The sequence below is a fragment of the Actinoplanes xinjiangensis genome (genome assembly GCF_003148685.1).
Taxonomy (GTDB): Bacteria; Actinomycetota; Actinomycetes; order Mycobacteriales; family Micromonosporaceae; genus Actinoplanes; species Actinoplanes xinjiangensis.
In genome coordinates, this window is record NZ_QGGR01000027.1 from 1 (window position 1) to 57,671 (window position 57,671).

The 57,671-nt window shown below is 70.3% G+C and carries 46 protein-coding genes and 1 pseudogene (1 of these 47 running past the window's edge); 24 read left to right on the forward strand and 23 right to left on the reverse strand.

All coding sequences use genetic code 11. The features are described from left to right. Positions 1–1,407: 1,407 nt before the first annotated feature. Both BC793_RS38585 and BC793_RS38590 read right to left on the reverse strand, forming a co-directional pair. On the reverse strand, positions 1,408–2,178 hold the full coding sequence (locus tag BC793_RS38585) for an isoprenyl transferase (RefSeq protein WP_109601568.1): 771 nt from the start codon (positions 2,176–2,178) through the stop codon (positions 1,408–1,410). A gap of 164 nt (positions 2,179–2,342) precedes the next feature. After that, positions 2,343–4,151 carry a phosphoenolpyruvate carboxykinase (GTP) gene (locus BC793_RS38590; protein WP_109601569.1) on the reverse strand — a complete coding sequence of 603 codons (1,809 nt, stop codon included), beginning with the start codon at positions 4,149–4,151 and terminating at the stop codon, positions 2,343–2,345. A gap of 310 nt (positions 4,152–4,461) precedes the next feature. Between BC793_RS38590 and BC793_RS38595 the strand changes: the two genes are divergently transcribed. From BC793_RS38595 to BC793_RS38605, 3 genes are read left to right on the forward strand one after another with little or no spacing between them, the layout of a single operon-like run. Beyond that, complete coding sequence (locus tag BC793_RS38595; RefSeq protein WP_109601570.1) at positions 4,462–5,226, forward strand: sigma-70 family RNA polymerase sigma factor; 765 nt, start codon at positions 4,462–4,464, stop codon at positions 5,224–5,226. Next, positions 5,207–5,761 carry a GtrA family protein gene (locus BC793_RS38600; RefSeq protein WP_109601571.1) on the forward strand — a complete coding sequence of 185 codons (555 nt, stop codon included), beginning with the start codon at positions 5,207–5,209 and terminating at the stop codon, positions 5,759–5,761. Before BC793_RS38595 ends, BC793_RS38600 begins: the two co-directional genes overlap by 20 nt. A 37-nt stretch (positions 5,762–5,798) precedes the next feature. Beyond that, entirely contained in the window at positions 5,799–6,356 is a 558-nt protein-coding gene (locus tag BC793_RS38605; protein WP_109601572.1) for a GtrA family protein, read from the forward strand. Here the strand turns inward: BC793_RS38605 and BC793_RS38610 are convergent. From BC793_RS38610 to BC793_RS38620, 3 genes are read right to left on the reverse strand one after another with little or no spacing between them, the layout of a single operon-like run. Continuing rightward, positions 6,320–6,877: a PH domain-containing protein gene (locus BC793_RS38610; RefSeq protein WP_170167325.1), complete on the reverse strand. Its 558-nt coding sequence runs from the start codon at positions 6,875–6,877 to the stop codon at positions 6,320–6,322. The genes BC793_RS38605 and BC793_RS38610 overlap by 37 nt on opposite strands. Positions 6,878–6,881: 4 nt before the next feature. Further along, complete coding sequence (locus BC793_RS38615; RefSeq protein ID WP_109601574.1) at positions 6,882–7,703, reverse strand: biotin--[acetyl-CoA-carboxylase] ligase; 822 nt, start codon at positions 7,701–7,703, stop codon at positions 6,882–6,884. A 22-nt stretch (positions 7,704–7,725) separates the two neighbouring features. Then, the gene (locus BC793_RS38620; RefSeq protein WP_146246650.1) at positions 7,726–8,382 is read right to left on the reverse strand and encodes a hypothetical protein; all 657 of its coding nucleotides are present in this window, start codon (positions 8,380–8,382) and stop codon (positions 7,726–7,728) included. 265 nt (positions 8,383–8,647) lie between these two features. Here BC793_RS38620 and BC793_RS38625 point away from each other — a divergent pair, with 265 nt between their 5' ends. Beyond that, positions 8,648–10,255 (forward strand): acyl-CoA carboxylase subunit beta, encoded by a 1,608-nt coding sequence (locus BC793_RS38625; protein WP_109601576.1) that lies wholly within the window; start codon positions 8,648–8,650, stop codon positions 10,253–10,255. Here the strand turns inward: BC793_RS38625 and BC793_RS38630 are convergent. The 3 genes and pseudogenes from BC793_RS38630 to BC793_RS51895 all read right to left on the reverse strand — a co-directional run. After that, the gene (locus BC793_RS38630) at positions 10,252–10,995 is read right to left on the reverse strand and encodes a M50 family metallopeptidase (RefSeq protein WP_109601577.1); all 744 of its coding nucleotides are present in this window, start codon (positions 10,993–10,995) and stop codon (positions 10,252–10,254) included. The genes BC793_RS38625 and BC793_RS38630 overlap by 4 nt on opposite strands. Positions 10,996–11,018: 23 nt before the next feature. Next, entirely contained in the window at positions 11,019–11,237 is a 219-nt protein-coding gene (locus BC793_RS38635; protein WP_109601578.1) for a hypothetical protein, read from the reverse strand. 2,246 nt (positions 11,238–13,483) lie between these two features. After that, positions 13,484–14,488, reverse strand: a pseudogene (locus tag BC793_RS51895) (serine/threonine-protein kinase); the annotation flags it as partial. Positions 14,489–14,589: 101 nt separating this feature from the next. Between BC793_RS51895 and BC793_RS38645 the strand changes: the two are divergent. From BC793_RS38645 to BC793_RS38665, 6 genes are all read left to right on the forward strand, one after another. Next, positions 14,590–14,787, forward strand: a complete 198-nt coding sequence (locus BC793_RS38645) for an acyl-CoA carboxylase subunit epsilon (protein ID WP_109601655.1) — start codon at positions 14,590–14,592, stop codon at positions 14,785–14,787. Between the two features lie 87 nt (positions 14,788–14,874). Then, a complete protein-coding gene (locus BC793_RS38650) occupies positions 14,875–15,285 on the forward strand; it encodes a hypothetical protein (RefSeq protein ID WP_146246651.1) in 411 nt (136 codons plus the stop codon). Between the two features lie 1,315 nt (positions 15,286–16,600). Beyond that, positions 16,601–17,749: a S8 family serine peptidase gene (locus BC793_RS52970; protein ID WP_109601580.1), complete on the forward strand. Its 1,149-nt coding sequence runs from the start codon at positions 16,601–16,603 to the stop codon at positions 17,747–17,749. 184 nt (positions 17,750–17,933) lie between these two features. Then, positions 17,934–18,548 (forward strand): Maf family protein, encoded by a 615-nt coding sequence (locus BC793_RS38660; protein WP_109601581.1) that lies wholly within the window; start codon positions 17,934–17,936, stop codon positions 18,546–18,548. Positions 18,549–19,012: 464 nt separating this feature from the next. Next, positions 19,013–19,207, forward strand: a complete 195-nt coding sequence (locus BC793_RS49205) for a hypothetical protein (RefSeq protein WP_146246652.1) — start codon at positions 19,013–19,015, stop codon at positions 19,205–19,207. A gap of 149 nt (positions 19,208–19,356) precedes the next feature. Continuing rightward, positions 19,357–21,099 (forward strand): acetyl/propionyl/methylcrotonyl-CoA carboxylase subunit alpha, encoded by a 1,743-nt coding sequence (locus BC793_RS38665; RefSeq protein WP_109601582.1) that lies wholly within the window; start codon positions 19,357–19,359, stop codon positions 21,097–21,099. Here the strand turns inward: BC793_RS38665 and BC793_RS38670 are convergent. Genes BC793_RS38670 through BC793_RS38680 form a run of 3 tightly spaced genes read right to left on the reverse strand, consistent with a single transcriptional unit; the run spans position 21,096 to position 24,461 of the window. After that, positions 21,096–21,953: a transglutaminase family protein gene (locus BC793_RS38670; protein ID WP_109601583.1), complete on the reverse strand. Its 858-nt coding sequence runs from the start codon at positions 21,951–21,953 to the stop codon at positions 21,096–21,098. The genes BC793_RS38665 and BC793_RS38670 overlap by 4 nt on opposite strands. Continuing rightward, positions 21,950–22,888: an alpha-E domain-containing protein gene (locus BC793_RS38675; protein ID WP_109601584.1), complete on the reverse strand. Its 939-nt coding sequence runs from the start codon at positions 22,886–22,888 to the stop codon at positions 21,950–21,952. The genes BC793_RS38670 and BC793_RS38675 overlap by 4 nt, the downstream gene beginning before the upstream one ends. A gap of 13 nt (positions 22,889–22,901) precedes the next feature. Beyond that, positions 22,902–24,461, reverse strand: coding sequence for a circularly permuted type 2 ATP-grasp protein (locus BC793_RS38680; RefSeq protein WP_109601585.1), 1,560 nt, complete (start codon positions 24,459–24,461; stop codon positions 22,902–22,904). 336 nt (positions 24,462–24,797) lie between these two features. Between BC793_RS38680 and BC793_RS38685 the strand changes: the two genes are divergently transcribed. After that, positions 24,798–25,598, forward strand: a complete 801-nt coding sequence (locus BC793_RS38685; RefSeq protein WP_109601656.1) for a DedA family protein — start codon at positions 24,798–24,800, stop codon at positions 25,596–25,598. Here BC793_RS38685 and BC793_RS38690 read toward each other — a convergent pair. After that, positions 25,576–26,976 carry an NAD(P)H-quinone dehydrogenase gene (locus tag BC793_RS38690; protein ID WP_109601586.1) on the reverse strand — a complete coding sequence of 467 codons (1,401 nt, stop codon included), beginning with the start codon at positions 26,974–26,976 and terminating at the stop codon, positions 25,576–25,578. The genes BC793_RS38685 and BC793_RS38690 overlap by 23 nt on opposite strands. An 87-nt stretch (positions 26,977–27,063) precedes the next feature. Here BC793_RS38690 and BC793_RS38695 point away from each other — a divergent pair, with 87 nt between their 5' ends. After that, the gene (locus tag BC793_RS38695; protein WP_109601587.1) at positions 27,064–27,525 is read left to right on the forward strand and encodes a gamma-glutamylcyclotransferase; all 462 of its coding nucleotides are present in this window, start codon (positions 27,064–27,066) and stop codon (positions 27,523–27,525) included. Here BC793_RS38695 and BC793_RS38700 read toward each other — a convergent pair. Continuing rightward, positions 27,522–28,484 carry a GNAT family N-acetyltransferase gene (locus BC793_RS38700; protein ID WP_109601588.1) on the reverse strand — a complete coding sequence of 321 codons (963 nt, stop codon included), beginning with the start codon at positions 28,482–28,484 and terminating at the stop codon, positions 27,522–27,524. The genes BC793_RS38695 and BC793_RS38700 overlap by 4 nt on opposite strands. Positions 28,485–28,701: 217 nt before the next feature. On the opposite strand from BC793_RS38700, the gene BC793_RS38705 reads away from it, so the two are divergent. After that, the gene (locus BC793_RS38705) at positions 28,702–30,231 is read left to right on the forward strand and encodes a methionine--tRNA ligase (protein ID WP_109601589.1); all 1,530 of its coding nucleotides are present in this window, start codon (positions 28,702–28,704) and stop codon (positions 30,229–30,231) included. On the opposite strand, the gene BC793_RS38710 is transcribed toward BC793_RS38705, so the two are convergent. The 3 genes from BC793_RS38710 to BC793_RS38720 all read right to left on the reverse strand — a co-directional run bounded on the left by BC793_RS38710 (position 30,188) and on the right by BC793_RS38720 (position 32,581). Next, positions 30,188–30,925 (reverse strand): SCO6745 family protein, encoded by a 738-nt coding sequence (locus BC793_RS38710; RefSeq protein WP_109601590.1) that lies wholly within the window; start codon positions 30,923–30,925, stop codon positions 30,188–30,190. The two genes, BC793_RS38705 and BC793_RS38710, sit on opposite strands and share 44 nt — an antisense overlap. 101 nt (positions 30,926–31,026) lie before the next feature. Continuing rightward, complete coding sequence (locus BC793_RS38715; protein ID WP_109601591.1) at positions 31,027–31,947, reverse strand: hypothetical protein; 921 nt, start codon at positions 31,945–31,947, stop codon at positions 31,027–31,029. A 1-nt stretch (position 31,948) separates the two neighbouring features. Then, on the reverse strand, positions 31,949–32,581 hold the full coding sequence (locus BC793_RS38720) for an MBL fold metallo-hydrolase (protein WP_109601592.1): 633 nt from the start codon (positions 32,579–32,581) through the stop codon (positions 31,949–31,951). Positions 32,582–32,688: 107 nt separating this feature from the next. Between BC793_RS38720 and BC793_RS38725 the strand changes: the two genes are divergently transcribed. Further along, positions 32,689–33,621: a DUF4349 domain-containing protein gene (locus tag BC793_RS38725; RefSeq protein WP_109601593.1), complete on the forward strand. Its 933-nt coding sequence runs from the start codon at positions 32,689–32,691 to the stop codon at positions 33,619–33,621. A gap of 176 nt (positions 33,622–33,797) precedes the next feature. On the opposite strand, the gene BC793_RS38730 is transcribed toward BC793_RS38725, so the two are convergent. Then, on the reverse strand, positions 33,798–35,054 hold the full coding sequence (locus BC793_RS38730; protein ID WP_109601594.1) for an amidohydrolase: 1,257 nt from the start codon (positions 35,052–35,054) through the stop codon (positions 33,798–33,800). Between the two features lie 215 nt (positions 35,055–35,269). Continuing rightward, positions 35,270–36,835, reverse strand: a complete 1,566-nt coding sequence (locus tag BC793_RS38735) for an acyl-CoA mutase large subunit family protein (protein WP_109601595.1) — start codon at positions 36,833–36,835, stop codon at positions 35,270–35,272. 206 nt (positions 36,836–37,041) lie between these two features. Here BC793_RS38735 and BC793_RS38740 point away from each other — a divergent pair, with 206 nt between their 5' ends. After that, entirely contained in the window at positions 37,042–38,979 is a 1,938-nt protein-coding gene (locus BC793_RS38740) for a serine/threonine-protein kinase (RefSeq protein ID WP_109601596.1), read from the forward strand. A gap of 23 nt (positions 38,980–39,002) precedes the next feature. Further along, positions 39,003–40,652, forward strand: a complete 1,650-nt coding sequence (locus BC793_RS38745; RefSeq protein WP_109601657.1) for a phospho-sugar mutase — start codon at positions 39,003–39,005, stop codon at positions 40,650–40,652. A gap of 41 nt (positions 40,653–40,693) precedes the next feature. Here the strand turns inward: BC793_RS38745 and BC793_RS38750 are convergent, their stop codons facing one another. From BC793_RS38750 to BC793_RS38760, 3 genes are read right to left on the reverse strand one after another with little or no spacing between them, the layout of a single operon-like run. After that, positions 40,694–41,380: a GOLPH3/VPS74 family protein gene (locus BC793_RS38750; RefSeq protein ID WP_109601597.1), complete on the reverse strand. Its 687-nt coding sequence runs from the start codon at positions 41,378–41,380 to the stop codon at positions 40,694–40,696. Between the two features lie 17 nt (positions 41,381–41,397). Beyond that, complete coding sequence (locus tag BC793_RS38755) at positions 41,398–44,733, reverse strand: bifunctional glycosyltransferase/CDP-glycerol:glycerophosphate glycerophosphotransferase (RefSeq protein WP_109601598.1); 3,336 nt, start codon at positions 44,731–44,733, stop codon at positions 41,398–41,400. Further along, positions 44,726–46,909: a bifunctional glycosyltransferase/CDP-glycerol:glycerophosphate glycerophosphotransferase gene (locus tag BC793_RS38760; RefSeq protein ID WP_428839535.1), complete on the reverse strand. Its 2,184-nt coding sequence runs from the start codon at positions 46,907–46,909 to the stop codon at positions 44,726–44,728. The genes BC793_RS38755 and BC793_RS38760 overlap by 8 nt, the downstream gene beginning before the upstream one ends. Positions 46,910–47,136: 227 nt before the next feature. Here BC793_RS38760 and BC793_RS38765 point away from each other — a divergent pair, with 227 nt between their 5' ends. Both BC793_RS38765 and BC793_RS49955 read left to right on the forward strand, forming a co-directional pair. Beyond that, positions 47,137–47,625 carry an NUDIX hydrolase gene (locus BC793_RS38765; RefSeq protein ID WP_109601600.1) on the forward strand — a complete coding sequence of 163 codons (489 nt, stop codon included), beginning with the start codon at positions 47,137–47,139 and terminating at the stop codon, positions 47,623–47,625. 182 nt (positions 47,626–47,807) lie between these two features. Next, on the forward strand, positions 47,808–48,317 hold the full coding sequence (locus tag BC793_RS49955; protein WP_158319506.1) for a hypothetical protein: 510 nt from the start codon (positions 47,808–47,810) through the stop codon (positions 48,315–48,317). Between the two features lie 450 nt (positions 48,318–48,767). Here BC793_RS49955 and upp read toward each other — a convergent pair whose 3' ends face one another. Next, positions 48,768–49,400 carry a uracil phosphoribosyltransferase gene (upp, locus tag BC793_RS38775; protein ID WP_109601602.1) on the reverse strand — a complete coding sequence of 211 codons (633 nt, stop codon included), beginning with the start codon at positions 49,398–49,400 and terminating at the stop codon, positions 48,768–48,770. A 60-nt stretch (positions 49,401–49,460) separates the two neighbouring features. Between upp and deoC the strand changes: the two genes are divergently transcribed. The 6 genes from deoC (at position 49,461) to BC793_RS38805 (ending at position 56,969) form a co-directional block, all read left to right on the forward strand. After that, complete coding sequence (deoC, locus tag BC793_RS38780) at positions 49,461–50,390, forward strand: deoxyribose-phosphate aldolase (protein WP_109601603.1); 930 nt, start codon at positions 49,461–49,463, stop codon at positions 50,388–50,390. Positions 50,391–50,444: 54 nt separating this feature from the next. Further along, a complete protein-coding gene (locus BC793_RS38785) occupies positions 50,445–51,869 on the forward strand; it encodes an aldehyde dehydrogenase family protein (protein ID WP_109601604.1) in 1,425 nt (474 codons plus the stop codon). Positions 51,870–51,873: 4 nt separating this feature from the next. Next, entirely contained in the window at positions 51,874–52,701 is an 828-nt protein-coding gene (locus tag BC793_RS38790) for an aldehyde dehydrogenase family protein (RefSeq protein WP_109601605.1), read from the forward strand. Positions 52,702–52,794: 93 nt separating this feature from the next. Beyond that, positions 52,795–53,658, forward strand: a complete 864-nt coding sequence (locus BC793_RS38795) for a DNA primase (RefSeq protein ID WP_109601606.1) — start codon at positions 52,795–52,797, stop codon at positions 53,656–53,658. Between the two features lie 64 nt (positions 53,659–53,722). After that, the gene (locus tag BC793_RS38800) at positions 53,723–56,191 is read left to right on the forward strand and encodes a transposase (protein ID WP_239170513.1); all 2,469 of its coding nucleotides are present in this window, start codon (positions 53,723–53,725) and stop codon (positions 56,189–56,191) included. A 73-nt stretch (positions 56,192–56,264) separates the two neighbouring features. Beyond that, positions 56,265–56,969: an HAD family hydrolase gene (locus BC793_RS38805; protein ID WP_109601607.1), complete on the forward strand. Its 705-nt coding sequence runs from the start codon at positions 56,265–56,267 to the stop codon at positions 56,967–56,969. A 141-nt stretch (positions 56,970–57,110) separates the two neighbouring features. Here the strand turns inward: BC793_RS38805 and BC793_RS38810 are convergent, their stop codons facing one another. After that, positions 57,111–57,671: the 3' portion of a GTP-binding protein gene (locus BC793_RS38810; protein ID WP_043533378.1), read on the reverse strand. Its footprint extends 27 nt past the window's final position; only the last 561 of its 588 coding nucleotides appear in the window; its start codon lies off the right edge, out of view; its stop codon occupies positions 57,111–57,113.

The window sequence follows — 57,671 nt, forward strand, 5'->3', positions numbered from 1 at the left end:
GCGGTCCGCGTGATCTTCTGCAGCCGCCGGCCCTCGGCCATCGACAGCGCCCGCACGAACACTTCCGGGCGTCGGCCCACCCGGCATCACCTCCCACACAACAGCGAGAGAGACAGCCTGCCCGAAACATGCCCAGAACCGACGGATTACACGGCCAACGTTCAAAGACGAGGCACTAGCCACAGTCCCCGGCGCACCCACCGCCCCTAGCACCGGTCAGTCCAGTACTCCTACCGGCTCACTCCTACCGGCACTGGCTTGGCTACTGCGCACAGCACGGCGGCGAGGCGACCACCCCGGCTTCCGCTACGCCCTTTCGAACCAGCCGTGCCAATCGGCGGCTGAACCCCAGCAGACGCGACGACGACAGCACACACAACGGCATTGCGAGCTCCTGCCACCGCTATGGCCTCGATAAACGCACACGATCAGCGGATCGAGTGCGCCCGCCCACGCCATGACGACAACAGGAGCCCACGTTCGGCAACCGTGGTCGCTGACCAGCACTGCCAGCGACCGCGCCGCCCCCGCCCCCCAGCCCGGCCCAAGCCCGACCCAGGCCCCAGCACGGCCCCAGCCCCACCCAGGCCCCGGCCCGCCCCCAGCCGGCCCAGGCCCCAGCCCGGCCACGGCCCCAGCCCCAGCCCCAGCGTCGGTCCAGCCCGGCTCGGCGGTCGACTTCGCCCGAAGACTGTCCACGTTTTCCGCTCGGCTTCCAGCACTTGTCGCAACGCTTCTGCTCCGAATGCAGACGGCGATCATCCCGGCGAAGACCAGCGAGCGTTGCCGACAAACGACCGCCCCATGATCAGTCGCGAGGCTCCGGCCGCTCACGGCACTCCGAACCGTGCCAAAAGGAAGCGGACACATCCATGAGCCAAGCATCCGACGATGGCCGTTCGAGGACTGCCCGCGCAACGGGGATCACGCCCGGCTGGCTCCCACCGCTGCCTCAGGCGCGCTGAGACAGCGGTGACAGCCAGCCGGATCCGCTCAGCTGGTCCTCACCGCTGTCTCGAGCGTCGTGAGACAGCGGTGAGGACCAGCCGAGCAAGATCGGCGGCCATCGGCATGTGATGAACAGCAGGCGCTTCCACTGGTTGTGGTTCGACTACGCCGGATTCCCGGAAGGTGAAACCGGGGTCCCATAGACGGGGCGGGCCGGAATCCCGAGCAGGGACGGCCGGGAGCTCCATGAACGGGCGGGCCGAAGTCCCGGGAAGAGAAGGCTGGGAGCCCTCAAGAGGGTCGCCAAGTGCCGAAAAAGAGCCGCGCAGGCGCCGGAAGGGCGTGTCAGGCGCCGGAAGGGGCGCCCGGCGCCGAAGGCCGAAGGGGCGCCCGGCGCCGAAGGCCGAAGGGGCGCCCAGCGCCGAAGGTCGGAGGGGCATCAGGCGGCGGAGGGGGGCGTCAGGCGCCGTAGCGGCGCTGGCGGGATGAGTAGGAGCGCAGCGCCCGCAGGAAGTCGATGCGGCGGAAGTCGGGCCAGTTGGCGTCGTGGAAGTAGAACTCCGAATGGGCCGACTGCCACAGGAGGAAGCCGGAGAGGCGCTGTTCCCCGCTGGTTCGGATGACCAGGTCGGGGTCGGGCTGGCCGCGGGTGTAGAGGTGTTCGGCGATGTGTTCGACGTCGAGGATCTCGGCCAGTTCCTCGATGGTGCCGCCGGTCGCGGCGTGCTCGTACAGCAGGGAGCGGACCGCGTCGGTGATCTCGCGGCGCCCGCCGTAGCCGACGGCCATGTTGACCTCGACGCCGTCGCCGCGGTCGCGGGTCTTCTCCTGCGCGGCCTTGAGCGTGGCGGCCGTGGCGGCGGGCAGGATGTCGAGGGCGCCGACCATCCGCAGCCGCCAGGGGTTGCCCTCCTCGGCCAGTTCGGTCGCCAGGTCCTCGATGATCTGGACGAGCGGGTCCAGTTCGGCGGCCGGACGGCGCAGGTTGTCGGTGGCCAGCAGGTAGAGCGTGACGTGCTCGATGCCGGACTGGTCGCACCAGGTCAGCAGGTCCTTGACTCGGGTCGCGCCGACGCGGTGGCCGTCGTTGGGGTCGACGAAGCCCATCTCCCGGGCCCACCGGCGGTTGCCGTCGCACATCACGCCGATGTGTTTGGGCACGGGTTTGCCGGCCAGCTTCCCCGCCAGCCGCCGTTCGTAAAAGGTGTAGACCAGAGAACGCAGACTCATCGCCCCAAAGCGTAGCCACCCCCGCCGCAGGCTCAAGCGGGGCGGGCCGCCGTGGGACCGTCCGCGGCCGGGATGCGCCCGATCGTGTGCGGGGGTATCGGCTGACCGGGTGACCGGCCGGCCCCCGCCGCGGCGCCGTTGCCGTGGCGGGGGCCGACTCGGGGTCAGGCGTCGGCCAGGCGGGCCTTCAGCGCGTCGAGTTCGGCCCACAGGACGGCCGGCAGCTTGTCGCCGAACTTGGTGAACCACTCGGTGACCTGCGGGATCTCGGCCTGCCACTCGTTCGGGTCGACCCGCAGCGCGGCGGCCAGGTCGGCCGGGTCGATGTCCAGGCCGGTGAGGTCGAGCGCCTCCGGGGTGGGGACGTGGCCGATCGGGGTCTCCACCGCGTCGGCCTTGCCGTCGAGCCGCTCGCACACCCATTTGAGGACACGGCTGTTCTCACCGAAGCCGGGCCACAGGAACTGGCCCTCGTCGCCGCGGCGGAACCAGTTGACGTAGAAGACCTTCGGCAGCTTCGCGGCGTCGCCGGACGCGCCCTTGGCCATGTCGATCCAGTGCTGGAAGTAGTCGCCGGCGTGGTAGCCGATGAACGGCAGCATCGCCATCGGGTCACGGCGTACGACGCCGACCTGGCCGACGGCGGCCGCGGTGGTCTCCGACGACAGGGTGGCGCCGAGGTAGACCCCGTGCACCCAGTCGCGGGCTTCGCTGACCAGCGGGATGGTCGTCTTGCGGCGGCCACCGAAGAGGATCGCGTCGATCGGTACGCCACGCGGGTCGTGGTACTCGTCGGCGAGGATCGGGCACTGCTCGATCGGGGTGCAGAAGCGGCTGTTCGGGTGGCTGGAGACGGCCTCCGACTGGGGCGTCCAGTCGTTGCCCTTCCAGTCGGTGAGGTGCGCGGGCGGCTCACCCATGCCCTCCCACCAGATGTCGCCGTCGTCGGTGAGTGCCACGTTCGTGAAGACCGAGTTGCCCTTGGCCAGGGTGCGCATGGCGTTCGGGTTGGTGTGGAAGTCGGTGCCGGGCGCGACGCCGAACAGGCCGAACTCGGGGTTCGTGGCCCACAGCCGGCCGTCCTCGCCGAACCGCATCCAGGCGATGTCGTCGCCGACGGTCTCGACCTTCCACCCGTCGAGAGTCGGTTCCAGCATCGCGAGGTTGGTCTTGCCGCACGCCGACGGGAACGCGCCGGCGATGTACCGGACCACGCCCTCCGGCGAGGTCAGCTTCATGATCAGCATGTGTTCGGCGAGCCAGCCCTCGTCGCGGGCGGCCACACTGGCGATCCGGAGCGCGAAGCACTTCTTGCCCAGCAGCGAGTTGCCCCCGTAACCCGAGCCAAACGACCAGATCTCCCGGGTCTCCGGGAAGTGCGAGATGTACTTCGTCTCGTTGCACGGCCAGGCGACGTCCTCGGCACCGTCGAGAAGCGGCGCGCCGATCGAGTGCAGCGCCGGCACGAAGTCGGCGCCGGTCTGCTCGAGAGCGGCCAGGACGTCGGTCCCCATCCGGGTCATGATCCGCATGCTGGCCACGACGTACGGACTGTCGGTGAGCTCGACGCCGAACATCGGCTCGACCGCGTCGAGCGGGCCCATGCAGAAGGGCACGACGTACATGGTCCGGCCCCGCATGCAGCCCCGGTACAGCCCGGTCATCAGCTGCTTCATCTCGGCCGGGTCCATCCAGTTGTTGGTGGGACCGGCGTCAGCCTCGTCGACCGAGCAGATGAAGGTGCGTTCCTCGACGCGTGCCACATCGGACGGGTCGGTGCGCGCCCAGAACGAGTTCGGTTTCTTCTTCTCGTCGAGACGGACCAGGGCGCCGGTCTCGACCAGTTCGTCGGTGAGACGGGTCCACTCGGCCTCGGAACCGTCACACCAGACGATGCGGTCGGGTGTGGTCAGGGCGGCGACCTCGTCGATCCACGCAAGCAATCGCGGGTGCGAGGTAGGGGGCTGAGTCAAGGTGAAGCTCCTTCGGTCGGCACTGACCTATGACTGACCTGCCGGAATCCGGCTGTGTCATGGGGGAGTCACGTCAGCGTAAGCCCGACTGAGCATTGAGTTCATCGGTTACACCTGTGGACAACCGCACAATCTTTGGCTGCTTTGCGCGCAGACGAGCGATTCTTCGCCGCAAAGCGCAACTGTGCGCAAGGCGGCCGGTTCCGGACGAGCCACACCGTCAGTCTCGACAACTTTCACAAAAAGGACTTAGCGGCTTAGACTTCCGCGTAATCGGGCTTTCCTCGCAGTTCCGGCCACAGGAGGCGGAATGACGATCCCGGGCAACGACGCGGACTCGGACACCGGCTTGCTCGCCGCGGTCCGGGCCGGCGACACCGCCGCGTACGGCACGCTCTATGAGCGGCACCACACGGCAGCCCGCAAGTTCGCCTTCGGACTGGTCCACGATCCCGCCGACGTCGACGACCTGGTGGCCGAGACGTTCGCCAAGGTGTTCGCCACCCTGCGCGCCGGCCGGGGACCGCTCGTCGCGTTCCGGGCCTATCTGCACACCACCATGCGGCACCTCTGTTACCACCGGGCGCGGCTGGACCGGCGGCTGGAGTTCACCGACGACCTGACCCGCTACGACGCGGGCGAGCCGTTCAGTGATCCGGCCCTGGACCGGCTGGAGCGCACGTTCGCGGCGGCCGCCTTCCGGCAGTTGCCCGAACGCTGGCGCGACGTGCTGTGGCAGACCGAGATCGAGGGCAGCACCCCGGCCGAGCTGGCGCCCCGGATGGGCCTCACCCCGAACGCGGTGGCCGTCCTCGCCCACCGGGCCCGGGAGGGACTGCGCAGTCTCTATCTCCAGCAGCACGTGGCCGCGGGCGACCATCCGGAGTGCCGCTGGGCCGGCGAGCGGCTGGGCGGCCAGGTACGCGGCAAGCTCGCTCCGCGTGACGCGCATCGCATGCGGACCCACCTCGGCTGGTGCTCGAACTGCCGCAACAGCCTCGCCGAGATCCGTGAAGTCGACGGCTTTCGTCACGGTCCGTATCGCCAGCGTCACCATGCCGAGACGTCCGGTTAAGACCCGGCAACGAGGACGGCGATGGGTGACCCGCCCCGGTACCCTCGGATCCGTGCCCCCCAAACTTCCCCAGGCGTTCACCCTGCGCTCCCGGATCACGGGACTCGTCCGCGAGTTGGGCAAATTCGGGATCGTCGGCGGAATCGCCTTCACCGTCGACTTCGTGCTCTTCAACGTCCTGCTGCAGGCGGGGCTGGAGACACTCACCGCCAAGGCCGCCTCCACCGCCGTGGCCACCACCATCGCGTTCTTCGGCAACCGGTTCTGGACCTGGCGTGACGGTGAGCACACCAACATGGCCCGTCAGTACTCGACCTTCTTCGTCCTGAACCTGATCGGCCTGGGTATCGCCCTGGCATGCCTCGCGATCAGCCACTACGGCCTCGGGCAGGTCTGGCCGCAGCTACAGAGCCCGCTCGCCGACAACATCGCCGGCGTCGGCGTCGGGACCGTACTCGGTACCATGTTCCGCTTCTGGTCCTACCGCCGGTTCGTCTTCCGGGTCACTGCCGCCCCGGCGTCGGTTTCCCAGTGACTCGGCGTAATCGCCCCCGTTCCCGTAAGGTTGCCCAATGCCCTCAGCCAGTCCGCTGACGGAACGCCTCCGCCGGCTCGCCCCCGAAGCCATCGCCTTCGGCATCATCGGCGCCGGCAACACGCTGCTGTACCTCGCGATCTACTGGGTGGCGATGCCGATCGGGCCGGTGAAGGCGAGTGTCCTCGCCACCATCATCACCACCACCCTGGCGTACGTGGCGAATCGTTACTGGACCTACCGGCACCACACGCGGACCGCGCTGCGCCGGGAGTACACCCTGTTCTTCGGGTTCAACCTGGTCGGCATGGTCATCCAGTCCGGTATGACCTACCTCGGCAAGTACGGTTTCGGTCTCTCCGAGCACGAGGACAAGTTCCTGCTGCTCGGCATGACGACGGTCGGCATCGGCATCGCCACGATCTTCCGCTTCTGGGCGTACCGGACGTTCGTCTTCCTGAAGCCGCCGGTGGACGGCCACGAGGGCGCCATCACCGACATGGACGCGACCGCCGGGTTCGCCGAGCTGAGCGCGATCGATGAGCCGGGCAGTGTGGCTCACCTCGATCTGCGGCCGGAGCTCGACCCGCGCTGAGGCTGGTCCTCTTCCTCTTCTTCCTCCGCTTCCCGGGCCGGGGCCAGCTCGATCAGCTCGTAGAGGGTGCTCTGCACCAGCTGCGCGGCGGGCACCCCGGCCAGCACGGCACGCTGGTCGCCGATCGAGTCGATGGTGAGCGTGCCGCTGCCGAACACACGGTCCAGTAACGACTGTTTCATCGCGTGATCGTTGATGCGGTTCAGCGGCAGGTCACGACGCTCCCGGTCGACGATGCCCCGCTGCATCAGCAGGCGCTCACCGGTCAGCACGTACTCCGTGCAGCGCCAGTCCAGTAGCGGGTGCACCCCGTACCGCCCGCCGTAATAGAGCATGATCGCGGCGACCATCAGCAGGCCGATTCGGCCGCCGTCGGTCGCCGGGAGCAGCACCAGGCCCATGACCAGGCCGGACAGGGCGAGTACCAGCACCAGGGCCGGGAGCACCACTGCCTTCCAGTGCGGACGCACATGGAGGACGATCTCCTCCTCGTCCGCCAGAACATCCTCCGGGAACGCCACGCCGTCAGCGTACGTGCAGTACATCCCCCGCCGAGACACGGAATTCCGTGTCTTCCTCCGTACGGATCACCAATTGGCCGTCCCGGTCCACGGCCAGCGCCTCGCCGGTCCGCTCGCCGCCCCCCGGCAGCAGCACCCGCACCTGCCGGCCGATCGTCGCGCAGTGCCGCTGGTACGCGGCCAGCAGCCCGCACATCTCGGCGTCGCCGCCGGCCTCGCGCCACCCCTCATACCACCGGGCGGTGCCGCGCAGCAGCGCCCGCAGCAGCGGGCTGCGGTCCGGCTTGTCGGCGCCCGCCAGGAGCAGCGAGGTGGCCGGCACACCGGTGGTCTCCGGCAACTCGTCGGTGCGGGTACTGACGTTCAGCCCGACGCCGATCACCACGGCGTCACCGGACACCTCGGCCAGGATCCCGGCGCACTTACGGTCACCGACCAGCAGATCGTTGGGCCACTTCAGGGCGGCGTCCACCTCGGCCACCCGGGCCACCGCCTCCACCAGGGCCACCCCGGCGAGCAGCGGCAGCCAGCCGAACGCCGACGTCGGCACCCCCGGGCCCGGACGCAGCAGCACGCTCACGGTGAGACCGGCCCGCGGCGGCGACACCCACTGACGGTCCCGCCGGCCGCGCCCGGCGACCTGACTCTCGGCGACCACCACGAGACCTTCCGGCTCGCCGGCCGCGGCGGCCGCCGCGGCGTCGGCGTTCGTCGAGCCGGTCTCCTCCCGCACCTCGATCTTCGACCACAGTCCACCGGGTACGACCAGCGCGCGGTTCAGTGCCCGTGCGGACAACGGCGGCCGGTCGAGCTCGGTGTATGCCATCCCGGCAGCCTAGCCCGGCCGCTCAGTGCGGCCCCGCGCTGTGTTTGCTGACGTAGGGCCGCGGTCGGGGGCTGGGCCGGTCCTCGGTGTCCTCCTGGCCGTCGTGTCCGGACCGGAGGTCACGTTCGGCCCACGACAGCGGCAGGCGCACCCGTGGCTCCCGGGGCGGCCACTCCGGCATCGGCCCGATCGGCGGCACCGCCGGTGGCATCGCCGGCAGGTCGAATCCGGTCGCCGGTTCGTAGTCGGGCACCGGTGGCAGCGCGGCGATCTCCAGGGCCGGCTCCGGATCGGCGAACAGGTCGTCCGGCAGCGGGGTCCAGTAGTCGCCGGGCTGGTGCGGCTCGACGTCCAGCTCGGTGTAGCGGCCGGCGTAGCCACCGGGGCTCTCGATGTCGCGCCGCGCCCAGGCCGGGCCGTCCGGCTCCGGCTCACGGCGGCGGCGACGGGGCGGCCACGGGTCGTCCCGGGGGTAGCCGTTCTCGTAGCCGAGGCGCTCGTCGTCGTCGTACGGCGGCTCGCCGAAGTGCTCGTCGTCGGCCAGCTCGTCCTCGTCGGCGAGCCCGATCGACGCCAGCCCGCTCGCGTTCGCCTCGCCGTCGGCCGGCCGGCCGCTGAAGGCTGCGGTCAGTCTCCGCCTGCGCTCGGCCCGCGGCTCTCCGCCCTCGTCCGTGTCCACGTCCGCCGTGGCGGGCGGCCCGGGTAGGGACCTCGCCACGGATTCCGGACGTCGGCGGCGAGGGGATGAGCCGGCACGGTTCGCCCGACGAGCGCCGCCACCGAAGATCACGGTGCGGAAGCTGATCAGTGTGGCGAGGCCGCCTGCGATGAAGGCGAGCCCGGCCGCGGTCATCCAGTTCGTCACGCCGGTTGTAACGAATGGGGCATTGGGTATGAAACGCACGCGTAGCGACGCCCGCCGTGTGCGACGCCGCCCGGTTACGATGCTGATCATCGACTTAACGATCGCTCAGAGGGTGGAGACCTTCGTGACGACAGGCCCCGACATCCACACCACCGCCGGCAAGCTCGCCGAACTCGCCCGCCGCACCGACGAGGCCGTTCACGCCGGATCCGCGCGCGCCATCGAGAAACAGCACGCCCGCGGCAAGAAGACGGCACGCGAACGCATCGAGCTGCTGCTCGACAAGGACTCCTTCGTCGAGCTCGACGAGCTGGCCCGGCACCGGTCCACCGCCTTCGGCCTGGAGCGCAACCGGCCGTACGGCGACGGCGTCGTCACCGGCCACGGCACCGTCGACGGGCGCCAGGTGTGCGTCTTCTCCCAGGACTTCACCGTCTTCGGCGGGTCCCTCGGCGAGGTCTTCGGCGAGAAGATCGTCAAAGTCCTCGACCTGGCCATGAAGATCGGCTGCCCGATCATCGGGATCAACGACTCCGGCGGCGCCCGCATCCAGGAGGGCGTGGTCGCGCTCGGCCTCTACGCCGACATCTTCTTCCGCAACGTCCGGGCCAGCGGCGTCATCCCGCAGATCTCGCTGATCATGGGGCCGTGCGCGGGCGGTGCCGTCTACTCCCCCGCGATCACCGACTTCACCGTCATGGTCGACCAGACGTCGCACATGTTCATCACCGGGCCGGACGTGATCAAGACGGTCACCGGTGAAGAGGTCGGGATGGAGGAGCTCGGCGGCGCCCGGACCCACAACACCCGCAGCGGCAACGCGCACTACCTGGCCAGCGACGAGGAGGACGCGATCGAGTACGTTCGGGCGCTGCTCTCCTACCTGCCGAGCAACAACCTCGACGAGCCGGTCGTCTTCGAATCCACGGCCACCCTCGACGCCGATCTCGAACTCGACACCCTGATCCCGGACTCGCCGAACCAGCCGTACGACATCAAGAAGGTCGTGGAGACGGTCGTCGACGAGTTCCTCGAAGTGCAGCCGCTCTACGCGCAGAACATCGTGGTCGGCTTCGGGCGTGTCGAGGGCCGGCCGGTCGGTGTGGTCGCCAACCAGCCGATGAACCTCGCCGGGACGCTCGACATCGCCGCGTCCGAGAAGGCCGCCCGCTTCGTGCGTACCTGTGACGCGTTCAACATCCCGGTGCTGACCTTCGTGGACGTGCCCGGCTTCCTGCCCGGCACCGGCCAGGAGTGGGACGGCATCATCCGGCGCGGGGCGAAACTCATCTACGCGTACGCCGAGGCGACCGTCCCGAAGGTCACCGTCATCACCCGTAAGGCGTACGGCGGGGCGTACGACGTGATGGGGTCCAAGCACCTCGGCGCCGACGTCAACTTCGCCTGGCCGACCGCGCAGATCGCCGTCATGGGCGCGCAGGGCGCCGTCAACATCCTCTACCGGGGCGAACTCGCCGCCGCCGAGGACCCGGCGCAGCGGCGGACCGAACTCGTCCAGGAGTACGAGGACACGCTCGCCAACCCGTACATCGCGGCAGAACGCGGATATGTGGACGCGGTCATCCAGCCGTCACAGACCCGCGCCCAGGTGACCCGCGCGCTGCGGATGCTGCGCACCAAACGGGAGACCCTGCCGCCCAAGAAGCACGGCAACATCCCGCTCTAGAGGGTCAGACCCGACTCCGGCAGCCACTGGCCGGCAAGCAGGAAAGCACCACTGAGCAGGGCGAACAGGTTCACGACGAGGAAGACGCCGACCCAGAACAGCGCCGGTAGATGAGTCAACCGGGCCAACTGGTCGGCGTCCGAATCGCGCATCCGGCCCCGGCCGCGCAGACTCTGCAACTCGAAGACCGGGCGGACACCGCCGAAAAGCAGGAACCAGACTCCGGCGTACGCGAAAGCCGCCTGCGTCTCGGGCTCCGCATACCAGGACACGGCGAACACGATCGCGCCCGTGATCAGCAGCGACACCACACCGAACAGATTCCTGATGTTGATCAGCATGAGGAGCAGCAGCACCACGGCCAGCCACAGCAGCAACGTGATCCGGTTGCCGCCGAGCAGCCACGCACCCAGCACACCCACCAGCGACGGCGCGATGTAGCCGCCGAGCAGGGTGAGAATCATGCCGAGACCGGTCGGACGGCCGGCCGACAGGGTGAGGCCGGACGTGTCGAACTCGAGCCGGATGCCCTTCAGCCTGCGGCCCGTCAACAGGGCGATCAGCGCATGACCGCCCTCATGGGCGATCGTGACGGCGTTACGGGCCACCCGCCACACCGGCCGGACCGCCACCGCGAGAAAGCCGGCCACTGCCGTGAGCAGCACCAGCATCCCGGGCGGGTCGGGCTGAGCGCCCAACAGCTGGTCCCAGAGATCAGTCACACCGTCGATCGACAACACGCCGGGGACTGTAGCCGATCCCGCTATGCGCGTCGCCTCACCACGGCCTTGGCCGGTTCGGGCTCACGGTTCGCCAGTGACCTTGCCGCGTACACACCGACCGTGACAGTCACCGCCAGAACGGCCAGGACCAGCGTCAACGCGAGCAGTCCGGTGGACGCCACGATGATCGCGACGTCCGCCGCCGCCACCAGCATCCACAGAGCGATCTTCGGCTTACTGCCTTGTCGTCGGCAGTTCATGGTGTACCTCCATCCGTGATGTTGGATAACTACCCACCATCACGGATCTCACTCACCTACTTCGCCTCGAACCCCTCGAACACCCTGTCGCGGTCGGCCTTCGCCGCTTCCCAGTCACTGCTCTCGGTGTACCAGGTCAGCACGTAGGTCTCGTCCTTGACGTTGAAGACCCGCCGCACCACATGCTGCGTCGTGCCGCCGCTCGCACTACGCGTGTACTCCATCTCGGCGGCCGGCATGCCCTTGAAGGTGATCCTCCTCGGGCCGATCTTGTCGTAGCCGGTGGAACGGTCATCGTTCAGGTAATCGACCGGGTCGCTCTTCCCGCCGACGATGTCGATGCGGATCTGCCGACCGCTGCCCCAGTCGAGCGTCGTCCCGGTGGCGCCACCGCCGCCGGACACGCTCTCCGGCACCCAGAACCTGAAACCGCGGCCCTGGTAGAGACGCCAGCCCGCCGGGATCTCGGTGCTCGCCGACGACGGAGACGGGCTCGGCTTCGACGGGCTCGGCTTCGGGCTCTCGCTCTTCGGGCCCTCCGACTTGCCACCACCCGGCTGCGCCGGAGCGGACACGCCGGCCCCGGCCTGCGTCGGGTCCTTCTTCTCCGCGTCGTCACCGAACGCCTGCACCACGATGATGCCGACGAGCAGCAGGAACGTCAGAATGATGCCGAGGCCGATGGCGGCCTGGCGGCGGGTCAGCGTCGTGCCGAGGATGGTGATCCCACCGGTACGGCGAGCCGCCGGCCGCATCTGCATCGGCGTCCACGCGGGACGGTTCGGCCGGGCGAACCCGGGATCGGGCACCGGATCGCCGACCACCTGGGTGGCCGGTTCCGTCGCGGTGATGATGCGCCGGCGCGGCGGCATGCTGACGACCGAGGTCTTGTCCTCGTCGGCACCCGGCCGTGGCCGTGCGGCCGGGAGCAGCAGCGACGTCTTCTCCCCCTCCGCCGGAAGCAGCAGAGAGGTCTTCTCTCCCTCGCCCGGGAGCAGCAGGGACGTCTTCTCCCCCTCCGCCGGAAGTAGCAGGGACGTCTTCTCTCCCTCCGCCGGGAGCGGCAGGGACGTCTTCTCCCCCTCTCCCGGGAGCGGCAGGGACGTCTTCTCCCCCTCCGCCGAGAGCGGCAGGGACGTCTTTTCTCCCTCCGCCGGGGCGGGCGGTGGGAGGGCGACCACGGAGGTCTTGTCCTCCACGACCTCGGGCTCGGCGGCCTTCTCGCCCGCCTCGGTCTGCTCCTCGGCCTCGGCCTGCGCCGGGGCCGAGGGCTGCGCCTCGGCTTCCGGCACCGGGGTGGCCTCTCCCTCGGTGGCCTCCGCCTCCGGCTCGGTGACTACCGCCTCGACCGGCTCCGCCGACTCGGTGGACGGGGTGGCAGCTTCGGCGGCGTCGTCGACAGTGGCCGGTGTCTCCGGCTTCTCCTTGGGTGCCACCGACGTGGCCTGTGCGTCGAGGTCGGCGTCCGAGGCGTTACGCGGGGTCACGACCGGGAAGCCGGATGTCGCCTGCGCGAGGGAGCGTTCGTGCTCGGGCGCAGCCTTCTTCCGGCGATTGGCGGCCACGTCGGCGGCGGTGAAGCCGGTACGCAGTGAGCTGGTGGGCGCGTTGGCGGCGACCACCGACGGCGTGTCCGTCGAGCCTGGAGCCGCCGGGGCGGCCTGGCCCGCAACAGGTCGCGGCGCCTGAGCATCCCCGGGCACCTGGGCATCGCCGAGCGCCTGACCGGCACCAGGAGTCTGAGCGGCACCAAACTGAGCGGAACCCGGCGCCTGAGCGGGACGGGGCGTCTGAGCGGAACCCGGCGCTTGACCGGCACCGGACACGGGCGCTTGACCTGCGCCGGACATGGGTGCCTGACCTGCGCCGGAGACTGGTGCTTTGCCCGCGCCGGAGACGGACGCCTTGCCCGCGCCTGACACCGGGGCCTGGCCCGCGCCGGACACCGAGGCGTGGCCTGCACCGGGGCGGGGTGCCTGACCGGCTCCCGGGCGTGCCGGCTGAGCGGCGCCGGGACGGGCCGCCCGGCCCGCATCCGGGCGAGCAGTCTGGTCCGAACCGGGGCGCGGAGGGCGGCCCGCTTCGGGTGGGGAGGCGTGGCTCGTACCGGAAAGGGGGTTTGAACCGTCACGAACCGGAGGCGTGTCGAGTCGCGTCGGGTCGAGCGGTTTGGCGCCGCGCCGCGGCGTCTCCGGCGGCTGGCCGCCGACCTGGGCCTTCCCGGAGGCGAAATGCGGACGTCCGTCGGCGCCGGGTGGCTGCACGACCGGAGGGCGCGGATTCGGTACGACCGGAGCCGAACCCGTAGCGGTCCCCCACCCCGAACCCGGCAGAACCGGCGGACCACCCGGACCACTGGGCAGGGACGGGCGCTCCCGGCCCGCGCCGGGCCGCCGCATCGTCGGGCTCATCGGGAAAGTGATCTTGGCGCGGCGGCCGGCGGCACGCGACAGCAGCCGCTCCGCCTCCTCCGCGTTGATCCGGTGCGCCGGATCCTTGCGCAACAGACCGTTCAGCACCGGCTTCAGCGGCCCCGCATTACGCGCGACCGGAACGTTCTCCGTCGCCAGCGCGGCCAGCGTGGCGATCGCCGAGGGCCGTGCGAACGGCGAGGCACCCTCCACCGCGGCATAGAGCGTGGCACCCAGCGACCACAGGTCGGCGGCCGGACCGGCCGTGCCGTCCCGGGCGCGCTCAGGGGCGATGTAGGCCGGCGAGCCGAGCACCAGACCCGTCCGTGTCACATTCGGATCGCCGGGCACCGTGGCCAGGCCGAAGTCGGTGAGCACGACCCGACCGTCCGCGCCGAGCAGCACGTTGCCCGGCTTGACGTCCCGGTGCATGACGCCGTTGCGGTGCGCGGCCCGCAGCGCGTTCAGCACACCGAGACCGATCTCCGCGGCCCGCAGGGCGTTGAACGGCCCGTCCTGCGCCAGGGTGTCCTGGAGGGAACGTGAGGCCACATACTCCATCACGATCCACGGATCAGCGTCCGTGCTGAGCACGTCGAAGACACGCACCACGTTGATGTTGTTGAGCCGGGCGATGGCGCGCGCCTCACGAAGCGAGCGCTCGCGCATCTCCTGCCGCTCACCCGGGGTCAGCCCCGGAGGCGGCACGAGCTCCTTGATCGCCACTTCCCGGTGCAGGACGACATCGGTCGCTCGCCAGACACGTCCCATCCCGCCCTGACCGAGCGGCGCGACGAGCCGGTAACGATCAGCGACAACGAGTGGGGGAGAAGAAGACATCACGCAGAAAATACCTGGTTCTGTCGAGCGGCCGCGAATTGATCAGCCGAGTGTGGGACACGTGTCACCGGATCTCCGGCCCCAGGTCGTACGCTCGGTTGATGAATGAGGAACCGCTGGTCAGCGTCGTACGCGGAAGCCTAGACGATCATGAGGTGGCAGCGCTCGCCGCCATCCTGGCATCTCGATCCACTTCGGTCAATTACCCCACGCCGCCGCAACCCCCCTCAGACTGGCTCCGATCCTCCCGCCCCGGAGCCCACCCCCGAAGCTGGCAGACCGCGGCCCGCCCCCGCTGAGACGGTCATCCACAGGGGGCGGTGAGCCCGGCGAGGATTCGCTAACCTCATCAGAGTCATTCGCCGAGTGTCGATGGGAGGCCGCCGATGCCTATAGACAACGAGCCTGTGTACCGAAGCTCGGTCGACAATTACGATCTCAGCGACATCGATGGGATCGAAGCGGACATCGCCGCCATGGAGGAGTTCGCCGCCGGCCTGAAGGCCGACCTCGAGCAGAACTACGTCCCACATGCTGACCTGGTCGCAGAGAAGATGCTCGCCGCTCCGCTGACCGCAGGCGAGTTCTACGAGTTCGACCAGTTCCTGTTCACCCATACGCAGGTCCAGGACGCAACTTTCCGCAACGTCGACAACTACGTCGATGGCACCTATCAGTTCGCTACCTCGGCCGAACAGATCAGTGCGAAGTACCGCGGATCGGACGCCTTCTCTCGCGCCAAACTGTCCGACGTCGACGCCGCCTTCCGGGCATCTGGAGGTCCCAATGGTTCTTGATGCAGGGGGCGGCGGCGGAGACCGCCGGGACAGGTTTGCGTATATGCAGGTCGACGCGATGTGGGCCATGCTGCGCTTTCACGACAGCGCTCCGCACTACCAGGCACTTGAGGGCTGGAAGCGATCCTACGAGCTCGTCCTCATGCACCGGACCCAGGTCGAGAAGTACAAGGAAAAGTTGATCACGGCTTGGCCGCCGGAGCGCAACAAGGCGGCGCGTGCCTACGTCGAACGTCTCGACCACCTCATCGAGAGCCTGACGGAGACCTACGATGCATCGATCGCGAATTACACCGCCTACTCAAGTGCCCTGGCAGCGGTCGATGACATCAAGCGGAAATTGAACACCCTTCAGCAGGAGCACGCCGCCAACACGGATGCGCTCGCCAAGCACGAAGAGGAACTGCAGGATCGGCCGCGTGCCTACGGAAAGGCGATTGCTCCACCGCCTCCAGCGTCGCCGGTCGCCGCGGGACGGCAGGAGGAGCTACGCCTGCAAGCCGTAGGGCTTATGACTGGGCTAACCGCAGAACTTGCCACAGCCCAGACCTCCCTGGTCGCCCCCAAGCCCTATACTCCTTTAGCCAGAATGGACAGCTCCGGCGATCTATACGATCCATCCGGGGTGTCCATTCCGCCACTTATGTCGGCGTCAACCTCTTCAACGGGCGCGGCGCGATCATTCAGGACCGCCTCCCCCAGTCGGGGTAGCGAGAAGATAATCACAACACCACCTCATGGCGGAAATGCCGGGCCGTCTACACCGGACAAGAACCCTGCAAGCGGTCCAATTCTGGGCGGCACGAAGCAGCCGGTGGGCCCTCCGCCAACCTCAACACCACCGACAGTAACCCCGGTTCCACCGCCTGTTAGCGCGCCTGACTCCTTCACTACTTCACCGTCTCAAAACCCCTCCTCGCCAAGTCTGCCGCGGCACCCGCCAACACACGGCAGCCCCATGGGGAACTCTCCAATTGGAGGAACCCCCTCGACAACAGGAACCCGAGGGAGCTCGTCCCTTCACGGAGGAGTCATCGGTGGAACTCCTCCAATTAGCGGGGCACCCTCCGGTCGAGCGGGACAGTCGGGAGCCGGGGCGCGTGGCCCACAGCGCATAAACCCGCTAGGTGGAGTAATTGGGCATGAAAGCGTGGTCGCTCCCAGCCGACGGCTAGCGTCACAGAGCGAGCGAGAGATGAACTCTCAGCGTTGGGACCCTGACAACCCCTGGGAAACAGAAGGCGGGGTCGACCCCGTTCTTCTCCCGCAAGCGGAACAGCGAATCAACCCTGGACCGACCATCGGCGGCCGTTGAGTGAGAGCCAGGGCTAACCTCGCATATTCCTGCGTCAGCATAATCATTGCCATCGCTCCCAGCTCCCCGGCACAGGCCGATCAAGTCAGGAGCGCACAATGGTTCGCAGGTTATCTGAAACTGAACCAGGCTCATCAGATAACCAAAGGTCACGGCGTTACGGTCGCAGTTGTTGACAGTGGCGTCACACCACACATAGATATTGCCCGGAATCTAAGACGCGGCACAGATACAGTTTCCGGCGGCGACGGGTTTGGACAGAAGGACGACAGCGAGGGTCACGGCACGAAAATGGCTGGCCTAATAGCGGGTCATGGCCACGACGGAAACGGCGGAGTGCTCGGCATAGCTCCTGAGGCGAGCCTTATACCCGTAAAGGGGGCCGGCAGAATCGATGAAAGTGACGGCATAACCCCGGGAATAAAGTGGGCCGCCGAGGCCAGCGCAGACATTATTAATGTATCCGTTACGGCCAGCCGCGGCCGGCCTCTCACAGAAGCGATTTCCGCAGCAGCTAGCGCTGATTCGCTCGTGGTCGCCGCAGTGGGCAATACGTCCGAGAACTCACGATTGGCATACCCCGCAGCAATTTCCGAAGTTTTGGCAGTTGGAGCGACGGGCCGAGATGGGCAGCGTGCCGACTTCTCCATCACCGGATCTGCCGTTGATATCTGCGCCCCAGGGGTAGATATAGTAACGACTTTTCAGGCGAACAAGTACTACAAAGGAAATGGCACATCTGAAGCGACTGCAGTCGTCTCAGGAGCTGCGGCCTTAGTGCGTGCGAAGTTCCCTACTCTCTCTGCTCAAGAAGTCGCCCACCGCCTGACCTCAACTGCTGATGACAACGGGCCGCGTGGGCGGGATGAGCAGTGTGGGTTTGGGGTTCTGAACATCGTTAAGGCTTTGACCGCGGATGTTCCGCCTCTCAATCCGGCCGGGGCCTCGGGGTCGGCCGGGCCTACCGCTGCGGCTTCGGCTGGGGTTTCGGCTTCGCCGGGAGCAGGGGCGGGCGCTTCTACGGATGTGGCCTCTCCTGAGCCTGCGGGATCCAGTTTTCCCCTTGTCGCGGGGATCGCGGCTGGAGTAGTGGCTGTAGGGGCGCTTCTCGCCTTCATGATTCGGCGGCGGCGGCGCGGCGCGTCCTGAACCGGCCTCGTTACCGGCGCGGAATTGCCGGCGGCGGGGGACGGCACCGAGTGGGTCGGACGAGCGGTGTGACCGGCGGCTTTCGGGCGCGCGGGGCGGAAGCAGGGAGTTTGGTGGAGAACGTGGCTGAAACACGCCGGTTGCTCACGGTTTTACATCGGTGGGGCTTGTAGGCTCGATTGTCGTGCAGACCGACATCGCGTATCGCCTGATTCTTGCTTCGGCCAGCCCTGCTCGGCGGGCGCTGCTCACCGGGGCCGGGATTGACGCTGAGGTGATCGTCAGTGGCGTGGACGAGAGTGTCGTCGAGGCTGATGACGCCTATACGACCAGTCTTGCCCTTGCCCGGATGAAGGCCCGGACCGTGGCGGCCAATCTGCCTGCGGATCCGGCGGCTCTGGTGCTCGGGTGCGACTCGGTGCTGGCGTTCGAAGGCGAGGTGTTCGGGAAGCCGGACAGCGCCGACGAAGCCATCAAGCGGTGGACGGCCATGCGCGGGAAGTCGGGGGTGCTGCACACCGGGCATCACCTGACCGGGCTGGTGAGTGGGCTTCAGGCGGAGGCGGTCGGCACCACCACCGTGCATTTCGCTGATGTCACCGACGCTGAGATCGAGGCCTATGTGGCGTCGGGTGAGCCGCTTCAGGTGGCGGGGGCGTTCACTCTTGACGGGCGTGGTGGCGCGTTCGTCGAGCGGATCGAAGGGGATCCGGGCAACGTGATCGGACTGTCGCTTCCGCTGCTGCGCCGCCTTCTCGCCGACATGAACATTCCGATCACCTCTCTCTGGCGCCGCTGACACTGCGTCCCTCCTCGGCGCCTCGAAGAGGGACGCACAGTGCCTGTCCGCACGCTTCCTCCGAAGCGCATCCTCGTGAGCACGGTCATTGGATCTCCCGCTGCCCGAGACCGGTTGAGTCAGAACGAAACGTCGGGCTCAACTAGCGACGACAGCAGCACACGATCGGCGATCGTGGGCGCTGACCGTCGCTATGGGCGCGATGGGATCACACACTCGACCATAGGTGAGCGCCTACCGTTGCCATAGGAAAGACCAGGTCACACGATCGCCGTGCGTGTGCTTCCACCATGGCCGACGGCGACTGCGGAGCAGTCGATCACGCAGAAGTAAGACCCAGGTCAGCGGCGAGTGGGATCACGACGCGGGGAGGCCGGACAGCAGAGCAGCACGACACGCCATGGCATGGGCAGCGTGATCGGGACCCCGGCATGGGCGGCAGGCGGCCGGGAGCGCCAGACGGCATGCGGCGACGGCCGGCCCGCGGCACAGCAGGCGGCACGGCGCGCGACACGCCGGGGCACGGCATGCAGCGCGGCACGCCGGAGCACTGGACGCGGCACGGCAGGCCACAGACCGGGCACGGCGGCAGGCTGCGCGGCACTCGGCACGGCAAGCGCGCGGCACGGGCGAACGCGGCACGGGCGAGCACGGTTTGAGGGGGAGTGAGATGGGGCGGGCTGCTGGGCGGCGGGGATCGGTGAATGGGGATTAACTTGCCGGGCGGGGCCCGGCGGCGGGAACCGATCCGGATTCGCGGCGGAATCGGCGGTCCGGAACGACCTGAGTAACCGTTAGGCTCATAGCCGTGCGGAAGATATTGATCGCCAATCGTGGCGAGATCGCCCTCCGGGTCATCCGGGCCTGCAAGGACGCCGGCCTCACGAGCGTCGCCGTCTATGCCGACAGTGACCGGGACGCGCTGCACGCGCGCCTGGCCGACGAGGCGTATGCGCTGGACGGTGAGACCGCCGCCGAGACCTATCTCCGCATCGACAAGTTGCTCGACGTGGCGAGACGGAGCAATGCCGACGCCGTTCATCCGGGCTACGGCTTCCTGTCGGAGAACGCCGAGTTCGCGCAGGCCGTACTCGATGCGGGGTTGACCTGGATCGGGCCGACGCCGCAGGCGATCCGGGACCTGGGCGACAAGGTGACCGCGCGGCACATCGCGCAGCGTGCGGGGGCGCCGCTGGTGCCGGGGACGGCGGAGCCGGTCGCGGATGCGACGGAGATCGTCGCGTTCGCCGAGGAGCACGGCCTGCCGGTGGCGATCAAGGCGGCGTTCGGCGGTGGTGGCCGCGGGCTGAAGGTGGCGCGGACGCTGGAGGAGATTCCGGCGCTGTTCGAGAGCGCGACGCGGGAGGCGGTGGCCGCGTTCGGGCGTGGCGAGTGTTTCGTGGAGCGTTACCTGGACCGGCCGCGGCATGTGGAGGCGCAGGTTCTGGCGGACACGTTCGGCACGGTGGTGGTGGTCGGGACCCGGGACTGTTCGTTGCAGCGCCGGCACCAGAAGCTGGTGGAGGAAGCTCCCGCGCCGTTCCTGAGTGACGAGCAGCGGCGGAAGATCCACGAGAGTGCGAAGGCGATCTGCCGGGAGGCCGGCTATCACGGTGCCGGGACGGTCGAGTATCTGGTGGGCCAGGACGGGACGATCTCGTTCCTGGAGGTGAACACACGCCTTCAGGTGGAGCATCCGGTCAGTGAGGAGACCACCGGCATCGATCTGGTGCGGGAGCAGTTCCGGATCGCGGCGGGCGAGAGGCTGCGGTTCACCGAGGATCCGGAGCCGCGCGGCCACGCGATCGAGTTCCGGATCAACGGGGAGGACGCGGGGCGCGGGTTCCTGCCGGCGCCGGGGACGGTGAGCCGGCTGGAGTGGCCGTCGGGGCCGGGGGTGCGGGTCGACTCGGGCGTCATCGAGAAGGATGTGATCGGCGGGAACTTCGACTCGATGCTCGCGAAGATCATCGTGACGGGTGCGACGCGGGCCGAGGCGCTGGAGCGGTCGCGGCGGGTGCTGGACGAGACGGTGATCGAGGGCATCGCCACGGTTCTGCCGTTCCACCGGGCGGTGATCCGCGACGAGGCGTTCACCGGCGAGCCGTTCACGGTGCACACGCGCTGGATCGAGACGGAATGGGTCAACGAGGTGCCGCCCTTCGGGGCGCCGGCGGCGCCGGACGGCGAGAAGGAAGAACGCGAGACCGTCGTGGTAGAGGTCGGCGGGCGGCGCATCGAGGTGCGGCTTCCCAAGAACCTCGGCGGTACGGCTACCGGCCCCGCCCCGAGGCGGACACCGACTCGCGCGCAGGGTAGGGCGCAGAGTAAGCCGACCACCGGCGGACTGACCGCCCCCATGCAGGGCACGATCGTGAAGGTCGCCGTGCAGAACGGTGACGAGGTCGCCGAGGGTGACACGATCGTGGTGATCGAGGCGATGAAGATGGAGCAGCCGCTTCAGGCGCCGAAGGCGGGCACCGTGGCGGGCCTGTCCGTCGAGCCGGGTGCCACGGTCACCGCCGGCACCGTGATCTGCGAGATCGGCTAGCGCAGGCGGGTGATCGTCACCTCGACGCCCTGCCCGGTGCTCCGCGGCCCGGAGTAGATGCCTTTGAGCGGCGGCACGTCGTCGTACTCCCGGCCCCGGCCGACGACGACGTGCCGTTCGCCGACGGGCACCCCGTTGGTGGGGTCGTAGGAGGTCCATCGGCCGGCCCACCATTCGACCCAGGCGTGGCTCTGCCCGACGACGCTCTCCCCGATGGCGGCGCCCGGTTTCGGGTGGAGGTAACCGGAGACGTAGCGGGCGGGCAGGCCCATCTGCCGGAGCATGCCGACGGCCAGGTGGCTGATGTCCTGGCAGACCCCGGACCGCTGGGCCCAGGCGTGCAGGGCGTCGCTCTGGACGCCGGTGGAGCCGGGCACGTACGCCACCTCGGCCCGGACGAAGTCGCAGACCGCCATGGCCGCCTCCTGCGGGGTGGCGTGCCGTCCGCGCAGGTCGGCGACGACGGCGCCGAGTTCACCGTCGAGGCCGGTGCGCCGGGTCGGCAGGATCAGCTCATACCACCGGTCGGCGTGCCGGGCCACGTCGTCCCAGCTCGCGCTGTCGCCGGCGGGGATCCGATCGCCGGGCGGCAGGGTCTCCACGGTGGACGAGGCGGTGACGGTCAGCGACTCGTGGGCGGCGTGTACGTCGAACGCGGTGACGACGGTGCCCCAGTAGTCCTCGTACTGGTAGGTGCGGGCGGGCGGCCACACGTCGACCTTGGCGTCGAGGACGGCCTGCCGGGCCTCGTTGCGGGGCCACATCCGGGCCTCGTTGTAGGAGGAGGACACCGGTCCCGCGTACTCGAAGCCGGATCGGTGTTGCACTTTGAGTCGCCAGCTGCCGATCGTCATGCCACGGCTCCACTGGTCCAGAGGACGGCCGAGGTCTGCCGGAAGTATCTGCGGGAGACCGCTTCGTTCACCTGGGAGCAGGTGCGTTCCAGGCCGGTCAGCACCGGCCCCAGGTCGTCGATCAGTTCGTCGGCGCCGCGGAATTCGAGGCCGGTCCGGGCCCGCCCGACGATGCGCTGCGCGTCGGTCGCCACGCCGGCCCGCCCGGGGTCGGGTTCGAGGTCGGCCAGGCAGCTCTCGGCCGCCGACAGGGCGGCGAAGACGGACCGCGGGAAGAGCCGGTCGAGCAGCAGGAACTCGGCGGCGTGCCGGTCGTCGAGGGCACCGCGGTAGGTGCGCAGGAAGGTCTCCCACGCCCCGCTGGAGCGCAGCAGCGTCAGCCAGGAGGGGATGCTGCCGCCGGCCAGCTCGTGGGTGCGCAGCAGCCGGGCGGTCATGTCGACACGCTCCACGTTGCGCCCGAGGACCAGGAACTTCCAGCCCTCGTCGCGGCTCATGGTGGCGTCGGTGAGCCCGGCCATGACCGCGCACCGGTCGCGCACCCAGCGGAAGAACGCGTGGACGCCCTGCTGCTCGACGGTCCGGCGGACGCTCGACAGCCCGTGGTAGGTGGCGTTGAGGCATTCCCACATCTCCGAGGAGATGATCTCCCGGCAGCCGCGGGCGTTCTCCCGGGCGGCGGCCAGGGCGCCCACCACCGAGCTGGGGTTGCGCTGGTCCAGGCCGAGAAGATCGACGACCCGGCCCGAGGTGTACGGCCCTTCGGTCACCGCCATGCCCATGACCCCGAACAGCGACCGGACGGCGGTCTCCTCGTTGGTCCACGGGTCGGCGAGGATGCGTTGCAGGTGCACGTCGAGGATGCGCGCGGTGTCCTCGGCCCGCTCCACGTAGCGCCCGATCCAGTAGAGGGACTCCGCGATCCGGCTCAGCATGTCCGTACCCCCCTCACTGTTGTTGCTGCTGTTGCTGCTCGGCCAGGTCGGTGCCGCCGGGACCGGGGTCCGGCCGGCCGGCCGCGGTGAGCGGGGCCGGGTCGGCGGGCAGGTGCGGCACCTCGAACGGGATGGTGTCGTCGGGTGCGGCCAGCACCCAGGTGTCCTTGGAGCCGCCGCCCTGGCTGGAGTTGACGACGAGCGCCCCCTCGGGCAGCGCGACCCGGGTGAGACCGCCGGGCAGCACCCAGATCTTCTCGCCGTCGTTGACCGCGAACGGGCGCAGGTCGACGTGGCGCCCGCGGAGCCGGTCACCGACGAGGGTCGGCACCATGGAGAGTTTCACCTCGCGCTGGGCGATCCAGCCGCGCGGGTTGGCCAGCATCTTCTCGCGGACCGCGTCGAGTTCGTGGTTCATCGCCTGCGACCCGATCACGATGCCCGCGCCGCCGGCCCCGTCGACCGGTTTGAGGACGAGTTCGCCGATCCGGTCGAGCACGTGCTCCATGACTCCCGGCTCGTCGAGGCGGTACGTGTCGACGTTCGGGAGCAGCGGTTCCTCGTTCAGGTAGTAGCGGATCAGTTCGGGCACGTACGTGTAGAGGAGTTTGTCGTCGGCGACGCCGTTGCCGACCGCGTTGGCGATCGTGACCCGCCCGGCGCGGGCCGCGTTGATCAGACCGGCGACGCCGATCACCGAGTCGGCCCGGAAGTGCACCGGGTCGAGGAAGTCGTCGTCGATGCGCCGGTAGATGACGTCGACCCGCTGTTCGCCCGCGGTGGTGCGCATGGCCACCGTGTTGCCGACACAGATCAGGTCGCGACCTTCGACCAGTTCGACGCCCATCTCCCGGGCGATCAGCGAGTGCTCGAAGTAGGCGGAGTTGAACACGCCGGGGCTGAGCACGACCACCGTGGGATCGCCGACACCGGCCGGTGCGGCCGCCCGCAGCGCGCGCAGGAGCATCCCCGGGTACGACTCGACCGGCAGGATCCGGCTGGCCGCGAACACCTCCGGCAGCACCTGGGCCATCGCCCGGCGGTTCTCCATCACGTAGCTGACCCCGGACGGGATCCGCACGTTGTCCTCGAGGACCCGGAAGGTGCCCTGCTCGTCGCGGATCAGGTCGACACCGGAGACGTGGACGCGTACCCCGTTGGGTGGGTTGATGCCGGCCGCCGCGCGCAGGAAATGGGCCGAGGTCGCGATGATGCGCCGCGGCACCACGCCGTCGGCGAGAACCTGCCCGGCGCCGTAGACGTCGGCCAGGAACGCTTCGAGCGCCCGGATCCGCTGGGCCACCCCCACCTCGACCGAGCGCCACTCCTGCGCCGCGATGATCCGCGGCACGATGTCCAGCGGGAACGGCCGCTCCACCCCCTTGAGGGCGAAGGTGATGCCCTGATCGAGGAAGGCCCGGGCCAGCACCTCGGCCCGGACCCGAAGTTCCGCGCTCGACAGTGGCTGCAGCGTCGCGTGCAGCGCCTCGTAGCTCTCCCTGGGCACGCCGAGTTCGGCGAACATCTCGTCCCAGCCGGGGCCGAGGCGGTATTCCTCGAAGAGATCCGCCATGGCTGGAATCTAGGGGCGGTTCATTGCGCGGGCGTTTCCGTCGTCACAAGTTCGTCTCCGGGGACGTTCTCCCAGCGGAGGGTGGGACGGGCCGTCGATACGGGACCTACCGACGGCCCGCGGCCGCGCGCCGGCACTGCGGCGCGGGCATGTCAACCGTACGCCGGGCACCGGGCACCGTCGCCAACCGGGAGTGTGTGCAAGCGCCCCGCCGCAGCGTGTCCCGCATCACCGCAGAAAGTGCCCGGTCGAGCGCATGCTGTGAACACAGCGCTCTCTCAGCAGGTCTCACGCAGAATGCCGGGGAGTCCCGAATGCCGCGAGGTGACCGCACCGATGACCGATCTGCTGACGCTGTTGACGACGCCGACCTGGGCGTATCTTGCCCTGTTCGCGTTCCTCGCGGTCGACGCGCTGGTCCCGGTGGTACCCACCCAGGCCGTCATGATCACCTCCGGGGCTCTCACCGTGTACGGCAATCTCGAACTGGCCGCGGTGATCGCGGTCGGCGCGCTCGGCATGTTCACCGGTGACGCCGTCGCGTTCCTGCTGGGCCGGTCAACGGGTTCCCGGTTGAGTGCGCTGACGGCCCGGTTCACGCGCAACGACGAGCACGAGTCCCGGGCCCGGCGGGCGGCCGAGCGGTTCACCCGCGGGCTGCGTCAGCCGGGCCCGCTGGTGGTGCTGCTCTGCCGGTTCGTACCGGGCGGCCGGATGGCCTCCGGATACAACGCGGGCCGCACCGGCTACCCGATCCGGAGTTTCGTCGGGTACGACGGCGCGGCCGCGTTGATCTGGGCCGCCTACGGCGGACTGGTCGGGCACCTCGGGGGCACCGCGATAACCCAGTCCGCCTGGCGGCTGTTCGCCCTGGCCGCCGTCGCCGCGGTGATCTTCGGCGCGGCCGGCTGGGCGCTGGCCCTCTTCGGCGGGCAAAGCGGCGAGGCCGGGCAGCGCGACGAGGCCAGGCAACGCGACGAGGCCAGGCAACGCGACGAGGCCAGGCAACGCGACGAGGCCAGGCAACGCGACGAGGCCAGGCAACGCAGCGAGGCCAGGCAACGCAGCGAGGCCGGGCAGCGCGACAAGGGCGGGCAGCGGGACGAGCGGACCGCTACTGGATCTCGTGCAGCATGAGCTGACGCGCCGCCTCCGCGATCGACCCGGAGAGTGACGGGTAGATCGTGATGGTGTGCGCCAGCTGATCGACGGTCAGGTTGTTCTCGATCGCCATGGTGATCGGCAGGATCAGCTCGCTCGCCTTGGGCGCCACCACGACACCGCCGACGATCTGCCCGGTCGCCGGACGGCAGAACAGCTTCACGAAGCCGTCCTGGAGTCCGGACATCTTGGCCCGCGCGTTGCCGGTCAGCGGCAGCATCACCTGGCGCGCCGGGAAGCGGCCCGAGTCGACCTCGTTCTGCGACACGCCGACGGTGGCCAGCTCCGGGTCGGTGAACACGTTCGCCGACACGGTCCGCAGCCGCAGCGGGGCGACCGCCTCGCCCATCGCGTGCCAGATGGCGATGCGGCCCTGCATGGCCGCGACGCTGGCGAGCGGCAGGACACCGGTGCAGTCACCGGCGGCGTAGATGCCGGGGACGTTGGTACGCGACACCCGGTCCACGGTCACGTAGCCGCCCTCGGAGACGTCCACCCCGTACTCCCGCAGGCCCAGCTCGGACGTGTTGGGGATGGCCCCGACCGCCATCAGCACGTGCGAGCCCTCGACGATGCTTCCGTCGGAGAGCGTCACCCGTACCCCGTCGCCGGTGTTCTCCACCGCGTCGCCCCGGGACTGGCTGAGGATGGTCATGCCCCGCTCGCGGAACACCCGCTCGATCGCCATCGCGGCGTCGGCGTCCTCGTGCGGCATGACCCGCTCGCGGCTGGAGATGAGCGTCACCTTCACGCCCATCGCCAGGTAGGCGCTGGCGAACTCGGCGCCGGTCACGCCGGAGCCGATCACCACCAGGTGGCTGGGCAGCTCCTCGAGGTCCCACACCTGGCGCCAGTCGAGGATCCGCCGGCCGTCCGGCCGGGCCGTGGGCAGCACCCGCGGGGTGGCGCCGGTGGCCAGCAGCACGGTGCTCGCGTCGACCGGGTAGGTCTCCCCACCGTCCGGGGTGATCAGCACCTGGTGGGTGTGCCCGAGCCGGTCCTCACCGAGCCGGGCCCGGCCGCGGACCACGTTCACCCCGGCCTTGATCAGCTTGGTCTGGATGTCACCGGACTGGGCGAGGGCGAGTTTCTTGACCCGATCGTTGACCGCTTTCGCGTCCACGCTGACCCCGGCCAGACCGGAGGAGCGGATGCCGAACCGCTCCTCGTGGCGGTAACCGGTCATCACCTCGGAACTCGCGATGAAGGTCTTGGACGGTACGCAGTCGGTGAGCACACATGCGCCGCCCGGCCCCTCCGCCTCGACGAGCGTGACGTCCGCCCCGAGCTGTGCGGCGACCAGAGCCGCCTCATATCCGCCCGGTCCGCCACCGATGATCACGATCCGACTCACGACAAACCGACCCCCAAAAACCATTAGACGTGCCGACACGCACTCCTCATATTCTCACCACCGCTCACTACGACTATCGTCGTCGCCGTGCGTCACTACGCCGCGTATGGCTCGAACCTGGATCCCGCCCGCATGCGGGCCTACTGTCCGCACTCGCCGATGGTCGGCGTGGGGTGGATCGAAGGCTGGCGCCTGACCTTTGCGGGAGAGGGTGAAATAGGCTGGGAAGGGGCGGTGACCACGATCGTCGAGTCGCCCGGCGACCGGGTCTTCGTCTCCGTCTACGACGTCCATCCATGGGATGCTTCACAGCTCGACGAGGTCGAGGGGGTGACTGCGGGGGCGTACCAGAAGGTGACCGTGCGTGTATCGACACTTGACGGTGACATACCGGCCTGGGTCTACGTCTTCACCGGGTACGAGGGCGGCCTGCCGACGGCGTGGTATCTGTCGGAGATCGCCAACGCCGCCGAGAAGGCCGGCGCGCCCGACGACTATGTCGCCGAGCTGCGCGGCCGGCCCACCGGAACGGCGTCCCCGGAGATCTAGCTCGCTGCCTCGACCGTGGTCCGGTAGATGTTGGCCCGGTACAGCGCGTCCATGCCGACCTTGAAATACAGGCTCGCGGCATCGGTCGGGTTGGCCAGGTCGACACCGAGACCAGCTTTCGGCCGCCCCTTCGCGGCGTAGGTCGCGAAGGCGCGGCGCAGCAGAGCCTCACCGACACCCCTCTTCCGGTACGCCCGGAGCACCGCCAGGTGCTTGACCCAGCCCTCGTCGGTGTCGCCACCGCCGTCGGTGCTCTGGAGCGACCCGACGATCCGCCCGTCCGCCTCGGCGACGAACCACTCGTCGAACGGCGTGCCGGGCCGCGTCCCCTGCTCCAGCCAGCCCTCGAACGGCATCGCCCGGTGGTCGGAGTCGACGAAGGCCTCCTCGATCACCGTGTGGAAGGCCCGCAGCTCGGCATCGTCGGAGTGACGGACCGGGCGCACACTGATACCGGCCGGCGGCTCGGGCGCGACCGGGGAGACGCCGTCGAGGGACATCTGCATCCGGGCGTACTGCTTGAGGAACACGAAACCGGCATCGGTCAGCGCCTCGATCAGCTCGGTCTCGCCGGGGATCGCACCGGCCCGGACCTCGTAGACCGGGTGCCCCAGCTCGGCGGCCCGCTCGGTCATCCGGGCCATCAGCAGCTCGAGCAGCGGTTTCAGAGCGGGCAGGCCGCCGCCGGGCCAGAAGTAGACGTTGGCCATGTCGCGGGCACCGCCGGTGGAGTTGCCGGGGAACGCCCAGCCGACGATCTTGGCCGAGTCGTCGAGGGCCAGCCAGCAGTCGCGTGCCATGTCCGTATGGGGCGTCGTGAGGTCGTCGCGCACCTCGTCGCTGGTGTAGTCGGGCTCCCCCACCGCGGCGACGTCACTGGCGTGCACCAGCTCGAGGATCGCGGGCACATCGTCGAGGGTCGGCCGGCGGGTGGTCCAGCCCGGGGGAAGTTCCGTCATGCGGGCATCGGACCACGGCACACACCCCCCTGCCAACCGAGTTTCGCGGGCGCCCCGGGACGCCTACCATGGCCGTATGCAGCCGCGCCGTGAGTCGATGACGCGCCCCTTCCCGGGGCTCCCCGCCGTGCGCTGACCACCTCACACGAGCAGGCCCCGTCCCGTCGGGGCCCGGCTCGTCGTCTCCCCGTACCGGACCGGGCGGAGAGAGACGATCATGAACACCTTCTACGTGACGACCGCCATTGCGTACGTCAACGCCGCCCCGCACCTCGGCCACGCGCTGGAACTGGTGCAGGCCGACGTGCTGGCCCGGCACGCCCGACGGCGCGGGCGACCGGTGCGGTTCCTGACCGGCACCGACGACAACGCCCTGAAGAACGTCACCGCGGCCCGCGCCGCCGGGGTGGACGTGCGCACTTTCGTCGACGGGAACGCCGCCCGCTTCGCCGCCCTCCGCGAGCCGCTGTCGCTGTCCTTCGACGACTTCATCCGAACCAGCGCCGACGCCCGGCACGCGGCCGGGGTGGCCCGGTTGTGGCGGGAGTGCGCGGCCGCCGGTGACTTCTACCGGCGTACCTACCGGGGTCTCTACTGTGCCGGCTGCGAGCAGTTCTGGACGGCCGCCGAGCTGCCCGGCGGGCTCTGTCCCGAGCATCTGGTGGCCCCGGAGCCGGTCGCCGAGGAGAACTGGTTCTTCCGGCTCTCCCGCTACACCGACCGGATCCTGGAGGTCCTCGAATCCGGGCGGCTGCGCATCGAGCCGGCCGCCCGCCGCAACGAGGTGCTCGCCTTCGTCCGGGCCGGGCTCACCGACTTCAGCGTCTCCCGTCCGGCGGCCCGGGCCGGTGGGTGGGGCATCCCGGTGCCCGGCGATCCGGATCAGGTGGTCTACGTCTGGTGGGACGCGCTCGCCAACTACGTCACCGCGCTCGGGTACGGCACCGGCGATCCCGCCCATCAGCGCTGGTGGACCTCGCCGGGCGAGCGGGTGCACGTGATCGGCAAGGGCATCGTCCGGTTCCACGCCGTCTACTGGCCGGCTCTGCTGCTCTCCGCCGGACTGCCGCTGCCGACCTCGATCCTGGTCCACGACCACCTCTCGGCGAACGGGACGAAACTCTCCAAGAGCACCGGCAACACGATCGACCCGGTCGCGCTGACCGGCCGGTACGGCACCGACGCCGTGCGCTGGTGGCTGCTGCGCGAACCGGCCCGGGTCGGTGACACCGACTTCACCGTCGAGCGGCTGATCCGCCGGGCCGACGGTGACCTGGCCAACGGGCTCGGCAACCTGGTCAACCGCACTCTGGCGCTGGCCTGGAGACATCGTGGCGGCCGGGTGCCGGAGACCGTGCCCACCGGGGCTCTCGGTACGGCGTGCGACCGCCTGCCCGGCCGGATCGACCGGGCGCTGCACGACTTCGACTTCCGGGCCGCCACCGACGCGCTCGGGGCGGTGGTCGACGAGGGCAACCGGTTCGCCGAGTCCGAGCGGCCGTGGGAGCCGGCCGCCGCCGACCGGCTCGACGCGGTGCTGGGCGCCCTGATCGCGGCCTGCCGCCTGGTCGCCGCCGAGTTGTCGCCGTTCCTGCCGGACGGCGCCGCCCGCCTGCACGACCGGTTGCGTACCGGCGACCGGGTGGCCCGCCCCGAGCCGGTGTTCCCACGAATCGGCGGCCGGGGTGGTCCGGAAGGGAGGCTCAGCGGGTCAGGCGGTGGCCCAGTGACTCCAGCAGGCCGGTGAACTCGATGCGCTCGGACTGGTCGAGGGCGGCGTAGGCCTGTCCGGCCAGCGAGTCGGCCACCGCCTCGGACCACATCAGCCGGCGGATCAGCGGGCCCGCCGGCGGATACGGCCCCTGCCAGCCGAGCGCCACCGCGCCGGTCTCACCCTCGGGCCCGGCGATGATCGCCTCCAGCGGGGTGAGGCCACTGGCCCGGACCGCGAGGACGTGCACACCCAGGCGATGCTCGTGCAGCTGGTGCAGCAGCATCGCGGCCCGCGCGCCGGGTGTGCCGTCCGGCGCCGGCATGGCCCGCCAGGCCGCATACAGCGGCAGGCCGGCGGTGTCCACATGGTCGGTGATCCGGCCGGCCAGGTCGAGCAGCCGGGTCAGCCGGGGGAAGCCGCCGAGCTGGTCCTCACCCCACTTGCACAGCTCGCCCAGGTGCCATCGGGCGACCTCGCTGGGGGCCGACGCCTTCACCGCCGCCTCCCAGCCGTCGGTGACGGCCTCCGGCGCGATGAACGCCAGCACCGCGGCGACCGTCTCGGAGCGCACCTCGCCGAGCGCCCCGGCCCGCGCCGACACGTGATAGGCCCAGCCGGACAGCCCCAGCAGACGGGCGCCCTGGAGGGTCCGGGGCGATTCCGAGAAGGCGCGGAGGATTGCGGCGAGTCCCGTGCGAGCGTGGGCGGCGGCCTGTTCGGGGGTCACCCGCCCGATTCTGCTCTCCTTGACCGTCTAAAGAAAATGTCCGTCGATCGTCCGAAGAGAACGCTCCCCCGGCCCTGTCACCGCACCGTCGGAAAATCCGGTCAGGGCGGCTCCAGCTCGTCGAGGGCCGCCTGCACGTCCCCCACCCGGCGGCGGGCGGCCGCGGCGTCCCGTTCGGCGGTGCGGCGGGCGAGTTTGCGACGGGCCACGTCGGCGACCGCCTCGGTACGCCGCCGTTCCAGCTCGGCCAGCTCGGCGTCGAGGTCCTCGACCAGGTGACCGGCCTCCCGTTCGGCCTCCTCGGCCTTCTCCAGCCGCCCGTCGGCCCGCCGCTCGTCGGCCCGGGCGGTGTTGAGATCCCGTTCGAGTTCCCGCCTGCGGAGATCCTTCTCCCTGCGGCGCCGCTCCTCGGCGGCACGCTCACGCGCCGTCTGCCGTGGCTGCGACGGCTCCGGTGCGGCCGTCTCCGCGGACGGTTCCGGTTCCGGGCCGACGTCGGCGTCGGCGTCGGCGTCCGTCACCAGGCGCAACCGCGGCCGCGGCACCTCGCCGAAACCGGCGTAGGAGACCGCCCGGATCAGCCGCCCGGACCGCACCTGCCCGGCGATCTCCGGGTCGGCCAGCGCCGCCGTGAACGTCGCCTCGACGTCGCCGAGCGGCAGTTTCGCCGCGCCGGCCCCGGACTCCTCGACGGCCAGCCGGCGGGCGGCGTCGACAAGTGACGACACGAACTTGCGGCGCTGTGTGGACAGCTCCCGCAACTCGTCGCCCCGCAGCTCCCGCTGTGCGGCCCGCAGCGCCGTCGCGAGCTGGACCAGCTCCTCGATCAGCTCGGGCCGCCGCAACGCCACCAGGTTGACCACCCAGGCCGCCACGGTGGGCTTCTTCAGCGCCGCGAGCCGCTTGGCCGCGTCCCGGTCACCGGCCTTCCGGGCGTCCTCGATCGCGGCGGCGCGGGCCGCGACGAACCCGTCCGGCGGCGCCTCGTACAGCCGCCGGGTCACGACATCGATGCCCAGCACGTCAGTCCAGCACGGTGCCCGGCGCCACCTGCCGGAACGTCGTCTCGGAGAAACTCTCCAGGTGTTTGCCGTAGACGGCCGCCCCCCGCTCGTTGAGCAGCCCGTCGTGCAGGGCGAAGGCACGGCCGGGCCGCACCGAGCGGACGAACGCGAGCGACTCGGCGATCGTCGCCCACGGCGCGTTCAGCGGCACGAACAGCGTCTCCACCTCGACGTCGGGAGCCACGAACGAGTCACCGGGGTGGTAGAGGTTGCCGGTCCCGTCGTCGACGAGGAACCCCAGATTCGCGAAGACCGGCACGTACGGGTGGATGATCGCGTGCTGCCCGCCGAACGCCCGCACCCGGTAGCCGGCCGCCTCGAACTCCTGCCCGGCGGTGACCGCGGTGGTGGCCGCCGCGACGTCGGCGAGCAGCGGCAGCACCGCCTCGTGCGCGAAGATCCGCAGCTCGGGCCGCCGGGCGACGGCCGCCGTGACCGCCGCGACGTCGACGTGATCGAAGTGCTCGTGGGTGATGAGCACCGCGTCCGCGCCGTCCAAAGCGGACGCTTCGGAGAATTCGCCGGGATCGACGACGAGCACCCCCGCGCCTTCGATGCGTAGGCAGGAATGCGTGAACTTCGTGACGCGCACGGGACCCCTCCGCTGCTGTTCTGTGACCACTCATCACGCAGTCTGCCGGAACCGGGAGGTGCCTGCCGCACGTCCCACGGTCAGTGAAGACTCAGATCGGAGCTGCCATGAGAAAACGGGGAATCATCGCGGTGTCGCTGGCGGGCCTGCTGCTCGCGGGTTGTGGCGCCGGTTCGTCGGATTCGAGCGAGAACACCGCGGCCAAGCCCGCGGCGGGCCGGGCCGAGGGCGGCGGAGCACTCGCCGACCAGGCGCAGCAGGAGGGCGGGGCCGCGCCGGCACCGGGCAAGGACACCACCGCGCAGGCTCCTGACCTGCGGATCGATCAGCGGTCGATCATCTACACCGGGTCGATCACGGTCCGGGTGAAGAACGTCAACGACGACGCCGCCAAGGTCACCGGCATTGCCACGGGCGCCGGCGGGTTCGTCGGCGGCGACGAGCGGCACAGCGGCGACGGGTCGTCCACCGCGACGATCAAGCTGCGCATCCCGGCCGACAAGTTCACCGCCGTGGTCGATCAGCTCGCCGCTCTCGGCGACGAGGAGAACCGCGGCATCAACACCGAGGACGTCACCGAGGCGGTCGTCGACCTGGACGCCCGGATCGAGGTGCAGAAGGCCCGGGTGGAGAGCGGCAAGCGGCTCCTCGCCGAGGCGAAGTCCCTGGACGACCTGGTGATGCTGGAGCGCGAGGTCGCCACCCGCGAGTCCGACATGGCGTCACTGGAGGCGAAGAAGCGCCGGCTGAGCGACCTCACGTCGCTCTCCACGATCACGGTGATCCTGCTCGGGCCGAACGCGACCGTGAGCGACGACGGCGACGAGCCGCCGGGCTTCCTGTCCGGCCTCTCGAACGGCTGGAACGCGCTTGTCGCCTCACTCGGCGTGCTGCTCACCGTGCTCGGTGCGCTCCTGCCGTGGGCCATCGCCCTCGGTCTCCCGGCGTGGGCGGTCCTGCACCTGATCCGGCGTTACCGCCGGCGGGACCACCACCCGGTGGTCACCCCGGCTGCCGAGGCTTCCCCATCGAGCAGCTGATCTCGTACGCGACAGAAAGCCGCCGACCGCAATCGAACCGTCCCGTTGCTCCCACCGCGAGGTTCGCCCGGCACCGGGCCGCAACGCGGCCGCCGGGCGTGTGCGATGGTCACCGGCTGGTTCCCACCGCTGTCTCAGAGGTCTCGAGACAGCGGTGGGAACCAGCCGGTTCTGATCTAGAAAGCGCCGGTGGACAGCGCGGCCAGAGCGGTGTGGGTCATCACACGGACGCCGTAGCCGATGCAGCTCTCGTCGACGTCGAAGTCGCCCTGGTGCAGGTCGTGGCGGACATCCGAGCCCGGCCGGCCGGTGCCGAGCCGGATCATCGCACCGGGCACGTGTTCCAGGTAGAAGGAGAAGTCCTCGCCGCCCATGCTGAGCTCGGCCTCGACCACCCGGTCGGCGCCGAGAGCGGCCCCGGCGGCGCCCGCGATGACCGCCGACGCCATCCGGTCGTTGATCACCGGCGGCACCCCGCGGATGTAGTTGACGTCGACCTCGACACCGGTCGGCAGGGCAGCGTCCCGGATCAGGCGGGTGATCAGCTCGGGCGCCTCGCGCCAGGCCTCCCGGCTGAGCATCCGGACGGTGCCGCGGATCTCGCCGGCGCCGGGGATCGCGTTGAACGCCTGCCCGGCGTGCACCGCACCCCACACCAGGGAGACCCCGGCGCGCGGGTCGATCCGGCGGCTGAGCATGGCGGGCACGTCGACGATGATGCGGCCGAGCGCGTGCACCAGGTCGGCGGTCAGGTGCGGGCGGGCGGTGTGCCCGCCGGGGCCGGTGAGCTTGACCTCGACCGCGTCGGCGGCCGCGGTGAACGGGCCGGAGCGGACGCCGACCAGGCCGGCCGGCAGCTGCGGGTAGCAGTGCAGCGCGTAGATCGCGTCGACGTCCTTGAGCCCGCCCGCGGCGATCACCTCGGGCGCGCCGGACGGCATCGCCTCCTCGGCCGGCTGGAAGATCAACCGGATCCGGCCGGGCAGGAGGCCCTGCTCGTTGAGCTGGGCGAGCGCCATGCCGAGGCCGAGCACGATGGTGGTGTGCACGTCGTGGCCACAGGCGTGCGCCTGACCGTCGACGGTGCTGCGGTAGGGCACGTCCTTGAGGTCCTGCAACGGCAGGGAGTCGATGTCGGCCCGGAACGCGATGGTGCGCGGGCCCTCACCGATGTCGCAGATGACCCCGTTGCCGCGCGGCATCATCCGCGGCGAGAGACCGGCGACGACCAGCTCCCGGGCGATCAGGGCAGCGGTCTCGAACTCGGAGTGTGACGCCTCGGGGTGCGCGTGGATGTGCCGGCGGATCGCTACCAGCTCGGCGCCCCTCGATGCGAGCCAGCGGTCCAGCCGGCCGGGGAGCGGGTCGGTGCCGGGCAGTTGCCCGGGCCACGACGTATCGGCGCCTTCCGGCGCCTCCAGAGCAGCAGTCACTTCGGCTTCCGTATCACTCTCGAAGATTCGTCGGTTTACGCAACGCGCGACAGCCTAGTCCCGATTGTGGTAACGCTGTGTAACGGTCGCGTAAAGAGGTGTTCACGCCCCGGCCGAGGTAGGCGGGCCCGCGGGAGATCGTCCCGGCCCGCCAACCCCTCAACGGGTAGTGGATCGCGGAGGTGACGCGACACACTACGAGTACGTCGAGCAGCTCAGAACCGTTCGACGGGACGGTGCACGCCCCATACCCCGCGGAGGGTGTGGCACACCTCCCCGACAGTGGCACGGAGGCGCAAAGCCTCTTTCATCAACGGTAGGACGTTGACACTTCCCGCGGCGGCCTTCGCCAGATCTTTCAATGCATCCTGGACAGCCGGTCCGTCACGGTCGGCCCGAAGTCGCGCCAGCCGGGCCACCTGGGCGGCCTCGATCGCCGGATCGACCCGCAGCGGCTCGTACTTCTCCTCCGACTCGGCGGCGAACCGGTTGACCCCGACCACGACACGCTCGCCGCTGTCGATCTCGGTGGCGATCCGGTACGCGGACGCCTCGATCTCACCCTTCTGGAAGCCCTGCTCGATGGCGTCGACCGCGGAGCCGTACTCGAAGACCCGGTCGATCAGGGCGGTGGCCTCCCGCTCCACGGCGTCGGTCAGGGCCTCCACCGCGTAGGACCCGGCGAACGGGTCGACGGTGCCGGTCAGTCCGCTCTCGTAGGCGAGCACCTGCTGCGTGCGCAGGGCCAGCCGGGCGGACTTCTCGGTGGGCAGGGCGAGCGCCTCGTCGTACGAGTTCGTGTGCAGCGACTGGGTGCCACCGGCGATCGCGCCGAGCGCCTGGATCGCCACCCGGATCAGGTTGACCTCCGGCTGCTGGGCGGTGAGCTGCACCCCGGCGGTCTGGGTGTGGAAGCGGAGCATCAGCGACTTCGGGTCCTGGGCACCGAACTCGTCCCGCATGATCCGCGCCCACATCCGGCGGGCCGCCCGGAACTTGGCGATCTCCTCCAGCAGGGTGGTCCGGGCGACGAAGAAGAACGACAACCGGGGCGCGAAGTCGTCGACGGCCAGGCCGGCGGCGATCGCGGCCCGTACGTACTCGATGCCGTTGGCCAGGGTGAACGCGATCTCCTGCGCGGGCGAGGCGCCGGCCTCGGCCATGTGGTAGCCGGAGATCGAGATGGTGTTCCACTTGGGGATCTCGGCCCGGCAGTAGGCGAACGTGTCGGCCACCAGCCGCAGCGAGGGCTTCGGCGGGAAGATGTACGTCCCGCGGGCGATGTACTCCTTGAGGATGTCGTTCTGGATCGTGCCCTGGAGCGCCGAACCGGGCACCCCCTGCTCCTCGGCGACCAGCTGGTAGAGCAGCAGCAGCACCGAGCCCGGTGCGTTGATCGTCATCGAGGTGGAGACGCGGTCCAGCGGGATGTCCTTGAACAGCAGCCGCATGTCGTCGATCGAGTCGATCGCCACGCCCACCTTGCCGACCTCGCCGTGCGCGATCTGCTCGTCGGAGTCGTAACCCATCTGGGTGGGCAGGTCGAAGGCGACGGAGAGGCCCATCGTCCCGGCCGCGAGCAGCTGGTGATAGCGGGCGTTCGACTCGGCGGCGGTCCCGAAACCGGCGTACTGCCGCATGGTCCACGGCCGCTTGGTGTACATCGTCGGGTAGACGCCACGGGTGTACGGATATTCACCGGGCTCTTCGGCTCCGGTGCCCTCGGGCACGTCAGCAGGGCCGTACACCGGCTTGATGGGAAACCCTGACTCTGCATTCACACGTGAAATCCTAAGACTCGTTAAGGCGTCCGACCGTGAGGAATTTGCCACCCTGCGTCCTTCGGCCGTCAACCCTGGGCCACTCGGTCATCACAGAGGGTCGAAGTGTCGTTAACAGTGACGCCGCGACTTTCATTCGGGGGGTGACGGCAGGCAAGATAGCGGGGTTGGTCGACAGCCCCTATACCCCCTCGGTGGCATCCTCAGTGACTCAATCTCCGACGTGGAGCGGCGGGAACGCGGCTCCCCCCAGCGGACGCGCCGCCCCGGGCACGCTCATCGGCGGGCGGTACACGCTGCGCGCCGCGGTGGGTCACGGCGGCATGGGAACGGTGTGGCGGGCGGCGGACACGCTGCTGCGCCGGGACGTGGCGATCAAGGAGGTCATCCTCCCGCCCGGTCTGGCCCCGAGCGACCGCGACTCGATGTATGAGCGCACCATGCGGGAGGCCCGGGCCGCGGCGGCGCTGCAGCACCCGGCCGTGGTGCAGGTCTACGACGTCGTGCACGAGAACGGCCGGCCGTGGATCGTGATGGAGCTGCTGGACGCGCGCAGCCTCGCCGACATGGTGATCGAGGACGGGCCGGTCTCCCCGCGCGTGGTGGCGAAGATCGGCATCGCGCTGCTCGGCGCCCTGGAGGTGGCCCACGCGCACGGGGTGCTGCACCGCGACGTGAAACCGGCGAACGTGCTGATCTGCGGTGACGGGCGCTGCGTGCTGACCGACTTCGGTGTCGCCCGGATGCCCACCGACGTGCAGCTGACCACGCCCGGCATGGTGCTCGGCTCGCCGCACTTCATCTCACCCGAGCGGGCGATGGGCCACGAGTTCGGCCCGCCGAGTGACCTGTTCTCGCTGGGCGTCACGCTCTACACCGCGATCGAGGGCCGGCCGCCGTTCGACAAGGGCGACCCGATCGAGACCATGCACTCGGTCGTCGAGGACCCGCCCGCCCCGGTGGTCCGGGCCGGTTCGCTGACCCCGGTGCTGATGGGCCTGCTGGAGAAGAACCCGGCGCAGCGGATGGACGTGCAGACCGCCCGTACGATCCTGCGGCAGCAGCTGGCCGGTCCGCTGGCCAGCAAGAACCCGCCGCACATGATGACCGACCCGTACTCGGTGGTCCCGTCGCCGCGGCCGGTCAGCCCGGCGCCCGCCGAGACCCAGCAGATCCCGCCGCAGCCGTCCGGTCAGATCGGCGGCCGCGCGATGCTGAACCCCGGCGAGTCGCTCACCGATCACCTGGCCAAGCTCGACCAGCAGAACTCCGGTGGCCGCCGGCGTGCCCCCGAGCCGCCGGCACCCGTCGGTCCGGGCGCGAGCCTGCCGACCGGTGCCATGCCGGCCCACAAACTGCCGAACAACAGCGGCCGCCCCGGTGGTGACACGACGAGTGTCATCCCGCCGCAGGGCCCGTGGGGTCAGCAGCCGGCCGGCGGTGCCCGCGCGGGCACCGTGGTGAGGAGCCCGGCCGCCAAGCGCCGTACCGTCGTCGACAAGGTGGTCGGCACCGCGAAGCAGACCACCGAGCGGGCCGTCACGACGTTCCGGTCGTGGCCGCGCAACAAGCAGCTGATCTCCGGTGGCGCGGCCGCCGTGGTGCTGGTGCTGGTGCTGGTCTTCGCCTTCAGCGGGTCGGACGACACGCCGCCGGTCACGCCGCAGGCCGGCCCGCAGCCGAGCAACGCCGCCGCCGCCGACTTCGAGACGCAGCCCTACAAGGGCAACGCCGCGGTCAGTGTGCAGGTCCCGGCCGGCTGGACCCGGGCCACCGGTGGTGTCTACGTGGAGTACATCGATCCCACGGACAAGACCACCAAGGTGCGCATCCTGGTCGAGCAGGGCAAGGTCACGCCGGCCAAGTTCGTCAGCCAGACCGCTCCCCTCGGGCTGAAGAAGGGCAAGACCTGCCCCGACCCGTTCCAGTCGCTCGCCACGCAGGACGTGACGATCGCCGGGAACCCGGGCGCCGAGTTCGAGTACACGTGCGGCGAGGGCGACGAGATGCGGCACGGCATCTGGCGGATGACCTCGGTCGGCGGCAAGATGTACAGCTTCTTCCTCACCACCACGGACGCGAAGTTCGCCGACTACCGGAAGTACTACGACGTCATGGCGGACACGTTCCAGCTCAACCTGTGACGGCACTGTGCTATCAATCCCTGATGGCACCACAAGTTGATGTTGACCTGATCGCCCGGGCCGAGGCCTGGCTCGCCGACGATCCCGATCCGGCCGGCCGGGCCGAGCTACGCGCGGTCCTGGACGGTTTACCGGGCACCGCGGTGGAGCTGACCGACCGGTTCTCCGGACCGCTCACCTTCGGCACCGCGGGCCTCCGCGGCCGGCTCCGCGCCGGACCGAACGGGATGAACCTCGCGGTGGTGACCCGCGCGGCGGCCGGTCTGGTCGGCTGGCTGGCCGCACAGGGCGGCGAGGGCCCGCTGGTGATCGGCTACGACGCCCGGCACGGCTCGGCGGCGTTCGCGGAGCGGACCGCCCGGGTCGCCACCGGGGCCGGGCGGACGGCGCTGCTGCTGCCGGGCCCGCTGCCGACACCGGTGCTGGCCTACGCCGTACGCGCACTGGACGCGGTCGCCGGCGTGATGGTCACCGCCAGCCACAACCCGCCGCAGGACAACGGCTACAAGGTCTATCTGGGCGCGAGCCTGGGCGGCCCGGCCGGGTCCGGGGCACAGATCGTGCCGCCCGCCGACGCCGGCATCGAGGCGGCCATCCGGGCGGTGGCGAGCGCCGCGTCGGTTCCGCTGGGCGATCCGGGCACGGTCCTGGACGAGAAGATCCTTCAGGGGTACGTACGGAGCGCCGCCGCGGTCCTGACCGAGGACGGCCCGCGTGACCTGACCATCGCCTACACCCCGATGCACGGGGTCGGTGCGTCCACCACCGCCGCCGCGTTCGCCGCCGCCGGTTTCCCGCCTCCCGCGATCGTCGCCGAGCAGGCCGAGCCGGATCCCGCCTTCCCGACCGTGGCGTTCCCCAACCCGGAGGAGCCGGGCGCCATGGACCTGCTGCTGGCACTGGCCGCCCGGACCGGCGCGGACCTGGCGATCGCCAACGACCCGGACGCCGACCGCTGTGCCGTGGCGATCCCGGCCGGCGACGGATGGCGGCCGCTGCGCGGTGACGAGCTGGGCGCCCTGCTCGCCGACCACCTGATCCGCCGTGGCGTCCCCGGCCTGTACGCGACCACGATCGTGTCGTCGTCGCTGGTGGGCCGCCTGTGCGCGGCCCGGGGTGTGCCCTATGCGGAGACCCTGACCGGCTTCAAGTGGATCGTGCGGGCCGCCGAGGACCTGGCGTTCGGCTACGAGGAGGCGCTCGGCTACTGCGTCGCCCCGGGTCTGGTGCGGGACAAGGACGGCATCACCGCCGCGCTGACCGTCGCCGAGCTGGCCGCCGCGCTGAAGACCGAGGGCCGCACCCTCGCCGACCGGCTGGACGAGCTCGCCGCCGAGTTCGGGCTGCACGCCACCGATCAGCTGTCGGTCCGGGTGGACGACCTCGCCGAGATCGGGCGGGCGATGGGCCGGGCCCGGCTGAACCCGCCGGCCACCCTGCTCGGGGCCGCGGTGACCGAGGTGGTGGACCTGTTGCCGGAGAACGACGTGCTGACGTTCCGCACCGCCACGGCCCGGGTGGTGATCCGCCCGTCGGGGACGGAACCGAAGCTCAAGGCGTACCTCGAAGTGGTCGAACCGGTCGCCGAAGGCGGCCATGCGGAGGCCCGCGACCGTGCGGCGACCGCTCTGGCCGCGCTGCGCTCCGAGATCGCGACGACGCTCGGCGTGTAGGCAAGCCGTCCCGGGGCTTCGCCGAAGCCCCGGAGACGGTGTCAGATCGGCTTGGGAGCGCCCAGCGCGGCCTGGATCGCCCGGCCCAGGGTGGCCACCACCAGCGCGACGCTGGGCCGCACGATGGAGTCCTCCAGGGTCACGTCACCGACGAAACCGGCGTTGCTGGCGATCTCGGCGAGCCGCTCGTGCGCCCGGTCGGCCTCGTCGGCCGGCAGCTTGAGCGCCGGCTCCATCCGGGCCGCGACGAGCAGGGTGGCCAGCGCGGCCGTCCGCTCGTCGGGCAGCGTGTTGCCGATCAGCGCGGCGGCCAGCCGGCTACGGATCTCGGCCTCGTAGGCCGGGTCGGTGGTCGGGTAACGGTGCACGTGGATGACGCCCAGCTGGGTCTCGTCCACGTCCTGCACCACGCCCCGGGCACAGAGATCCTCCAGCACCCGCGTACGCAGCCGGTGCCGGAGCCGCTGGAGCCACTGGGCCGGCGTGTGCGGCTCCTCCGTGAAGATCTTCTCCAGGACGGCGTCGGCCACCGGGTCGCCGAGCGGTGTGGCGTCCACGACCTTCAGGTATCCGTCGGCCGCGTAGGCAACACGATTCGCCAGAGCGAGATCGATCAGGACGGCCGCGGCCATACCGAGATCGAGACCGATCCGGGATCCGGTCGCTTTGCCGCTCTGGTCGTCGTACGCGAGGAGAAGCAGTTCCTCGGCGAGGGGGATGGACGTCATGTCCGAACGATAGTTGCTCAACGCCCGGCCGCCATCATCCAGTCGACGAGCTTTGCCGCCGCGCCGCCCTCGCCACCGGCGCCGTGCGTCGCCGCGAAGGCCTCCGCACGGTGACGGTATTCGGCGACGATCGCCGGAATGTCCTGCAATGCCGCGGCGACCTCCGAGGACTCCCGCAGCAGCGGGCCCGGGGCCTCCCGCTCCAGGTCCACGTTGAGACCCGGGGAGCCCTCGAACTCCTCCAGGTCCGGCACGTAGAGCAGAGCCGGCCGGCCGGTGCTGGCGTAGTCGGCGAGCAGCGCCGAATAGTCGGTGACCAGCATGTCCGTGGCGAGCAGGAGTTCACTCACCTGGGGGTACGCGGTCACGTCGAGGACGCCGTCGACCTGGCCCATCACGTCGTCCGGAACGCCGGGATGGCGGCGCACCAGGAGCCGGTGGTCCGGCGGCAGGGCGGTGGCGACGCCGAGCAGGTCCAGCAGCCGGCCCGGGTCACTGGCTCCGCGCCGGCGCAGGTCCGAGGGGCGGCGGGTCGGCGCGTACAGGACCAGGCTGGTCTTCTCCGGCAGCCCGAGCAGCTGGAGCACGTGGGCCTTCGCGGCGTCCCGGTCGATCGAGGAAAGCAGATCGTTGGCGGGCCGGCCGTATTCGAGCACCGTTCCGTCGAAGCCGAACTCCTCGCGCAGCACCGGGGTGGCGGTGAGGCTCGGTGAGGCCACCGCCGTCCACGACGCCGCGTCCGAGCGCAGCTGGTCGATCAGGGTCTGGCCGAGCGGGTGCGCACTGGCGAGGGCACCGGACCGGGCCACCGGCCAGCCACCGGCCAGCCGCAGCACCACCTGCTCGGGCGACGGCCGGAACCAGAGCGGCAGGTTGTCGTTGGTGACCACCCACCGGCTGGTGGCCAGCGCCGCATACCAGGCCTCGGAGCCGAGCGAGACCGCCTCGACGCCGTCCGGCAGCGGCTGGCCACGGTCGACGGTCCAGAGCACCGGCGGCGCGTCCGGCCGGGACCGCAGCTCGGCGAGCAGGGCGGCCGGGTCGTCGAAGAAGCGGCGTCCCGGTGCGGCGTCGAGCAGCACCACGTCGCGCAGGTCCGGCCGTCCGGAGGCGGGGAAGTACCGCTTCAGCAGCCGGGAGTGCTCCTCCGGGCCGGTCTCCGGGACGATCAGGTCGAGCACCGCGCGGTCGTTCGGGCCACCGCGCATGCGGCCCCGCACGCCGTCGTTCTCCGGCCCCTCGAGCGGCAGTGCGGCCAGCACCGCGGCGTCGAAGGCCAGCGGCGTCGTCGTCTCGTGACGGTTGCCGGGCGCCCGGAACGTCAGGTCCCAGGTGCCGGCGACCAGCGGCAGCCGGCCGGCGAGGGTCGGCACCCCGGCCGGGTCGACGGCCACCTCCCAGCGCCCGTCCACCACCTTCAGCGGCAGGCCCAGGTCCTTGCGCCGGCCGCGCAGGCGGAGCAGCAGCTGGCCCTCGGCGGGCACCGGGCTGTCGCCGCTGAACATCAGCACGCCGTCCGGCTGCCAGCGGATGTCGGTGACCACCGGGCCCTGCGGGCGGGTGGCGATGGAGACGGCGCGGTTGCTCTCGGCGACGGTGGTGAAGACCTCGTCGCTGCCGTACGGCGTACGCATGGCCCGGTATTCGTCACCGGCCATCAGGCGGACCGTCTCACCGGTCACCAGTTCCAGCAGGAAGCGCTGCCCGTAGTGGCCCTCGGCGTGGTTGTCGTCGCGCACGTTCAGCGCGATCCAGTCCAGCGGCACCCGGGCGGTGAACTCGTGCCCGTCCGCGCCGATCTCGGCCGCCACGGTGTGGGCGACGATGCCCGCGGCCCGGCACAGCCGGACCTGGGCGCTGTCCCGTCGCTCGCGCAGCCGGCCCACCAGGACCAGGTCGTCGCCGTCCCGGTGGGTCCCGGTGAGCCAGCCGTCCGCCTTGATCACGGAGACCCGCAGGTCGCTCTTGGCCGCGAACGGCATCACCCAGACGCCGGGTGCCACCGGGATCCGGGGCATCGGCTCGGTCCACTCCGGGGGGACCCGGACCACGGTCTTGCGCAGTTGCAGGCCCTGCGTCACGGCGGCCGCGATGGTCCACTGCCCGGGCTGCCAGGAGCTGCCGGACCGCAGCGACTCGGGCTTCAGCCGGAGCACGAAGCCACCGGGCTGCGAGCGCGACCAGATCGGGATCCGGCGGCCCTCGGCCGGGTTGCTGGCCCAGAACACCTTCAGCCGACCGGTCCGGCTGGTCGGCGCCGCCGGCGAACCGAGCGAGCCGGCCAGCACGAGCTTGCCGCTCTCCCAGGTGATCGAGCGGACGACCGCCTCCACGTGGGACGCCTTGACCGGCTTGGCGTTGAGCCGGTAGCCGTGGTCGATGAGTTCGATCAGGTCGTCGAAACGGCCCTGGTTGATCAGCTTCCAGTGCGGGCGGATCTCGGCCGGCAGTTCCCCGATCACCGCGGGGTCGACCTGCTTCAGGTACGCCCGGGACAGCTCCATGAACGTCGACTGGAACTCCGGGGTCGCCGACGGCAGGAACTTGAAGTAGTTGCTGAGCTGGTCCTGAATGGACAGCCGCAGGAAGGCCTGCCGCAACTCCTTCTTGCCGGCCCGGTCGAGGGCCTCCGCGGCCAGATCGATCGAGTGGAAGCGGTCCACCAGGTTGCGCAGGTCACCACCGGACTGGGTGATCGACCGTACGGCGCCCTCCCGCAACCGCCAGAAGTAGATCGTCCCGGCGACCACCGCCACCTTGTTCGCCAGCGCGTGCGCGGGAACGGTGACGGGGGCGTCCTCGTAGAGCCGGCCGACCGGGAACTCGAAACCGTGCCGGTCGTAGAAGCTCCGGCGGAACAGCTTGTTCCAGATCGTGCGGTCGGCCAGCAGGGAGCGCCGGGTGGAGACGTGGGCGTCCAGCTTGGTCCTGGTGATGGCGGTCTTGTGCGGGGCGCCGCGGTGCGTGCCCCGCGAGGTGAGCCGCACGACGCCGCCGGTGGCGAAGTCGGCACCGTCCTCCAGGGCGCCGACCAGCAGCTCGTACGCGTGCGCGGCGAGCAGGTCGTCACTGTCCACGAAGGCCAGGAACTCGCCGTTCGCGGCCGGCAGACCGGCGTTGCGGGCCGCGCTGAGACCGGCGTTGGCCTGCCGGATCAGCTGGAAGCGCCGGTCCGCCGCGACATACTCCTCGGCGATCGCCGGCGAGCCGTCGGTGGAGCCGTCGTCGACCAGGATGACCTGGAGGTCGGTGTAGGTCTGGGCGCGCAGCGAGTCCAGGCAGTCACGCAGGAAGGGTTCGACGTTGTAGATCGGCACGATCACACTGACCAGGCCGGGTACCAGCTCAGACAAGAGGTTCCCCCAGGAAGACGCGCCGGACGACCCGTTCGGCGGCGTGACCGTCCTCCAGGGAGCAGAACCGCTCCCGGAAACGGCCGCGGGCCTGCCGGGCGGCCTCGTCGTCGATCGCACCGCTACGGAACGCCTCGACGAGCGCGTCGAAGGTGCGGACGAACGTGCCGGGATGGCCGGCTTCCAGATCGAAGGAGACACCGCGCACCGCTTTGTAGACCTCCCAGTCCGGCGCGAAGATGACCAGCGGCCGGTCGAGTACCGCGTAGTCGAACATGACGGACGAGAAGTCGGTGATCAGCGCGTCGGACGCGATGGCCAGCGTCTCGACCGACGGGAAGCCGGACACGTCGAGCACCCGGGGGTGCCGCGGCGGGAAGCCGATCGAGTCGTAGAAGTAGTGGCCGCGCAGCAGGATCCGGACGTTCGGGCCGAGCGCCTCGGCCAGCTCGTCGACGTCCAGCGGCGGGGTGAAGACGGAGTGCCACTCCCGGTGCGTCGGTGCGTAGAGCACGACCTGCTCGTCGGCGCCCAGGCCCAGTTCGGCCCGCGCCGCGGCGACGTCGTCCGGGCCGGCCAGCGCGAGCCGGTCGTTACGCGGGTACCCGGTCTCCAGGGTCTCCCCCTTGATCGGGAACTGACGGTCCCAGAGCAGCGTGGTGTGCCGGTTCGCGGTGATGCTGAAGTCCCACTTGGCGAGGTTCAGCCGCATCCGCTCGGGGTTGAAGTTGCCCAGGGAGGCGGGGAAGCGCGGCTGGTCGAGGCCCATGGTCTTGAGCGGGGTCCCGTGGTGGGTCTGCACCTGGATCGCGTCCGGCCGCTTCACCACGTCCGGCGGGAACGTGGCGTTATTGATCATGTACTTGGCCCGGGCGATCGTCCGGTAGTACTCCTTGGTGCCGGGGTGGACCGTCGCCACGCCCTCCGGCACCGCACGCGCACCCGGCTTGACCACCCAGACGCCGCGGACGTGCGGGGCCAGCTCCCTGGCCTTCTCGTAGATGGCGGCCGGGTTGCAGGCGTATCCGCGGTACCAGTACGCCGCGTACACCGCCAGGTTCTCGTCGATCGGGAGCCGCAGCTGCTGCTTGTAGTAACGCAGCAGGTTCGCCTTGCGCAGCGTCGACTTGGCCTTGCCGGCCGCGCCGCGCGCCTTGCCGACCACCCCGCCGGCCGCGCCCCGCCCGCCGCGCAGCATGCGGTAGGCCGCGTACGAGTCGGAGGCGAGCAGCTTGAGCCGCAGGCCGCCGAGACCACCCGGGCGCGCGGACACCCGCTTCTCGTGCTTGCGCAGCAGCCCGGAGATCTCGGTGAACATCGCGCGCCTGGCCTTCTCCGGCACCCGCGATCCGTTCTCCATGATCGCGAGCAGCTCGTTGACGGCACGGTTGAGCACCCGGCGGCGGGTCTTCGGGTCGGCCTGCTCCACAGCGGACAGGCTCAGCGCCCGGTCCCACTGGCGCACCGCCTCGACGTGCCGCTTCGACTTACCGCGCAGCGAGCCCTGGCGGTCCATCCGGTGGATGTAGCAGGGCGGTTCCAGCGTGGCCACGTTGTCGGTCGCGGCGAGCACCGCGTAACCGAAGGCGAGATCCTCATACCACTCGGACTCGAACCGGATGCCGGCGTCGATCAGGAACTGCCGGCGCACCACCAGGCCACCCACCGGCGGCGGCGCGACCGTGAGCGCCTCCGCACCGGTCCGCGCCTTCTTCGGCGTCACGAACCGGGTCACCTTACGGTTCCAGCGCTCCCGCGCGACCCCGACCAGCAGCACGTCGGGCTTCTCCTCGAGGAGTCGCGCCTCGACCGCCGCCAGGGCACCCGGAGCGATCCGGTCGTCGCCGTCGACGAACCACACATACTCACCGGTCGCCCGGTCCAGCCCGGCGTTGCGCGCGGCACCCGGACCCACGTTGGCCGGCAGGTGGAGCGCGACGACCCGGGGGTCAGCGGCGGCACGCTCGTCGATCACCTGGCCACTGTGATCGGTTGAGGCGTCGTCGACCGCCACGACCTCTACGCCCTCGACGGCTTGCTGGCGCAGAATGGAATCCAGACATTCGTTCAGATAACCCTGCACTTGCCACGCAGGCACGACTAAACTGGTCAAGTTCGGCATAGGTGGACGCAGACCATCCGTGTGACGTCGTCGAGGAAGCGCCCACAGTATCATCGACGCCAACCGGGGCCGTCATTAAGATGACCATCTAACTTCGACCTCGCAGCGGCGGTGATGGGCTGCGCGGGCCGGCCTCTCCGCACCGATGGAACCGACCCTCCCGCGGCGGCGGCCACGAATGGACGAACGGTCTCGATTCCTCCGCCTCCCGGCTCTCGAGCCCTCCACCTGTCGGCTGACGCCGAGCCGTGCACATCCCCTTGTCAGGCTAGGGTGCATCGGTGCGAGCAGTCCTGGCAACCCTCGGATACGTCTTCTCACCCGACCGCAGTCGCATCCTGATGATCCGGCGGGACGCCCGGCCCGACGACCTCCACTACGGCTACTACAACGGTCTCGGCGGCAAGCTCGAGCCGGGTGAAGACGTGGTCAGCGGTCTGCGGCGGGAAATCCACGAGGAGGCCGGGATCGACTGCACCGACGTCGAGATGGCCGGGACGATCTCGTGGCCCGGTTTCGGCCGGGACGGTGAGAACTGGTTCGGCTTCCTCTTCCGGGTCACCGGGTGGACCGGCACCCCGCGCGAGACCAACGACGAGGGCAGCCTGCACTGGATCGGCGTCGACGAGGTGCTCTCCGGCAGCCTGCCGATGTGGGAGTCCGACCGCCACTTCCTGCCCCTGGTGTTCGCCGAGCGACCCGAGGTGTTCCACGGCGTCATGCCGTTCACTTCCGGCAAGGCTACCGGCTGGGACTTCACCACCGTCTAGAGAGCCTTCGGCGTCGAAGTCCGATTTGATTCCTCTGCCGAATCCCGGCACACCGTCTTCGCGAACTTCTCACCAGGTCGCAATGTGGGCCTCGGCTTCGGAAGCTCTCTGCGTCTTCGCCGACCTGGCCGGGTCACTCTTGGCAGTCTCTGGCCGCAGGCGCCCGCTTCAGGTGCACGCCGATGGCGGCCGTGCATGTGGTTGCGGTGGTCGGTGCCGGTTGCCGTCCGGTGGTTGGTGCTGGCCAGCGCCGGGATGCGGTGCGTGCGGTGGTCGGCGCCGGTTGCCGTCCGTGGTCGGTGCTTGCCAGCGCCGGGATGCGGTGCGTGCGGTGGTCGGTGCCGGTTGCCGTCCGGTGGTTGGTGCTTGCCAGCGGCGGGATGCGGTGCGTGCGGTGGTCGGCGCCGCTTGCCGTCCGGTGGTCGGTGCTTGCCAGCGGCGGGATGCCGTGCGTGCGGTGGTCGGCGCCGCCCGCGGTGGGCGGTTGGTCAGTGTTCGGTTCGGCGGTCGGTTGCCGGCAGCGCGACGGGCGCCGGGCAACGGCGACCAGCGCACACGATGGCGGTTTGTGTGCGCTCGTCACCGTCATGACAGGGATCAGCGCCCACGATCGGAGGATCGTGCGCTTCTACCGTCGTGATAGCGCTGATCAGCGCACACGTTCGCCGATTGTGTGCGCTGATCAGCGTTGAGGGCTTCGACCACCAGCACTGACGCGGTGGACGCTTGGCCTGCAGTGGCTGCGGGTGGTGGGTGGCGTTGGCGGGCTGGTGCGGCGCGGCGGGGGCTTGGCTAGCAGGCGACTGCAGACCTTGGGTGGCCCCGACAACCGGTAGCGACGCGGCGCGGCGCCTGGCTGGATCTGGAAAGCTTCCGGAGTCGGGGTCTGCGGCCTACATCGCGATCTTGTGGAGTTCCGCGATGACGGCGTGCCGGAACTCCACAAGATTACGGAAGGATGGCATCAGGCCCTGGCTCCGGAAACCCTCTGGAGGTACGCCCGGCGACGGCTCGCGGTGACCGTCGCACACGCCCGGCGGTCGCGCTGAAGGCCTGGAACCGGCAGCCCCCTCGCGCGGATGCCACGGGAGAGGGCTGGTGCGGTTGCGGGCCGATGGCTCGTACCGGAGCGGGGGGTTGATCTAGAAGCGGCGCATGCCGCCGAACTGGCGGTCGCCGGCGTCACCCAGGCCGGGCACGATGTAGGCCTTCTCGTTGAGGCCCTGGTCGATCGAGGCGGTGACCAGGCGCAGCGGCAGGCCCGAGACCTTGAGGCGCTCGACGCCCTCGGGGGCGGCCAGCACGCAGCAGACGATGATGTCGGTGCAGCCGCGGTCGGCGAGCAGGCGGCAGCAGTGCAGCAGCGAGCCGCCGGTGGCCAGCATCGGGTCGAGGACCAGCACCGGCTGCCCGGTCAGGTCGGCGGGCAGCGACTCCATGTACGCGCGGGGCTCGTGGGTCTCCTCGTCACGCGCCAGGCCGACGAAACCCATCGACGACTCGGGCAGCAGCGCGAGGGCGGCGTCGGCCATGCCGAGACCGGCCCGGAGCACCGGGACGATCAGCGGCGGGTTGGCGAGCCGGGTGCCCTCGGTGGGCGCGACCGGGGTCTCGATGGGGTACTTCTCGACGGCGAAGAGGCGGGCCGCCTCGTAGACCACCATGGTGGTCAGCTCGTGCAGCGAAGCGCGGAAGACACCGGAGTCGGTGTCGGTGCGGCGCATCGCGGTGAGCCGGGTCTGGGCCAGGGGGTGATCTACTACAAGGACGTCCACGGGCAACAACCTATCGTTCAACCAAGATCAACTGTCACAGGGTTGCGTAGAATCCCTTTCATGACTGTGACAGTGTCCGCCGCTCTGTCCGATCTCCGCTCGTTCCTGCACGGCCTGCCCGGGGTCGACAAGGTGGGCGTCGAGGCGCGGGCGGCGGCGCTCGCCACCCGGTCGATCAAGACGAGCGCCAAGGCCGAGGCCATCGACCTGGCCATCCGCATGGTCGACCTGACCACGCTGGAGGGCGCCGACACGCCCGGCAAGGTGCGTGCCCTGTGCGCCAAGGCCAGGCGCCCGGATCCGGCCGACCCCTCGTGCCCGCCGGTCGCCGCGATCTGCGTCTACCCGGCGATGGCCCGGGTCGCCGCCGCCGCCCTGGCCGGGTCGGGAGTCCACCTGGCCAGCGTGGCCACCGCCTTCCCGTCCGGCCAGGCACCGCTGGAGGTCAAGCTGGCCGACACCCGCGACGCGGTGGCCGCCGGCGCCGACGAGATCGACATGGTGATCAGCCGGGGCGCGTTCCTGGCCGGTGACTACACGAAGGTCTTCGACGAGATCGTGGCGGTCAAGGAGGCCTGCGGCGGCGCCCACCTCAAGGTCATCCTGGAGACCGGCGAGCTGGGCACCTACGACAACATCCGGCGGGCGTCCTGGCTGGCCATGCTGGCCGGCGCCGACTTCATCAAGACGTCCACCGGCAAGGTGGCGGTCAATGCGACGCTGCCGATCACGCTGGTGATGCTGGAGGCGGTCCGCGACTTCCGGGAGCGGCACGGCCGGATCATCGGGGTCAAACCGGCCGGAGGCATCAAGACCACCAAGGACGCCGTCAAGTATCTGGTGCTGATCAACGAGACCGTGGGCGACGACTGGCTCAGCCCCGACCGGTTCCGGTTCGGCGCCTCCTCGCTGCTCAACGACCTGCTCATGCAGCGCACCAAGCTCACCACCGGCCACTACGCCGGTCCGGATTACTTCACCCTGGACTGAGTTCCATCCTCGGCGGCTCCGCCGCGACACCCGATAACCCCGTTGGGAAGGGTCATGTTCGAGTACGCACCAGCGCCCGAGTCCCGATCCGTCGTCGAGATCGCCTCCTCCTACGGGTTGTTCATCGACGGCTCGTTCGACGGCGGCAAGGACGGCGACGTCTTCAAGACGGTCAACCCGGCCACCGAGGAGGTGCTCGCCGAGGTCGCCTCGGCCGGCCCGGAGGACGTCGACCGGGCGGTGGCCGCGGCCCGCCGCGCGTTCGGCACCTGGTCGGCGCTGCCCGGGGCGGAACGCGCCAAGTACCTGTTCCGGATCGCCCGGATCATCCAGGAGCGCTCCCGTGAGCTGGCGGTCCTGGAGTCGCTGGACAACGGCAAGCCGATCCGGGAGTCGCGCGACGTCGATCTTCCGCTGGTCGCGGCGCACTTCTTCTACTATGCGGGCTGGGCCGACAAGCTGGGTCATGCGGGGTTCGGCCCGGATCCCCGGCCGCTCGGCGTGGCCGCCCAGGTCATCCCGTGGAACTTCCCGCTGCTCATGCTCGCGTGGAAGGTCGCGCCCGCGCTGGCCACCGGTAACACCGTGGTGCTCAAGCCGGCCGAGACCACCCCGCTCTCCGCGCTCTTCTTCGCCGACGTGTGCCGCCAGGCCGAGCTGCCCGCCGGCGTGGTCAACATCGTCACCGGGGCCGGCGACACCGGGGCGTACCTGGTGGCCCACCCGGATGTGGACAAGGTCGCCTTCACCGGGTCGACCGAGGTGGGCCGGGAGATCGCCCGGAGCGTGTCCGGCACCGGCAAGCGGCTCACCCTGGAACTCGGCGGCAAGGCGGCGAACATCGTGTTCGACGACGCCCCGATCGACCAGGCCGTCGAGGGCATCGTCAACGGGATCTTCTTCAACCAGGGCCACGTCTGCTGCGCCGGGTCGCGCCTGCTGGTGCAGGAGTCCCTCTTCGAACCGTTGATGGACTCGCTGAAACGGCGGATGGCCACGCTGCGCGTCGGTGACCCGCTGGACAAGAACACCGACGTCGGCGCGATCAACTCGGCCGCACAGCTGACCCGCATCAGAGAATTGTCGGAAATCGGGTCCGTGGAGGGCGCCGAGCGCTGGTCACCGGAGTGTCAGCTGCCGGACCGGGGGTTCTGGTTCGCGCCGACGATCTTCACGGGCGTCACCCAGGCCCACCGGATCGCCCGGGAGGAGATCTTCGGGCCGGTGCTGTCGGTGCTGACCTTCCGTACGCCGGACGAGGCCGTCGCCAAGGCCAACAACACGCCGTACGGGCTGTCCGCCGGCATCTGGTCCGAGAAGGGCTCGCGCATCCTCGCCGTCGCCGATCAGCTCCGCGCCGGTGTGGTGTGGGCCAACACGTTCAACAAGTTCGACCCGGCGTCGCCGTTCGGCGGCTACAAGGAATCCGGCTACGGCCGGGAGGGTGGCCGGCACGGCCTGGAGGCGTACCTTGCCTAAGTCAGTGAAGTCTCCCGCCCCCGAGGCCGTCCGGCTCGCGGTGCGCAAGACGTACAAGCTCTACATCGGCGGCAAGTTCCCGCGCAGCGAGTCAGGACGGACGTTCGTGGCAGACGGCGACAACGTGGCCCTCGCCTCCCGCAAGGACGCCCGGGACGCGGTGCTCGCGGCCCGTGCCGCCCAGCCGAAATGGGCCGGCGCCACGGCGTACAACCGGGGCCAGGTGCTCTACCGGATCGCCGAGATGCTGGAGGCCCGCCGGGCCGAGTTCACCGCGCTGGGCGTGCCCGGCGACGAGGTGGACGCGGCCGTCGACCGCTGGGTCTGGTATGCCGGGTGGTCCGACAAGATCGCCCAGGTGGTCGGGGGCGCCAACCCGGTCGCCGGACCCTTCTTCAACATCTCCGCACCGGAACCGACCGGAGTCGTCGCCGTGGTGGCGCCGGCCTCGCTGCTCGGTCTGGTCAGTGTGGTCGCCCCGGCGATCGTGACCGGAAACACGACCGTGGTCCTCACCGCCGGCCCTCAGGTGGCGATCACCCTGGCCGAGGTGCTGGCCACCTCGGATGTGCCCGGCGGTGTGGTGAATCTGCTCACCGGGCGCTACGCCGAGACCGCGCCGTGGCTGGCCTCGCACGACGACGTGAACGCCCTCGACCTGACCGGCGTGGACCACCCCGGCCTGGCCGCCGAACTCGAGCGGGCGGCCGCCGGGACGCTGAAGAGGGTGATCCGCCCCCGAGCAGCGACGGACTTCACCGCCGACCCGGGTCTACGGCCCATGACGGCGCTGTTGGAGACGAAGACGGTGTGGCATCCGAAGGGCTACTGAGGCCACCGGGGACGCTGTCACACAGCGTTGCCGACTAGGGTGTGTGCCCAGAGTCACCACGTCCCAGCACTCCCAGATCACCCGGAGGTCACCGTGACCAGCCAGTCCGACGAGCCCGAGGCGTCCGCGCCGGTGGCGGAGAAGTCCTCGCCCGTGGGGTCTTCCGGGCGGGACCTTTGGGATCAAGTCCGCATCGAGCCGGTGGAGATCGCCCTGCCCGGCGGGGTGGGTCTGACCCTCCGGGCGTACCGGAAGGCGTCCGAGCTCGAGCCGACCGAGATCGAGATCGATGAGGACGACCCCTTCGAGGCCCGCAAGCGCCGCGCCGAGGAGGCCGAGGAAGAGGTCATCGTCGACGACGAGTACCAGGCCCTCCTCGCCGAGGGTGAGACCGGCGACGGCAAGAGCGAATCCGCCGAGGAGCCGGACCCGGCTGACTTCGAGGACGAGTCGGCCACCCAGGCGGACGACGAAGAAGTACCCATGTTCCTCAGCCACAAGGGCCGACTGCTCGCCTTCAAGAGCGCCGAATCGCTCGTCTCCTTCGTTCGTTCGGGTGCTCCCCACGATCTCGCACAATTGGACACCTGGGGTGACCTGGCCGAGCGGGTACAGTCGAGCGACATCGACCCGCAGCCGGAGGACCGCTACGAGTTGGACCTCGTGGTGGAGAACCTGCGCGGCGGTCACGACACCTGGGATCTCCCGCTGCTCATCAACGCCGGCGAGGTGGCCCGTGACCTCGGTTACGCGCTCCGCATCAAACCGGTGATCCTGGCATTGGCGCCGGGTTCGCCGCTCGACGACCTCGATGAGTCCCTCCGGACCGCGGAGAAGGGCGGTATGGGTGGATTCTTCGGACGTCGCCGGTTGAAGAAGATCGGGGCACAGCAGGCGAGTCTGGGCTGGCGCTCGGTGATCGGGAAGATCTCCGCCGCTGTGGACTGGCGTGACTGACCGACCACCAGGGAATATCAATCGTTGGCCACTGAGAAGCACCCCCGGGGAGGAGGACGACGCCGTGGCGCTCGTGCGCGTGTACTGCGGTCTGGCGTCGGCTGATGAATCGGTGCGTTCGGCCTCGGCCGCGCCACTGACCATCGCCGTGGTGGACGATGCGGGCCGGCTGCTCGGCGTCCACGAGATCAGCGACGACCCGGCCGGGTATGCCCTGCTGGGGACGCTGCTCGTGGAACGGACGACGGGCTTCAGCGACGCGGCGGTCGCCGCCGACAGCGACGATCACGTCGTCACCTCGCTGCTCACCGCGGCCGGGCGGCCGCTGGTGGTGGTCGACGACGACGACGCCGACGACTTCGCCGAGCGTTTCTCCGACGACGACTCCCCGGAGGAGATCTCCGCGCCCCTGGCCGCCCGGCGGGCCGTCGGCCTCGCCCGTGCCCTCCAGGCCGGCGCGATCGCCGCGGTGACCCTTCCGGCGCCACGGGAACTGGTCAGCTACAAGCCGGTCCTCGCGGCGCACGTGGCCATGCTGGTCGGGCGCAACTCGGCGGCCGTCGCGCTGCGTGAGGTGCTCCGTGAGCTGTACCCGGCCGCTCTCCGGGCCTACCCGGATCCCGCGCACCACCTGGCGCTGGCCGTTCTCGACGCGGTCCCCGAGCCCGGCCGGCTGACCGGCCGGGCCGGTGACCCGACGCAACTCCTCCGGGAGATCGCCGCCGAGCTGGCCCGTGCCGGCGCCGGCAGCGAGAGCGAGCTGATCGCCGCCGTCACCGCCCTGCACGTGGCGATCAGTGAGTCGCCGCGCCGGGGTGGCGTCAACAAGTCTCTCGCCCCGGCGGCCGCCGACGCGGTCCGCCAGGCGATCGCGGCCGTCCGCTCCTGCGACGCCGCCTGCTCCGCCCTGGTCGGCACACTGGCCGCCCGGGCCACCCCGCCGGGAGCGAGCTCCGGTGTCGGCCGGCGCAGCGCGCGCCGCGGCCCCGAGCCCACGCCGCTCCAGCCGGTGCCGAGCGATGACAACGGCTCCCGGTTCGGCCGTCGTGGCCGTCCCGAGCCGTCCTCGACCGGCAGCGGCCCGGCTGTGCCGCGCCCGATGACCGCACCGCCGGTCGCCCCGGATCCGATCGGGCCGCCGCCGATGGCCCCGGCCGCGGCGAACGGTCTGCCCACCCGTGGCGGCAGCCCGCTGAACCGGCCGGTGTCGGTTCCGCCCCCGCCGCCCGGCATGACGCCGATCACGCCCGGCTCCCGTCCGGTCCCGGCCTCGCGCAACCCGGCCGTCCCGTCCTCGGTGCAGCCGGCCGGATCCAGCCCGGCCGACGCCGGCGAGCCGTTCCGCCCGACGCTGTCGAACGCCGAGCTCACCCGGGCCCGGTCCGAGCGGCAGCGCACGGTCATCCCGCCGCGCCCGACCACCCGGCAGCCCGCCACCAACGGCTCGGCGTCCGGCCCCACCGACTTCAGTCTCCCGATGCCCACTCAGCGACCCGTACAGGAGATCGCGGAGCCGGGTTCCCGGGCCAACTGGCCGCTGCTCAACAGCGAGAAGGACGAGACCGCACGCCCCGAGCCGGCCGCGCGCGGTGAGTTGCCGTCCCGGTCCGACCTGCCGTCCCGCGGTGAGTTGCCGTCCCGGTCCGACCTGCCGTCCCGCGGTGAGCTGCCGTCCCGGTCCGAACTGTCGCCCCGGTCCGAGCTGTCGCCCCGGTCCGACCTGCCGTCCCGCGGTGAGCTGCCGTCCCGGTCCGACCTGCCGTCCCGCGGTGAGCTGCCGTCCCGGTCCGAGCTGTCGCCCCGGTCCGAGCTGCCGTCCCGGCCGACCTCGTCGCGCCCGGCGCCGTCGGCGGCCTCGGTCAGTTCACCGACCGGTGGCCGGGTCCGCCCGCCGTGGCAGGACAACCTGGAGGCTCCGGCCCCGCTGCCGAAGGAGCCGTCGCTGCGCCTGGTCGACCAGGCCAGGAACAGCAGCGGCCGGGCCCGCCTGCCCGGACTCGACCAGCTCGGTGGCACCCCGCCGCCGCGGCGCGTCGTCGACGACGAGCGCTCCTCCAGGATCACCGCGCTGGACCGCAGCACCGCACCGCCGGTCCCGTCCGACAGCAGCGACGGCGATCTGCTGATCTTCGCGGCGGCCCGATCGGCGTGGTTCACCGGCACCACCGAGTCCGACGGCGACGTCGACTGGGCCAACCCGAACGACAGTGGCTGGCGTGCCGCGCAGAAGGCGGCCACCCCGGCCATCGCCGCGGAGACCTCGGCCGGTCTGCCGAAGCGGGTACCTCAGGCCAACCTGGTGCCCGGCTCCCCGCTGCGTGAGGAGCGCCCCCTCCGGATCGTCCGGGACGCCGCCTCGATCGCCGCGCACACCACCGGCTACTTCCGTGGCTGGCGGCGCGGGCAGGAGATCGGTGGCTTCGCGATGGGCGGACGGCCGGGCCGCGAGGCCGCCGGCGGCTGGGACTTCAGCCGCGACGGCCAGCCCGCCGACGAGTACCGCAACGACAACGCGGGGTATGGCAGCCGCTGACCCCGATGTGCGACGACAGAAGGCCGTGACCTCCGGGTCGCGGCCTTCCGCACGCCCGGCCGATGATGTCGGGATGCGCGCGATCATCTTCGACTTCTTCGGGACGCTGACCGACCCCTCCGCGGAACTGTTGCGCAAGGAGACGATCCAGGCCACGGCGGCGGTGCTCGGCGTGGAACCGGAGCGCTTCTGGTCCGCCATGGCGTCGAGCTTCCCGCAGCGGATCGTGGGCGCCTACGGCGGCACCCGGGACACCCTCCGCGCGGTCGCCCGGCAGTGTGGGACCGATCCGGACGACGAACGCCTGGACCGGGCCGTGGCGACCCATCACGCGGGCGCTGAGCGGGTCCGTACGCCCCGTCCGGGTGTCCTTGCCATACTCGACCACCTCCGGGCGGAGGGCTACCTCCTGGGGCTCATCAGCGACTGTTCCAGTGAGCTGTACGAGGCCTGGCCGGAGACCGATTACGCGTCCCGCATCGACGCCCCGGTCTTCTCCTGGCGGGAGGGGCACCGCAAACCCGACCCCCGGCTGTACGCGACCGCCGCCGCCCGGCTGGGAGTGCCGGCCGCCGAGTGCTGGTTCGTCGGTGACGGCGGCAGCCGGGAACACCACGGCGCCCGCCGGGCCGGTATGCGCCCGGTCCTGGTGACCAATGCGGCCTATCCGGGCGCCGGCGGCCTGCGCACCGACCCCGACTCCTACCTGCCCGATCACCGCATCGACGAGGTCGACGACCTGATCCGCCTTCTGGGATCGAGCCATGACAACAAGTGATCACTCATATACGATGACAACCGGCCGGAAAGCGCGCGAAAGCCCCGTTCCGGCCAGCCGATGTCTCGACCGGACGAAGCGGGGCTTTCGACCGCCGTGCTACGAGCGGAGCGCCTGCTGAGGTGCGTGCTTACTGCTTGCTCAGGCCGGAGCCGTCGCGCGGGTCCGACGCATCGTCAGCACATACTCGACAAGCGAGATGAGGACGTTCTTCGTCGATTCGCGGTTACGGGCGTCGCAGCTCACGACGGGCACGTCGCTCGAGACCGCCAAGGCGTCCCGCACGTCCTGCGCGTTGTGGTATTGCATGCCGTCGAAGCAGTTTATGGCCACCAGGTATGGCAGCCGCCGGTGCTCGAAGAAGTCGATGGCGGCGAAGCAGTCGGCGAGCCGACGCGTGTCCACCATCACCACTGCACCGATGGCACCCCGGACCAGCTCGTCCCACATGAACCAGAACCGTGTCTGGCCAGGTGTTCCGAACAGGTAGAGGATCAGGTCCCGGTCGATGCTGATCCGGCCGAAGTCCATGGCCACGGTGGTGGTCATCTTGCCCGGCACCTGCCGGTTGTCGTCGACACCCACACCGGCCGAGGTCATGATCGCCTCGGTGGTCAGTGGGGTGATCTCCGAGACTGATCCCACCAGCGTCGTCTTGCCGACGCCGAAGCCACCGGCGATGACAATCTTCGCCGATGTCAC

What these genes read in the sequence shown, in the direction of transcription:
- BC793_RS38585 (WP_109601568.1), bottom strand. Translation starts at nt 2,178, where the DNA reads ATGAGTCTGCGTTCTCTGGTCTACACCTTTTACGAACGGCGGCTGGCG.
- BC793_RS38595 (WP_109601570.1), top strand. Translation starts at nt 4,462, where the DNA reads ATGACGATCCCGGGCAACGACGCGGACTCGGACACCGGCTTGCTCGCC.
- BC793_RS38600 (WP_109601571.1), top strand. Translation starts at nt 5,207, where the DNA reads ATGCCGAGACGTCCGGTTAAGACCCGGCAACGAGGACGGCGATGGGTG.
- BC793_RS38605 (WP_109601572.1), top strand. Translation starts at nt 5,799, where the DNA reads ATGCCCTCAGCCAGTCCGCTGACGGAACGCCTCCGCCGGCTCGCCCCC.
- BC793_RS38615 (WP_109601574.1), bottom strand. Translation starts at nt 7,703, where the DNA reads ATGGCATACACCGAGCTCGACCGGCCGCCGTTGTCCGCACGGGCACTG.
- BC793_RS38625 (WP_109601576.1), top strand. Translation starts at nt 8,648, where the DNA reads ATGCTGATCATCGACTTAACGATCGCTCAGAGGGTGGAGACCTTCGTG.
- BC793_RS38635 (WP_109601578.1), bottom strand. Translation starts at nt 11,237, where the DNA reads ATGAACTGCCGACGACAAGGCAGTAAGCCGAAGATCGCTCTGTGGATG.
- BC793_RS38645 (WP_109601655.1), top strand. Translation starts at nt 14,590, where the DNA reads ATGAATGAGGAACCGCTGGTCAGCGTCGTACGCGGAAGCCTAGACGAT.
- BC793_RS38650 (WP_146246651.1), top strand. Translation starts at nt 14,875, where the DNA reads ATGCCTATAGACAACGAGCCTGTGTACCGAAGCTCGGTCGACAATTAC.
- BC793_RS49205 (WP_146246652.1), top strand. Translation starts at nt 19,013, where the DNA reads ATGCGGCGACGGCCGGCCCGCGGCACAGCAGGCGGCACGGCGCGCGAC.
- BC793_RS38670 (WP_109601583.1), bottom strand. Translation starts at nt 21,953, where the DNA reads ATGACGATCGGCAGCTGGCGACTCAAAGTGCAACACCGATCCGGCTTC.
- BC793_RS38675 (WP_109601584.1), bottom strand. Translation starts at nt 22,888, where the DNA reads ATGCTGAGCCGGATCGCGGAGTCCCTCTACTGGATCGGGCGCTACGTG.
- BC793_RS38680 (WP_109601585.1), bottom strand. Translation starts at nt 24,461, where the DNA reads ATGGCGGATCTCTTCGAGGAATACCGCCTCGGCCCCGGCTGGGACGAG.
- BC793_RS38685 (WP_109601656.1), top strand. Translation starts at nt 24,798, where the DNA reads ATGACCGATCTGCTGACGCTGTTGACGACGCCGACCTGGGCGTATCTT.
- BC793_RS38700 (WP_109601588.1), bottom strand. Translation starts at nt 28,484, where the DNA reads ATGACGGAACTTCCCCCGGGCTGGACCACCCGCCGGCCGACCCTCGAC.
- BC793_RS38705 (WP_109601589.1), top strand. Translation starts at nt 28,702, where the DNA reads ATGAACACCTTCTACGTGACGACCGCCATTGCGTACGTCAACGCCGCC.
- BC793_RS38725 (WP_109601593.1), top strand. Translation starts at nt 32,689, where the DNA reads ATGAGAAAACGGGGAATCATCGCGGTGTCGCTGGCGGGCCTGCTGCTC.
- BC793_RS38745 (WP_109601657.1), top strand. Translation starts at nt 39,003, where the DNA reads ATGGCACCACAAGTTGATGTTGACCTGATCGCCCGGGCCGAGGCCTGG.
- BC793_RS38750 (WP_109601597.1), bottom strand. Translation starts at nt 41,380, where the DNA reads ATGACGTCCATCCCCCTCGCCGAGGAACTGCTTCTCCTCGCGTACGAC.
- BC793_RS38760 (WP_428839535.1), bottom strand. Translation starts at nt 46,909, where the DNA reads ATGATACTGTGGGCGCTTCCTCGACGACGTCACACGGATGGTCTGCGT.
- BC793_RS49955 (WP_158319506.1), top strand. Translation starts at nt 47,808, where the DNA reads ATGGCGGCCGTGCATGTGGTTGCGGTGGTCGGTGCCGGTTGCCGTCCG.
- deoC (WP_109601603.1), top strand. Translation starts at nt 49,461, where the DNA reads ATGACTGTGACAGTGTCCGCCGCTCTGTCCGATCTCCGCTCGTTCCTG.
- BC793_RS38785 (WP_109601604.1), top strand. Translation starts at nt 50,445, where the DNA reads ATGTTCGAGTACGCACCAGCGCCCGAGTCCCGATCCGTCGTCGAGATC.
- BC793_RS38805 (WP_109601607.1), top strand. Translation starts at nt 56,265, where the DNA reads ATGCGCGCGATCATCTTCGACTTCTTCGGGACGCTGACCGACCCCTCC.